Here is a 47800-nt window from a genome sequence, read left to right on the forward strand (position 1 = left end):
GCAAAACTAAAACTTCTTTTTGTTTCTCGCAAGAAAAACTTGAAATTTTTTGAAACTTTTTTTTCGCCTCATTTTCCAAACTTTCCTTCCAATCTCTCAATGAACTTTTCCGTGTTTTGCGGGGTGCAAATGTAAAAGCTTCTTTCGAATCTCGCAAGCTTTTTTCAAACTTTTTTTTCGAGAATTTCTTCCCTTTCAGTCCTTGTTGCCTGCCAGTATTTCAGTGAACGCCTTCGCTGTTGCGGGTGCAAAAGTACACAACAATTCCAGTTGCGCAAGCTTTTTTATGGAGTTTTTTTTAATCTTTTTCCAATCTTTTTCTTAACTCGCTGACAACGCAATATTTGCATTTTTATTTTTCTTTGACACATATAAGATTTTTCCTCTTTCCATCGTTTTTTTTTCAGTTTTACCGACTTGAGCCTTGATGCTTTTGCGGAGTTTTCAGCTTTTACAGACATTCTTCCTTCATTTTTTAAGGCTTTGGGTCAGTCTCTGCCCAGAGGCTAGTCCTCAAAAACGCTCCCTTAGCCCCGACAGCAACCGAAATTCTTTTGCTGTTTTCTTAAAAAGCAAAAGATTGCTTCCTCAGTTCGCTATCTGCCTGAAGCGAATTGAGCGAAATTGCTCTTTACTATAATCCCAATTTCCGAAAGTCCGAATCCCAGATTCCAAAATCCAGATTGCTTTGTCCTCTCTTAAAGCTTAATGTTTACTCTTTAATATATAATATGTATATATAAAATTTCAGCAGAATGGCACTTCCACTCTGCTAAACTTAAAATCAGTCTATACTTTTATACATAATATGACACTCCTTTATAAGTAAACAAAAAACAAACTGTATATTATAGTAAAGAATAATCTATTACTGTTTACTCATTATGATATTTCAATAATTAGAACATCTTTTTAACGATATATAATGAATCAAAAGTTACTTAATACACAAAACTAACTCATAATCAATATTTTACATAAAAGGCATTTCTTTTGTTTTAAAATATCTAAAGATTAAACAAAATAAAAGTGCTTTTCTGGATAATCTTAAACCAATGTATTTATGTATTTATCTCACAAAAAAACCATTGTATTTATTACAGGAGCATTTGTAAGCCATTCCTCTTGGGAAGAATGGATTATTTATTTTGAAAACAAAGGATACAAAGTAGTAGCGCCACCGTGGGTTAACAAAAACGAAACGTCCGAAAATTTAAGAAGCGAGCATCCCAACTCAAAAATTGCGTTGGTGTCATTAAATAGTTTAATGGATTATTATACCGAAATCATTGGAAAACTTCCAGAAAAACCAATTTTGATAGGCCACTCCTACGGGGGACTGTTGGTACAATTATTAATTCAGAAAGAAATAGGCTCTGCAGGCATTTGCATAAATTCACTTCCACCGAAGAATATAAGCATTTTTAGTTTTTCATTCTATAAAACAATTTGGAAACCGCTAAGTTTTTTTTCGCCAATAGAAAAGACTTATTTAATGCCTTTCAAAAAGTGGCAGCACTTATTTACTAACAAAATGTCATTTGAAGAACAAAAAAACAGCTACGAAAAATTTATAATTCCCGAGTCTAAAAAGGTATTGCGCGATATTTTTTTTAATGGCGCAAAAATTGATTTCAAAAAAAGCCACAATCCCCTTTTATTTTTATCTGGTTCTGCAGATAATTTTTCTACAGTTTCAATGCAGTATTCAAATTTTAAAAACTATAAAAATCTTCATTCCGTAACTTCTTACAAAAGATTTGAAGACAAAAATCATTTTGCAATTGGCCAAGAAAACTGGAAGAATATAGCAGAATATATTGCGAACTGGCTGGAAAAGGAATCTCTTAACTAATTTCTCTTTTTATTTCAAGTTTTTTTATTTTAGAATTCAAAGTTGAAGGATGAATATCCAGAATTTCAGCGGCTCCTCCTGCGCCAGATATCTTTCCATTACATTTTTTTAGGATATAAAGAATATAATCTCTTTCGTTTTCTAAAATTGTTTTGATCGAAAAAGTTTCAGCCGGTTGCTCTGGATGCATTTTAGACGATGTTGAAAGCTCAATTTCTTTTATTGAATTTCCGTCTGTCAACAAAATGGCACGTTGTATTACATGCTCAAGTTCTCTGATATTTCCCGGCCAATTATAATTCATGATTTGCTGCAAAGCAAAATCAGCAAGAATTGGCGCTTTTCTCCCCATCTTTTCGCTATATATTTTTATAAAGTGATTTGCTAAATCTGGAATATCCTCTTTTCGTTTTTTTAATGACGGAACAATAATCGGAAAAACGTGCAAACGATAATATAAGTCCATTCTAAATCTTCCTGCAGCAACTTCTTCTTCTAAATTTTTATTAGTCGCAGCAATAATTCTAACATCTATTTTTAGAGGAGATGCACCTCCAACTCGCTCGATCTCTCTTTCTTGAAGAACACGCAATAGTTTCACTTGAAGTTCTAAAGACATCTCTCCTATTTCATCTAAAAAAACGGTACCTCCATCTGCCAATTCAAATTTGCCGATTCTTTTGTCCATAGCGCCGGTAAAAGCTCCTTTTTCATGACCAAAAAGCAAAGATTCTGCAAGATTTTCAGGAATAGCACCACAATTAATGATAACTAAAGGTTTTTCTTTTCTTGGTGATAAAGCATGTATACTTTGCGCGATTTTTTCTTTTCCTGTCCCACTTTCACCTAAAACCAAAACGGAAGTATCTGACGGCGCTACTTTCCGTATATAATTAAAAACTGAAATCATTTGGGAACTATTCCCAATGATTCCTTCAAATCCTCCTGCAACATTTTCAGATTTTATGTTTTTGATTTCTGCTTTTTCAGTGGACAAGCTAAAATCATTTTTTGAATAAATTTTGTTGATAAACTGAGAAAAAGTATGTTCAAGCGAATTAAGCAGTTTTAAGTTTTCTTGCGAATAAATATTCAGATTTCGGCTGTAGAAAGTAAAATGATAATTTTGAATCGTTGCAATCGAAATAGGAAAAACCAAATACGATTTAATTCCGAAATTATGTGAAATAAGCGCCTTTATTGGCGCATCTTGAAAATTATTGATTAATGCTTCTTCACTATAAATAATTGGTTTCTTGTCAATTTTTGATTTTCTATAAGTATCATTTATTTCTTTTTCAGAGACTGTCGCAATCTGCGAGAGCTTTTCGGGTTTAATAATTTGATACAGATCGATGTTTTTCCGAATAATTCCTAGATTATCGTAGTGTGTTGAAGTGACAAAACCTGCCTCTAAGTAATCAAATGCAATATAAGTTTGGATTATTTTACCAAAAGCTAGCAACGCGTCTTCTCTTTTAAGGTTTGAATTTATGATTTCTGTAATTCCTTTTTGAAGTTGAAATTGCTGCATCAACTGGGATTCTAAGCTGTATTGCTGACGATAAAATGCAATTTCCAAAGTTGTTAAAACATCCTGATCTCGAAACGGTTTTACGATAAATCCGTAAGGATGAGTCGTTTTTGCCTGATCTAAAATACTTTTACTCGAATTCGCCGAAATAAATATAAAGCCGATATGTTTTTCTTTCAGATAATGAGCTAGTTCTATTCCGTTTCGATTACCTTTCAACATAATATCTAAAAAAACCAAATCGGGTTTGTTAATCTGAATTTGTTCTAAAGCCTGTTCGACAGATCGTACAATTCCGGTAACTTCATAATTTGCTTTTTCAAGGATTAATTGCAAATCGTGTGCTTCAATAAATTGATCTTCTACAATTAAAATTCGTTTTTTTAAAACTGAAGAAACAGCTTCATATCCGTTATCGGCAGACTTTTTCATAAGTGAGTAAATTTTACACTTAATTAATTGATACAAAAATAGTTAATAATTATAGTTAAAATAACCATTTGCCAAAAATAGATAAATAAAAATCATATTTAATACTAATTTTCATATAATTTTTCAACAATAGAAAGTTCATGCTAATTATATTTGTTAATCCAAAACTTACTAAAATTTTAATTTTGATAAACCATGAAGCGACTATATCCATTTTGTTTGCTATTCTTTATTACAATTAATTCATTAGCACAAAATCATCCGGCTACAGTTCATTATGATTTGAAAAAGAAACGTTTATTAATTTATACTTGTTCCAGTTATTTATACAACTCTAATCAAGGTCAAATCGATGCCGACAGCGCTGTAGTCTTAGCCTGCAAAGCTTACAAACTTCCTGTTTCACTAGCTTACGACGAAGGTTTCAATGATGGTACTTTTTTAATTGGAAATGAAGCAATTACAAGAGGAGACATTACTGCTGCCAAACAACTTTTTGCAAAATCTAAAGAGGTCAACAAAATAAAACTAGCGTTGCAGTTAGGAAGCTTTTATTTATTTAAACCTTTTTCAAAACCTGATGATATTTCAAATGCAAATCTTTACATAAATGAAGCTATAAAAATCAGTAATCAATTAAAAATACAAAAGTGGCAGCACCAGAGTTTATTACTTCTTGGAAAATTCTATTTCCAAATTAACAATTATCCAGAAAGCAAAAAATGCTTTTTGAAAGTTGTGAATGAACTCAGAAAACAAAACAATAAAGCCCTGTTAGCAGATGCTTTAAACGAGCAAGCTACCTATCAATATGACCTGGATCCAGAAAAAGAAAAAATTCTAAAAGAAGCTGAAGCCTTATACCTAGCCCTAGGCAATAATGCGAAAAGAATTGAAGTGAAAATGAGAATTTGCACTATTTATTTTTGGCACGGAAAAATTAATGATGCAAAAAAAATACTTTATCAAAACATTGCGACCATGCGCAAAATTGGTTTTAAGCAACAGCAATATTCCGAAACCACAATTGCATATATAGAAGCTGTTCAATATAATTTAAAAAGTGCCTTATATTATGCTCTTAAAAGTGTCGAAAGCATGGAAACGACAAATGATTATACGTTTGCCGATATTTTTTATATGCGATTGGGCTTAGTGTATTTGCAAATGGGCCATTATGATGATGCCCTAAGAACGGCTGAAAAAAGTATTAAATATGGACAAAAGAGTTTTAATAGTGGAAGCTGGTACAAAAGCTTTATAACTGCAACGGCATCTTTGTCGATGAAAGGAAAAAATAAGGAGGCGATTGAATACATGAATTCTATAACGAGTAATTATCCGCCACCAAATAGTTTTGATAATATGCTAATGAATTTTGCGTATGCAAATTGCTACGCTCGAATTAAAAATTATGCTACAGCCGAAAAATATTTCATAAAAACAGGCGAAGCTGCTGACGCTTTAGATTCGCCTCTAACTTATCGCGATGTTTGCAACAGTTATTCGTCTATAGCTCTGTTTTATGCGAATCGAAACAATCTGAAGAAAACAAAACTTTATATTGACAAAATTGTAGTGGCTTCAAAGAAATACAACAAAACCTATAATTCAGAAGCATTACAGATGTCTTTATACAAAATAGATTCGCTAAATGGTGATTTTAAATCAGCCTTGGCGCATCATAAATTGTACAAAAAATTAAGCGATTCTCTTTTGGATTATGCTAAAAACAAACAAATAGAAGAACTTAGAATTCAGTATGAAACTGTAAACAAGGAACAAAAAATTAAACTATTAAATAAAGAAACTGATCTGCAGGAAAACGCATTGAAAAAATCAAAACTGTTAAACACTTTATCTATTTGGAGCTTGATTTTATTGGTTTTAATAATCGCATTATTATACAACCGCTACCGATTGAAGCAACGAAATAATGCAGAATTAGAGGCAAAAGAAAAGGAAATCAATCAAAAAAACATCAATTTAAAACATTTGCTTGATGAAAAAGAATGGCTTTTAAAAGAGATCCATCATCGCGTTAAAAACAATCTTCAAACTGTAATAAGTCTTTTAAATTCACAATCGGCGTATTTGGAGAATGATATGGCATTATCTGCGATTAAAAACAGTCAGCATCGCATCCATTCAATGTCATTAATTCATCAGAAGCTCTATAATTCTGAAAATATTTCGACAATTAACATGCCCAATTACATCAAGGAATTGATTGAATATTTAAGAGAATCTTTCTCACTTGGGCAAAGAATTCGTTTTGAATTAAAAATTGATCCGCTCGAATTAGATGTTGCGCAGGCGGTACCGCTTGGACTAATTCTGAATGAATCCATCACCAATTCAATCAAATATGCTTTTCCAGAAGATCGAACGGGAATGATTTATGTCACGCTTGAAGCTACTTCTCAAAATAAATATTTATTGACTATTTCTGATAATGGAGTTGGTTTTGACACCACTATCAGCGCCAAGAAAATAAATTCATTTGGATTAAGTTTAATAAAAGGCTTAAGTGATGACTTGGATGCCGATTATTCTATCGAAAATAAAAATGGAACCATTATTAAAATTGAGTTTTCAAAAGAATTTTCAATAAATGAAAAAAGACGATAATTGATTTGACGAAATCTCACTAATCAAAATCTGTTTAGCGAAATATAGCGCTTTTAAACCCGAAAAAAACGCTAAACCTTTATCAACAGACACTTTATTGACATGGCATGTAAATTGGTTTATGAAGAGAGTTAACTCTTAAAACCATTTATAATGAAAAAATCAATATTACTATTAATCGTTCTGTTTTTAAATTATAGTGCTGTAAAAGCCTGTGACAAATGCAGCACATACAATAATGCCGATTTCAAAATAAAATCGGCTACCATAGCTCATAAAGCAGATTTAGGGATTACGGTTTGGGATATTAAAGTCGAAGGAACTGCAGGAAATACGACACCTAAAGCAGTTGGACAATTAAATGGTGCTCCAGTTTTGGCATATGTTTTCCCAACTACTTTAAAATCTTCTGATATTGGTTTTGGTCAAGTCGAAGGAATTGTGGCGCTTGCGCTAACTTCTCACCCAGATTTTGAAGATACGCCACTATGGGATGAAAATTTTGATGGAAATTATCTTAATGACGGTATCGTTTGGCATGCGCATTGGGTTTTATTAGTTGAAGACAAACGCGTTGCCGGCGGGCTTTCGGTTAAAGAATTTACAAAAGGAGATCCAAATGTGGTTTTGCCTCCAACAAATCCAGGAATGGCAATGTATATGGATAGTCCAGGATTTAATATTGTTTCGAAAGGAAATTCTATAAAAGTAATTGTACCCGATTTTAGAATCAACAACAAAACCGATTTCAAATTTGATGCTGTAAGTTGTTACATGGAAGTGAGTACAGGAGCAGGTGGCTCTCACGATTCTGAAGGAACAAAACCTATGCTTGGGGTTTATAAAGTTTATACCGTTGCTAGCGGCAATCTTTCATTACCTTATTCTGTAAAATAAAAATTCATTTACTAAAGATCAAAAACATAAAAAGCTGTTATAAAAGATCTTGCATGCAAAATTTGTAAATTTAACATTCATTAAATCAAATAATTATGCTTGTTCAAGAAACCACTGGGTTAATAGTAATTGATGTTCAAGGCAAACTTGCTCGAATTGTTCATGAAAGTGAAAAACTAACATTAAATCTGGAAAAACTTATTCGAGGTTGCCAAATATTGTCAATTCCGATTATCTGGGCAGAACAAAATCCGAAAGGACTTGGTTCTACAATAGCTAAAATAGAAAAATTATTGATTGGTCAAAAACCAATAGAAAAATACTCTTTCAATGCTTTTGATAATGAAACTTTTAAAAATGCAATTATTGATTCGGGCAAAAAACAATGGTTAATCTGTGGTATTGAAGCTCATATATGCGTTTATCAAACTGCCATGGGACTATTATTAAACAATTTTGAAATTGAAATCGTAACTGATTGTGTCTCTTCTCGCTCAAAAGAAAGTATTGATGTTGCATTAAATAAATTACAAAATAAAGGCGCCAGATTAACAAATATTGAAATGTGTCTTTATGAACTTATTAAAGATTCCAGAAAAGAAGTATTCAAAGAAATTCTAACATTAATCAAATAAATAATCATGTCAAAATCAAAAACAATTGTACTTATTCACGGAAATTTTGTAAACGACAACACATGGACGGAATGGAAAAAGTACTACGAACAAAAAGGATATAAGGTTTATACGCCTGCAAATCCTGGACACGACGGAGCTCCATCTGACCTGAGAGCTAAAGTTCATCCCTCCCTAATAGAAACAGGCTTTATAGATATTGTAAATAATATCAGCACACTAATCAATACATTACCCGAAAAACCTTTAGTTATAGGTCATTCGATGGCAGGTATGGCGGTACTAAAATTAATAGAATTAGGAAAAGCTATAGCTGGTGTGACCATTGACGGCGCACCGCCAAAAAATGTTTTTCCGCCTTTTCAAACTTTAAAAACGGTATTGCCTGCTTTCGGATTTTTTTCTTCAAAAAAATATTTCATGGGAAGCCGTGAATGGTACGATTACGCTTTTTTTAATACGATTACCGATTCTGAAAAACGAAATGCTTTTGAAAAATTTGCCGTACCAGAAAGTTACAAGGTAAGTCGTGAATTAGTATTGAATTCTTTTTCGAATATTGATTTCAAAAAAGCGCATGAACCCATTCTTTTTATTGGTGGCGGAAGCGATAATATTTTCCCTCCTAATCTTACCGAAACTATCGCACGCAAGTATAGAAACAGCACTGGCCGTGTTGATCTTAAAATATTTGAGGGCAAAAGTCATTTTATTTGTGGAGAACCCGGCTGGGAAACTGTAGCTGATTATATTTTAAATTGGTATGAAGCGTTATAAAATAGTTTTTTTTGAATTCAATAAACAACTATTAATATCGTGATATCTTTTATATTTGCCCGAAACACTACAATGCATTCTGCCGGAATTCGCGTTAAAAAAAGTGTTAACAAATGCAAGACTATTATAAATGACAGTACAAGATTTAATAGGCAAATATGCTGTTTCGGGCAGTAATCAAGAAGCAAATAATGAAATTAGTTATAAAGGTATTTTGACTTTATCATTAGATACCAATAACCGAATTATAGCCAATTGGCTTATCAACAATCACAAACAAAAAGGAACAGGCTTCTTTAAGGATAATATTTTGGTTATCAATTTTAATTACAAAGACGATGACCGCAAAACCTATAAAGGTGTCGCTGTTTACCGATGTATTACAAAAGATGTTTTGGAAGGTTTTTGGTCCGAAAAACATGGAGATCCGCTTTATCTTGGAACAGAACATTGCTTAAGAATGGAAAGTACAGAACCGCTCAACTAAATCATTTTTTCTTTGGCATAAAACCCTTGAAGTCTAAAATAATTCCAATTGATTATTCGCTCAGAAAACCACAATCGAACTTGTCCATAATGCAATGGAAGATCGGCCGTAGCTGAGCGTTTCATTTGTTAGAATTAGATTTAGAAAATTAGCGATTAATTTTTGTTGTAATCTATAATCGTCTTTTTTCCGTTTTTAAAATCTACTATAATTGTTCCATTTCCCTGTTCCAAAACTTTTATTGGAACAAGTTCTTTATTATTCCACTTTTCACCTGATTTTTTCCAGAGCATCAAAGTTGCATATACAGTCGATTTATTGGAGTCAGAATTTGCTGTGACATTGATTACCGTACTTTCATTGCTTTCTGGATGCAATCCTTTTGCATTCACGATTTCAGAGGCACTCCATCCTAAAAGTGGCACCATTGCCAATTGATATTTTCCGTTATCAATAATTGTAACTTCTTTACCTTCAACCGTCTTTTTAGTTGTAATAATTTCTTTGTCTAATTTTGGAAGCGCATAATGTCCTAAACGCATTGAAATTCGCTTGTCGCTGTTGTTTTTGTCGACTCTCAAAATTCCGTTTGGCAAGGGAATATCTGCTAAATTAAAAGCAATATTTTCATCAGTTTCTAAAACTACATTTCGATAATAAACACCATTTTCAAACTTTTTAAAAGTAAATAATCTAAAAGCTTCCCACTGATTTTTTTTATTTTTTATAAGATAGTTCATTGCTACTTCTCCATTATCACCATCGGCTTGCCAAGGAAAAGCACTACTGTAAGATAATCTGTTGTAGTTTTCTGTTGATCTGAATTTTTGCCAATCGCTGCTCACTTTTTCATGACACCAAGCTCGTACTTCAGAAGCGCCAATATTAGGATAATCTGTAATCAAGATTTGCGAATCGCCTTGATATTTATTGTAAACTTCGTCTTTTTTGAATTTGGTTTCCCAATCTCCATTATTCTCTTTGCTTGTCCAAAAAGGATTATTGTCTGGAACCAATAAACCTAAAAAGACTTTTCCCATCCAATAAACACTTCCTCTACAGCTGTAATTTTGAACAGCCGGCTCAAATTCGCCATAAAAACCAAGTGTCGGCACATTATCTTTCATAAAATCAGGATGCGTCAAAAACTGCTTAATAACACCTGATGAAATTCGGCGCATCCATCCATAATTTGTATTTTGATCGTTATAGAAGCCCATTAGAGGAAAAGGAACAACAGCACCAGTACGATAACTGATACTTCTTCCCCACATAATCATCTCTCCATTTTTACTAAACAAATCTGGATAATTATCTTTTAAATCATTAAAATTGGATGCAAACTTGGCAGCATATTCGGGATAATATTTTTTTCCAAAAAACTCGGACCAAATCGTACCGTACATCTGGAAAGCCCACATACTGTAATAGTCATAAGCAGGACTGTCATTGTACCAGCCATTTCCGCGATAATGTTTCAGAGATTTTTCGATATATTCTACAAGTAATTTTTCATTTACACTATAACCTTGGTCTTTAAAGAAACTCAATACAAAAATATTGAAGAATTTCCAGTTGGAGTCTACTGTTGGGCCGTCACCATAACTTAACATTATTTTTGCCAAATCATCCTTTTGAGTTTGAGGGAGCGGTTTCCATAAAACATCTGGATTGGTCATAAGTGAAAGTGCCAAAGCGCCAAATTCAACTAATTTTTGACTTGGCCCGCCATTTTTAGCTCGAGGTTCAATATATGAAGAGCTTTGGGGATCAGTTAGTTTTCCTATTTGATATCTATAATAATCTGCAACTTTAATGTTGTTTATTACTAAAGACGGATTTTCCTTTAATAAAGGTGAAGCAATAAACAAAGTTCTGCAAAGACCCTCCAATTTTTCAGTAGGAACTTGGCTTTCATTTGCCGGATAACTTTTTCCTTTTTGTTTTGGAAATTTCATATAATCATCCAAAGTATGAACGTAGCTAAAAGCACCCTCTAACAAATAAAGTGCAGCATCTTTCCAATGCTGTTTTGTCATTCCTGTATATGGACTGATTTTGTGATTTGGATTTTTTAGTTGCCATATATTAGTGTTGCTTTTATTTTCCTGTGAAAATATAGAGACACTATAGATACTCACTAAGAAGAAAAATGCTCTGATTTTATTCATCTTTTTTATTTTTTTGCGATCGCTTGAATCTGAATTGTATTTTTATTTAAACTCAACAAATTATTTTATGGCAAATAAGGTTTTACGACCACTAATTTATCACCAGACAAATCAACTTCAAAAAATTTCGGAATTCGAATCGTTTTTCCTTCTACTTTTTTGTGGCTGTGTACCGACATCAACCATTTGCCATCAAATGTTTTAAACAACATCCCGTGACCAAAATTTGGTGGTGTAATAGGATTTTTTTCCTGAATCCATGGTCCGTCTAAAGTGCCACTTTTAGAATAGGCTACTCCTTGGGTATAAACATCATAAATCCAGCTCGTCCAAATCATTCCTAAACGTCCAGAGCCTGTCTTAAACAAATATGGACCATCTGTCACTTTGTTTGGTTTATCATTTCCATTTTTATCCTTTTCCCTGCTCCACGGTGAGTCGCTCGCTTTAAAAAGTAATTTCGCTTCTCCTATCGAGCCGCTTAAATCTGGTTTAAGCTCAATTTTTTCGATAGTACCGTTACCATTTTGCAACCATTCGTAACAATAAATCATATAAGGTTTTCCATCCTTGTCAACCCAAAATGTGCCATCTAGTGTTGGCTTGTTTTCTGGTAAATATACCTCGTCTTTCATTGGCACATATGGCCCTTGAGCATTATCGCTAACCAAAATATGACTTGCTCGGCGTTCAATATCAATACCATCAACTTTATCTATTATTTTGCCTCTATTTGTAAAAGTGGCGAAATAGTAATATTTATTTTTATAGAGATGAAATTCTGCTGCCCAAATCATTGGATTTGGTCCCATCCAAGAATTTGGGTTTGTTTCTGCAATATCATACGGGCCGTTCCATAATTTCAAATCTTTGCTCTTCCAGAGCAAACCACCTGTACCAGTCATATAATACATATTTGTTTTCTTGTCTGCTAAAATGGCTGGATCGCTTAATCTAATTGAGTCTAAAGGGATAGCTTCTTTTATAGCTCTCTTTTTTTGCGCATTTACTGCTGAAAAAAATATAAAAGATATAACTATGAAAAAAACAGAAAGTGACTTCTGTTTAAAATAATTTTGCTGTGTTTTCATTTTCATATTTTTGGGAATGAAGTATTTAGTTTGGAAATTCAATAATTTAAAGATACTGACAAGTATTTTATTTTTATAGTTTTTCTGCAAAAGCATTTAAATTCCATTTTTCTGCCCACTTTAAAATCGGTTTTTCATTTGCAAATTTTATTGGCAACCAAATATAACTTCCATCAATAGGATTTTCAGGTTTCCAGCGATCAGCCATAAAAATAAATTGCTCTTTTTTTCCTTGGATTGGAAAAATGTAAGTGCTTTGCGAATGGAATGTCAATGCTGCATCTTCACCCACACATGGGTTTCCAAGTGATTTCCATGGTCCTAAAACAGAGTTCGCTGAAAACGAACGCGCTTCATTTGGATCCCAACCTGTACATCCTGAAGTTATCATATAATAAATTCCATTTTTTTTGAAAACTGCTGGCGCTTCATTATGTCCGGCAGGCGCCATTCGTGTCCATTTTTCTGTAAAATCCAAATAATCGTCTGTTAATTCTGAAATATGAAGCGTCAAATTATCTTCTGAAGAATGAATCAAATAGGCTTTATTATTATCATCTACATAAACTGTCATGTCTCTTGACATTTGCCCTTTTTCAAAATCACGGCGAACGAGCATTCCATTATCTACAGCGGTCAGCCATTCTGGAGTCCAAGATTTCAATTTACTTTCATCTGCTGAAGCAATTTTATTTTCATTTTTAAATCCGATTGGCCATACTCCTTTATTAGGACGATAGGATTTGTAAAATTTGAAAGGGCCTTTTGGAGAATCACTAATTGCTACCGCTGCTTTTGCTGCATTATAACCTTGATCCTTTAATTCCAAATGAAACCAAAGGATATATTTGCTCATTTTTTTATTGAAAATTACTTTTGGACGTTCCATAATGCATCCTTTAGTTATTTCCGAATTTGGATTTTCCTCCGCTTTTAAAACAATTCCTTCGTTTTTCCAATTGTACAAATCTTTAGAAGAATAGCAACTAAAACCAACTAAAGATGTATTTCCTGACTTGCCTTCTGTCTTATGTTCTCCATACCAATAGTAGACTCCATCGACAAAAAGAATCCCACCACCGTGAGCATTAATATGAACGCCATCAGTATCTTTCCATTGCTTTCCGGGTTCAAAATTTTTGTTTTGACTGTATATTATGGTGCATATAAAGCATATAATTATCGAATATTTTAATCTCATTTTAATTGTTTTTTTGATAAACTCTGATGTAATCTATTATGTATTTTGACGGAAGATTTTTTTCTGTAAATTCGCCACCATTTATTCCTCCCACGGCAAGATTCACTAACAAATAATGTGGTTGCTGAAATGGAAGTATTTTTTGATTTGGATTTTGATTGGCATCTTTCACACTAATTTCATTCAGCAATATATTATCGACAAACAATTTAATTGAATCAGCATCCCAATCCATTCTCCAAATGTGAAATTTGTTCGCCCAATCTGCATCTTTAAAATCGTTCAACTTTTTTGTTGCACTATCCCAAGCGACTTCCTTTCCTGATCTCCAAGCCGCGTTTGCCAAAATTTTTCCCGTATAGTATTCCATAATATCAATCTCTCCATTTGCAGGCCAGTTTCCTTCTATGCCCAAGGTCCAAAAGGCCGGCCACATTCCGTTTCCAACAGGAATTTTAGCCCGCATTTCGAATCGGCCATATTGCCAAGAATGCTTTCCTTGTGTGATTAAACATGAAGAAGACACTTTTATAGAATCTCTTTGTTTTCTCCAGTCGTGATGATTTTTAGAAATAAAATTCGGATTGTTTTTATTTTCTTTTTTGGCTTCAATAATCAAGAAACCATCTTTGCAGAATGCATTTTCTTTTTGATACCATTGATTTTCTTGGTTTCGAACAAAACCAGTTTCATAACTCCAATTTTTCTCATCTGGAGTTCCATCTTTTGAAAATTCATCATTCCAGACTAATTTGTATCCTCTATCCTTCAAAACCTTTTCGGCATTAGAGACAAACCCATAAACCACTATTAATAAAGTTGTTACAATTAAAAACCTTAAAAGGTAAAATTTCATTTTTATATATTTTTAGTGCTAATTGCTATTTACAAAGCGAAAAAGCATAATTCTATTTTTACTTATTTGATTTCAATAAAATCCTAGGCGCTATTTCAAATCCTGAAATACTACCATGAAAATTGATATTAAATTTTGTAATAATGAAAATAATCAGCTGTAGAAAAAGCAAAAGCAAATTTGCTGATTATTGTTGTTTCAATAAATGTTATAAATAACATCCCTGCTGTTTTCACAGCAGAGATAGTATTTATTTCCAAAACATGATACCTAAACGTAGTAGGTTAAAAACTTTAGATTATAGTTGGCTTTCATCTGCGACAGCATCTTGCCATTTATCCCAGACCTTAATGTTAGGATCATAACCATCATAACCAAAGTTTTGACTTAATTTACCTTTAATGTTTGCCGTTATAGCGCTATTCGGAATTGGCCAATAATTATTACGTTTGTCCATCGTGTAAAACTTGGTACCATTTGGAACTACAATTCCACTTGGGTATTTGTTGTATAGCGTATAATGTACAATACGTTGGTACCAGTAGCTGCCTCCGGCGGCATCAGTTCCTGATTGCTTGTCCCAATTAGCTTTATTATAGGTCTGCCCCCACTCATCAGGTCTTCCACTTAGTGCGAGACAGTGCGAGATGCGTTTTAGCTCGACATTTCTCCATTCTTCTAAATAAAGTTCTCTTCCTCTTTCTGCACAAATATCTCCAATTGTTACTTGGCCATACATTTGTGATGCACCTGCTCTGGCTCTTACAACATTTACATCCTGAGCTGCTCCACCAACATTCCCTTGATAAAAACGTGCTTCGGCTCTTAATAAATAGGTTTCAGCTAAACGATATAAGTACCAGTGTGCCTTACTTCCTGTACTTGCACCTTGAAAATCAGTTGCATTTGGATTCGTTTCATTTACAACATCATGCAAATAGATTTTATACAACGGAAAATCAAACCATTCGCGAAGTGTATCTTTTGACAACAAAGTGGTTCCGTTTCTCAATCTAAAATTTTGTTGATAGAAAGCAGAAGTTTTATCACTGTATTTTAGATCTTCCATATTTACCCAGTTACCAACAGTACTGTTATGTCTAAGATCTTGCTTGTCTTCAACGCCATTAACAACCCACATAGGATGTTGTGAGTAATAAGAAGCACTAATTGTTGCAATTCCGCGTCCTAAAGCTCTTGCATAATCATATTTAGCTTGGTAATTTGCATTATTTGAGGCAAAACGACCTGCAGCTTGTTTACCATCAGGCGTAGTAACAGTACCTGAGTTCCAGTTTGGACCAAAAATACGCATTGAAGCAAATGGCAAAAATGATTGTACGCCTCCATTCGGCATCACCATAATGGCTTCTCTGTTTCCAGCGATTATTTTATTTTCAGGTCGGTGCAAATCCCAAATTACGTTTCTGCTGATTGTCCATGTTGTTGGATTTCCTCCTGGATCAAAAGTTCCAAAAGTATTCTGCATTAAAGAATAACCCGATTGATTAATCAATATATCTGCCTGATTCTCTGCATCTTTAAATCTTCCAGAAGCCAAATAACATTTAATCAATAATTGACGGCATGCCCCTTTGTTTACTACTCCTAGATAAGGCAATTTTGATTGTTCTGGCACCCATTCTACTGCTTTTTCCATGTCAGCTGTGATCATTTCGATAATCGCTTCTTTTTTAGTAGAATAGTAACTCTGTTTTGGAACTTCCAATATTTTTGTAATCAACGGAATATCACCAAACTGATATACCAGATTAAGGTAACGGTAAGCTCTGTGAAAATAAGCCTGACCCATATATTTACGTTTAACCTCTTCACTCAAACTTTCTACCTTGTCAATATAAGTCAATACCGTATTAGCATGTTTGATACCTGAATAAGCTTCACCCCAATAAAATCCGAAATAAAAATCATCATTTGTTGCTGTTTTATAACTCATTGTAGGCACCATAGTATTGGCAAAATCAGCAATAGTACTGCTATTATCTGTTTTTCCATATTTTGCCATATCAGAAAAAACATATTCTGTGCCGATAGGCACACTGTTACCAGCATTATTGTAATGAATATAATTGTTACGCAATTGTTTGTCGGCACTAGCCAAAACTGCCTGTAGTCCAGATTCAGTGCTGAATGTAGTTTCCGGCTCGTAAAACGAAAGCGGGTCTGGCTCCAGAAAATCTTCTGAACAAGAAACCAAAAGAGTGGAAGCCACTACTAAAGGCGCAAGTATTGAAATTTTATTTTTTATATATCGTATCATTGTTGAATATTTTTTTAAAGTGAAACGTTGAATCCTAAATTAAACATTCTTGTAGCAAGACCTCCTGTTTCCGGATCACCATAATATTTCCATTCACCAGAAGCAGCCCATGTTGCAGCATTCTGAACGGAAGCATAAATTTTGAAATTTCTCACATGCAAACGATCAATAAGATCTTTAGGAAGTGAGTAAGCCAATGAAATATTGTCTAAACGAATAAAACTGCGATCGTATAATCTAGCAACTCCTGCACCTGCAGGTCCTCTTGCATCTAGACGTGCCCAATCGTTAGTTGGATTATCCAATGTCCAATATGGATTTACAAACGGATTGTAATTGTTTGTATATAAACTTCCATCATTATAATTATTCATATAACGGCTATCAAGTGATTTATGCCCCATATAAGAGTACATGTTGATTGCCAAATTCCAATTTTTGTAAATTCTGAATTCGTTGCGAAGCGACCAGTTGATTGGTGGCGTTGTCTGACCTATAAACTGTTTGTCTTTTTCATTATAAGTTGGTTTTCCATTTACATCATCAGCAGTGTAGCTGTTTTCGATTTTTGGATCTCCTGGACGTTGTCCGTATTTTGCAGCTTCTACAGCCTCATCTTTTTGCCAAATTCCGATTACCTTATAATCCCAGATTTGAGAAATTGGTCGGCCAATAAACCAATTGTTTGATTTATCATCTGCTTCTTTTCTTCCAATCACATTTCCGTTGGCATCTTTAATATCTTCCATATTGCCGTACAATGCATTAATGGTATTCTTGTTGTATGAGAAAGCAAACATCGTAGTCCATTCAAAATTTGGATTTTTAATATTTGTCGTATTAAGAGCAATCTCAATACCTTTGTTTTCAACCTCTCCAAGATTCGTTGCAATTGTAGCAAACCCAGTAAAATCAGGTAAACGCTGGCTCATGATCATATCATTGGTAACTGATTTGTAAACATCAATCGAACCGGTGATTCTGTCATTTAAGAAACCAAAGTCAAGACCAATATTCGTAGCAGTTGTTTTTTCCCATTGCAAATTAGGATTTGCCATACGATCTAATCCTAAATATTTCATATCAACAATGTTTCCTGATCCGTCAATGTACCCCATTGTTGCACCTGTACCTGAACTTAAGTTCGCTAAAGCCAAGTAAGGATCTGCAAGCGATCTATTTCCATTTTTACCCCAAGACAAACGTAATTTTCCACTGCTTAATGGCTCCCAATTCATCCATTTTTCATTTTTGAAATTCCATCCCAGAGCTGCAGAAGGGAAAGTTGCATAAGGATACAAAGCTCCAAAAGCGGAATATCCATCACGACGAACCGTTGCGGTTAACATATAACGATTATCAAACGAATAGAAAACTCTCGCCATTAAACCATCAGCCGTTTGATGTGAGTCGTATGATGTAAACGTACTGTTTGCAAGCGTTGCATTGGCAATATTATGAAAACCTAATGCATCTGAAGGCTGAATATTATTGGCATCAACACGATCTGACCACGTTTTCAAATCCTCAGCTTCCTGAACAAAAGTGGCAATGATGTGGTGTTTTTCAGCAAATGTATAATCCCATGTGATAGTATTATTCAAGTTCCAAGTAAAGTTCTTCCCATTTTCTCTATCTACCCCAATAGTAGCTGGATTCCAGCCTTTATGACCTGCTGATTGAAAATAACGATTGTAGAAAAATTGATAACGAGGAGCAGCATTAAATGAATATGTAATGCCATAAGGCAAAGTTACCTTTGTATTGAAAATGGTATTTAATACTGTATATCCTTTTTCAAGATCCATATATTGGCGGTCATAATAATAGTTATAGCCTCCAATAGTTGGTCCCATTGGCTGTCTTGCATAATCACCATTTGCTTCCTTAAAGTTAGAATACGGGCTGTTTCTTAACATATTCGCATCCCAGTAATTGGTTCCTACACCAACAGCGATATCTCCATCTGTACGATCCTGAAAATTAACGTTTGCTCCAAATTCCAGCCAATCTGTAATTTTTGCATCTACTTTCATATTCGCACGAACTGCAGCATAATCATTCCCTTGGATAGCACCTTCTGAATCTAAATATCCCAAAGACATATAATAATTTACTTTATCACTTGCTCCAGAAACACTTAAATTATTGTCATAGTTGATTCCTGTTCTGAAAGTACTGTTGTTCCAATCATGCGTTTTTCCGTCTACAAAATTCTTCAAAATTGTAGCATCGGTAATTCCTAAACGCAATCCCCAAACTTCAGTCAGACTTTTTCCTTGTATTTGCGCAGCTGGCTGATAGGCTAGCCATTGCGCCTGAGTAATTCCATACTGGCTTAATTGCGTTGGATTGCTATAATATCCCGGTTTATTCGCAGCTGTTCCGGTCACCCATGCCTCATAGTTTCCAGTTGCTGCATTGGTACCATACGTTTTAGCTGTTTCCCAGTCTTCACGATATTTAATATATCCTTCTGGAGAATACACATTACGATAAGCACTTTTATTTACAATCGTAGTATTTGTTGTAAGATTAATGATAGGCTTGCCTGTTTTTCCTTTTTTAGTAGAAATCACAATAACTCCGGCTGCGGCTTTAGATCCATAAACTGCTGTCGCAGATGCATCTTTTAAAACATCGATCTGACCAACATCATCTGGATTTATTTCTGAAAGCTCACCATAGAATTGCATTCCGTCTAAAATAATCAATGGAGAATTATGATTAGCGCCATCAGGGTTGTAAACAGAAGTTTGCCCACGAATCTGTAATGATCCCCCACCTTTTGCATCTGCTGAGTATCCAACCTTAAGACCTGGAACTCCTCTTAATAAATCCTGAACTGTTTGTGGATTTTGATTGGCTAATGCATCCGGTTTAACCTGAACAATTGCTCCTGTCAAATCGCTTTTTTTCATTTTACCATATCCCACTACTACAACTTCATTTAATGAAGATGCATTTTCTTTTAACTGAACCGTAACTGAAGACTTTCCTTTAACTTGGATTTCTTGAGTTATAAATCCCATATATGAAACCACCAATATTGCATTCTGGTCTCCTTTTAAACTAAACTTTCCGTCAAAATCGGTAATAGTGCTAATTTGTGTTCCTTTAATCGAAACCGTAGCACCCGGCAACGGCACTCCGTTTTGGTCCTTAACCTGTCCGTTTATTCCATCTTGTTGTTGACTTTTTTCCAGCGCATTTGTGCCAGAAGGCTCGCCTGCATATACCGGAATTTGAGATAAAGAAGCCATTACACAAAACAGCGCAAGTTTCTTTTTAAAATCAAATCCAGATACATAATCAGGAGTCTTCATCTTCCTAATAAAGTTTTTCATTTTTCTTGGTTGTAATTTTGGTTAAATAATTAGTTTGGTTTAAATCTCAGCCGAGAGAGAAAAATCATCTATAATTCTTTTGGGGAAAGATTTTATAAAATCCTTTATTCGTATTTCGACATTCAATTTGAGCTACAAATCTAGTAGAACAGTGTTGTTGTGAGGGGGGGATTTCTAATAATAAAAAAGGGTCAAAATAGTACAAGACCGCAAAAACACTAGGTTTTTAATATATTTCTAAAAAAAAGTCCATCAGAAATCAAAAATCAATAAATATATATTCTGTTTTTAACAAAGAGAATATTTAAAAGATGTTTAGTATTTTATATAAAGTTTAAAAGATTTCATTTTTTGAAAATCAAATTGGAGAAAAGAAAATCGGCTCAATTTCAATTCAGAAATCAAGCCGATTTAATTTGATTTTTTTATAAATGTTATTTCACAAAACGATACATTTCAGACGCCGCTAATAAAAAAGCCCCTACTCCAAAATCAGCTGTAGAGTTCTTATCTACAACTTGCCCTGGAATTGCTTTTTCGCCAATAGGCTGTACATAACCCAGAATTCCATCGGGTTGAAGCGCAAATGTGGTCAAATAATTCCATGATTTTTCAACCACTGGCAAATACGTCTTTTTATCTAAAATTCCATTGTTGATTCCCCACAAAAAACCATAAGTAAAAAAAGCCGTTCCGCTCGTTTCTGGTCCTGGTGCATGTTCTGGGTCTAAAATACTTCTTGTCCAATAACCTTCTTTCTGTTGTTCCACAGATAGTGCTTGCGCCATATCTCTAAAACGTTGAATATATTCCGCTCTATGTTTAGCCGATTTTGGCAAATCCTGAATAATTTTAGCATAACCTGCAAAAATCCAACCGTCACCCCTAGCCCAAAAATCTTTTTTTCCGTTTGCACTTTTATGTTTTGGATAAACATATTTGGCATCGCGGAAATATAATTTAGCCTCAGAATCATACATAATGCTGTCAGCATATTGCAAATAAGAATGTAGTTTTTCTAAATACATTTCATTGCCCGTAACTTTGTACAACTTGGTCATAACAGGCATTACCATATATAGTCCGTCAACCCACCACCAATAATCATTTGCCGGAGTACTCATTTCATATTCCATTACTTCGCGGGCACGAGCAATTTTTTTAGGATCTTTTTTTCCTGTCAAATTGTATAAATCAATATACGTCTGAAAGCAAATCTGCCAATCGCCAAACAATACATGTTTGTCAGTTTCTCCATAGTTGTATTTCCATTCTGATTTATCGTTTGATTTTGCGCCCATCCATTGGTTTTTTTCTGCCCAAGCCATTGAATAGTCACGATATTTTTTATTTTTAGTTACTTTATACGCTTCCATATTTCCAGTATGATAAGCCGATACGTGCCAAAAAGAATTTCCAGGTTCCGGATGCGTATTTTGCCAGCGATTATTTACTTGATCAATAATAGCTATAACTTCCTTTTTCGATTGTTTAATAGCCGATTCTTGTTTTCCAGCTGTACTTTTACAACTTACTGCAACAAATGAAACTGCTGCCAAGGCAATAAAAATTGATTTTTTAAAATACATAATTACAATAATATTAAGCGTTTAATTATTTTGAGGCGTGATCAATTGGAATTTCCTGACCCGACCATATTTTCTTTTGTGTCCAAGGCTGATAAGCGTCTGCCCAAAAAGGATCTGTAGCTGGCAAACCTAAAACCAAAAAGGCTTCTGAACACAAATACAAACTTCCTGTTGAAATATAGCCTTCTCCAATATTAGTCTGATGACCATATAATCCAATTTGAAGCCAACCGTTTTTATCAAAAGTATCTTTGGCATTTATCTGATTATTAATCATAAAATAAAGTGCCGAGCGAACTTGGGCCGGAGCGACTTCTTTGGGCAGTTCTTTCCAAAGTGCAATTTGTGACAGTAATTGAAATGCTCCAAAACGATACGCTAATGATCGTCCAATTGGCGGGTAAGTTCCATCAGGAGAAATCATTCTTTCTTGAATTGCGGCATAACGTCTAGCTCTGTTTAATTCTGTTTCAAAATCTTTTTTGTAATCGTTGTTTTTTTCTTTCAGCAAATCCAAAATATCCAATTGCATCGGGTGAATCACAAAACTGTTGTAATAATCCCAATGAAAATCTGGTCCGTCGCCATAAGTCCCGTCTCCCAAATACCACTTTTTATGTTCCGATAAAGCATAATTTAATCGATTTGCATCTTCATCTTTATCAAATTTGATGATTGCCGCTTCGACCATTCCAGCAAAAAGAAGCCAATTGCTTTTATAAGGCTCAATTACCCTAGTTGATTTTAAAGCTTTGATTACATTTTCTTTGGTTGCAGCATCAAGCGGTTCCCAAAGCTGTTTTGGAGCACGAAGCAAAGCTTGAGCAAAAAATGCGGCATCAACCAAAGGCTGTTTGTCTTTCACAAAATTCATGAAATCGGCAGCATTTGGATCAGTTGCGTTGTGAATTGATTTCTGTGCCAAAGCAATATATTTTGCTCTAAGTTTTCCTTCGGGTGTATTATCCGGCCCCAATTCCAACCAAGGCGCCATACCTGAAAGTGTTCTGCCAAAAGCTTCTAAATAAGTTACATGTTTTCGGTCGTCCCAAGCGCCTGGCGATCTTTCAACTGGCATCAATACTTTTAGCTGATTATTGCTTAAAGCAGTTAGTACAGGATCTCCAATTTTGATCAAAGAATTCACAAAAAACTCACGCACTTTTTCTGGAGAATCTTTTTCTGGTTTCTTTGATTGCGCATTTACGTTTATCATTGTAAAACAAACAAGTACAGTAAAAACAGTATTCTTTAAACGATGATTCATATTTTTCTTTTATTTTTATTTTAACGCTATACTCTTTCTTCTTTCCTCTTTCTTCTTTCCTCTTTCCTCTTTCTTCTTTCTTCTTCAATTCTAAGTCGATTTCCAAAAACTCTCATTCAGAATGTATTTGTTATCCTTCACATTTTGATATTTCTTTTTAAACTCTGAAGGATTCAAATTATAAAATTGCTGAAAGTGTTTTCGGAAATATTTAATATCGCCAAAACCGGCAATCGAAGCGGCTTGGCTAATTTGCAAATCGGTAGTAATTAATAAAGTTGCTACTTTTCGCAAACGAACATTTCGCGTAAATTCTAAAACCGACTTTCCTGTAATTTTTTTGATTTTTTTATACACTAATGAATGACTCATTCCTAATTCACTTGCTAAATCTTTAATATTAAAGTCATCAACATCTAAATTAGAATCAATGATTTCGATGATTTTATCCAGAAGTTTTTTATCCTCGTCAGACAATTTTGGCCCAGCAACATTTTTTGTAACCGAATTAAGCAGATAATTCTGTTCACTGTCACGACGCGTCAGAATTCCGTTGATTCTCGCTAATAAATATTCGTTATCAAATGGTTTTGTAATGTAATCATCTGCACCAACTTCCGCACCTTTTAATTTTACATCTTCTGAAGTTCCTCCAGTCAGAAGAATTACAGGAATATGTTTTAAATCGGGATCAGATTTTATGTGTTTGCAAAATGCTACGCCATTCATTTCGCCCATTACAACATCAGAAATAATCAAATCTGGCTGTACATTTTTGACAATCTGCAATGCATTTTCAGCATTTTCAGCCGTTGTTATATGATATTTTGAGGCTAAAATTCGTTTTAAATAATTACGGATTTGGACATTGTCATCGACAACCAAAATACTTTTGGCATCCTTGATAACATCTTTAACATTTTCAGGCTCTTCTTCTATTTTCTGCAAAACATTCTCACGAATTGCAGTTTCTTCTAAAGCTTCATCTAGAAATAAAGTCCTGTCGCTTAAATCTTCGCGAATTTCAATATCGCCAAAATGTTCTTTCCCAAGAAGCAATCTTATTTCAAAAACAGAACCTCCATATTCATTGTTGCGACAGCTTACTTTTCCGTGATGTTGGGCTATAAATTGTTTCACCAAATACAATCCGATACCAAATCCTTTGCGGTTATTTTTGACATTTTTTCCTGATTGATAAAACAAATTAAAAATTTTGTCTTTGTCTGCATCGTCAACACCTTCACCGTTATCGGTAACATTTATGATGACTTCAGAATCTGTGCATCTTAAATTTACTGCAACCTTTCCGTTTTCTTTTTCAGTGAACTTTAAAGCATTGGAAATCAAATTAAACAAAGCCATTTCAATTTTTTCACGATCTACATAAACCAATTGTCTTTCTTCAGAAATACTAAAACTGTAATCAATCTTTTTCGATTTTGCGTGTTGCACAAAACAACTAAAGACCTCTTTGCACAATTCTACAATATCAATTTGCCCTACTTTAAGTTTTCCGGTTTCGGTTTCAGTTTTTCTAAAAAGCAGCAACTGGTCAACCAAACTCAACAATCTTCTGGAATTGCTGTAAACCATTTCAATTGCGGCGGGGTCAATTTGTTGTTCTGTGCCATAAATAATATCCTTCAGCGGATTGATAATCATCGTTAAAGGCGATCTGAATTCATGTGAAATATTGGTAAAAAAAGTTAGTTTTTTCTCGTTTAGTTCTTTTTCTTGTTTTGCTAAATCCTGAGAAAGTCTAACTTCGTATTTAAGTCTTGCCTGTTCACGTTGATAGTTATCTACCACAAAAACCACAAACCCAAATACGACAAAATAGAAAAAGTAAGCCCAATTACTTCTGTACCAAGGTGGCAAAATAGTTATTGGCAACGAAATTGATTTGCTGTTCCAAATTCCTTCAGCATTTGTCGATTTGATTTTCAGCACATAATCGCCTTCTGTAATTCTGGAATAATTGGCGCTTCGAATATTATCCACATAATGCCATTGCGAATCCCATCCTTCCAAAAAATAAGCGTATGAAATTTTTTCTGGCAAACTGTATTCTAAGGCAGCAAAATCAATGTTCAACATCGATTCATCATAAGGAAGTTTTAACTTTTCAACTCCAAAAGCGCCTAACCCATCTTGATCATAAATTTTATTATTTACTTTAATCGATGTGATAATTAATTTTGGAAAAGCGTGAACTTGACTGTTGACTTTCGTGTCGATGATATTGAAACCTTTAATTCCTCCAAATACAATCTCGCCCGCAGAAAGCCTCAGTGCTGCATTATAATTAAACTGATTGCTCTGAAGTCCGTCTGTATCGTGGTAACTTGTGATTTTTCCGGTTTCAACGTTATAAACAAATATTCCGTTATAGGTACTGCACCAATACGCGCCTTGTTTGTCTCGAACGATATTTAAAATCGAATTGTTTGGAAGTCCGTTTCGTTGGGTTAAAAATTTCTTCTCAAAAGTTTTTGGATTAAAAATCATCAAACCTCCCCCTTCTGTTCCCACCAACATTTTCGTATCCGAATGTGAAACGATAGAACGAACCGGGTATTTTACGTCGATTTCTTTTCGTTGCATTGTATTAGGATCGAAACGGTACATCTTTGAGAAATTTCCAATCCAAAGATGATTTTTATCCTGAGCGATTGAAATGATACCACGTATTTGCGCATCAACAAAATCGAAGTGATCTGATCTTTCATTGTATCGATACAGGCCTTCTTCATCAGGCGAAGCAGCCCACAAAATGTTCTTTTTACATTTGAACATTACCCAAATATTCTTTTGAATTGCTGCATTTTTTGGATTCAAAAGATTGTATTTCTTAAAATTATGCGTTTGGGAATTAAAGAGACACACACCGCCACCGTACGTACCAAACCAAGTTCCTTTATCGTCTTTGAGAATTACAGAAACGAAGTTGTTGCTGAGCGAATTTGGATTATTTGCGTTATACGAATAATTAGTGAACGTATTTGTTTTTCGGTTCCACAAACTTGCTCCTGCGCCATCTGTCCCAATCCAAAGATTTTCTGAATCTTGTTCGCATAACGAAAGAATAAAATCGCTTGGCAAAGTATTTTTTGTCAGCTCATTTTTAGAAATTGTCACAAAAGGACTTTTGGTCTCTTCAATAGTATTAACACCACCTCTAAGCGTTCCAATCCAAACTCTGTTTTCATTATCTAAGTATAGGGATGAGACAGCATTACTGTTGAGTTTTTCTCCATCAAGAGAAGCACTTAATAGCGTAAAAGAATCTTTGTTGTAGTTGTATTTTACGATTCCATTTCCATTGGTGGCAATCCAAAGTTCATTGGAGAAACCTTTAAACATTAAATCTGAAATGGGATATTGAATTTCCTGATTGGTATAAAGATGATGCGTTTTATTTTTTGTATTGTATTTCAAAAGTCCTTCTTCTGTAGCCATCCAAATATTTGAATATTTGTCGAATAAAATACAGCCACTTCCAACAGAACTCTCAAAAACAGCAGAAAGTCTATTAGTCCCAGACTCCATCGCTACTAAACCCACACCCGCAACTGAGCACCACAATTTGCCCGAAGCATCAAAATCTAATTCTTGTACGTGAAAATCCCATTTTAATTTTCCTTTTACCAAAAGCGGAATCTGAACAATATTTTCATTTTCTCCTGCGGCATAGAGCAATCCTTTTCCCGCAGTTGCGATGTACATTTTTGATTTATAATCCCGAATTTGATTGACAACAAAATCTATCTTTTCACTTTTAGATGTTTTTTCATTGATATAATTCTTTGTACTAAATTGATTGCTCAAATAATTATAAACAGAAATTCCTCCTTTTGTTCCAATCCAAATTTCATTCTGCGTACCACAAATACTTACAATTCTGTTATTTGCCAAAGAATTAGAATCATTTGGTTCGTTTCTAAAACTTAAAAAATTATAACCATCATATCTGCTTACGCCATCATATGTTCCAAACCACATCAAACCTCTTTTGTCTTTGTATACCGAGGTTACTGCGTTATTGGCAAGACCATTTTTGATGCCGATATAACCAATATCATATTTTTTCTGTCCAAATTTAGGAATAGAAGTTCCCTCTGTCTGTGATTTAGCAGCAAAATGGACTAATAGTGCGAAAAATAATAGAATTTTGGTTTTCAAAATTTCGGATTTTAGATTAAGTATATTTTAAAATCTAATATTTATTTTCTTAAAAAAATCAAGATGATAAATTATTCGTGTGAAAAATACAATTATTAAATTAATCTTAAAAAAAACCTATGAAAATAAATCATAGGTTTTCGTGCAAAAAAAAAAATACACATAAAATTCTTATCAATTGACTAATGAAATTATGTAAGAATATATATATTTTTTATCAGTTAAACGATATTGATCGTGTGGCAAACGTCCCCAGCTGTCATCTCCACCTACACCTCTTTGTTTATAATCTAAATGAAGATAAACGGCTTCTTTAGAATCTAAATCCAAATCAGACGGATGACGTTGTGCTTTTGTTTTGCCTGGATCTAAAGCCTCTGTTGAGATGTTCAAGGCACTAAAACCTAATGCCTGTAATCCCTCAAACTTTACGCCTTGACCTTTGCTATTTTTCAAAGTCAACCAGCGAACATCAGTTTTATAACCGCCTTCTTGCGGACGAATATAACTTTTTGTGTATTGATTAATTACCTTATCTGAATATTCTCCAACTAACGCTGCCGAATTTCTGTCTGAATAATTTTCCCATGGCCCTCTACCATAATAACTTAAATTATCAAATGATCCATTTAGTTTCGCACGCATTCCAAAACGAGGCATTTCTGGCAATTCTTTTCCTTCTAAATTAATTGCTGCCGTAACTTTTATTGCACCATTATTTTGAATCAAATAATCAACAGTGTAAGGAACATTAACTCCAGCTAATTTATAAGTAGTTTTTATCACTAAACCTTCAGGCGATTTTTTATCCAAAACCACACTTGCAATTGATGCATTTTGCGAAGCTTCTTTCCAGATTACTAATTTGTTTTCCATATTGCTTCCAAAATCATTATCAGTTGGAGCACGCCAGAAATAAGGTGTTGGGAAATTGTTGAAAATTACATTTACATCATTTTTAAAATTGTATTTTAAAATTTCTCCTTTTTTAATGTCAAATTCACCTGAAACGTTTTCAGCTTCAAAAGAAAGGATATCACCCTTCACTGTGTATTTCAATTTTGAAGCACTTTTTTCAGTTATATTTTTGAAATAGGAACCTTTTCCAATTGCAAACTGCTCTCTTGCAAATTCATGTCCTTTTGCAACTAAAGGCGCATCTGCTTTTGAATACGCAAAAACATTTACAAAATATTCAGAATTTCCATCGATGGAGCCTAAATCTAAAGCTACTTTCTTGCTTTCTGTTGGAGCTGCATCTATATTAAATTCTCCTGATTTTATTTTTGCACCGTTTTTTATCAATTCCCATTTGAAATTAAAATCTGAAAGATTCGTAAAATTGTAAAGGTTTGTTATTACTAAATCAGATTCCTTAAGCTGAAAATGAATATTTTGATATACTTTTTTGATTTCGCTTAAGGCTGGTTTTGGTGTTCTGTTTGAAAAGATAACACCATCAGCACAACCATTCTCATCATTTTGCAGTTTTGAAGCACCTAAATCGCCTCCATAAGCCCAAAATGTTTTTCCGTTTGCATCTTTGGTTTTGATTCCTTGATCAACCCAATCCCAGATAAATCCGCCTTGCATGTGTTTACTGCTGTTGATGATGTCCCAATATTCTTGGAAATTTCCACCGCTATTTCCCATAGCATGTGCATATTCACACATAATATACGGGCGGTTTTTATCTGCCGCTGCATACGATTTCATGCTTTTGATTCCTGGATACATCGGACAAACAATATCTGTATTTCTATTTTCTCCAGCTTGTTCAAATTGCACTGGACGAGTTGAATCGACTTTTTTCAACCAATCATAAGCATCATAAAAAACGGGCCCGTTTCCGCACTCATTTCCTAATGACCAAATAATAATTGATGGATGATTTTTATCAAAAGCAAACATTCTTTTAATACGATCTAAATGCGCTGGCGCCCACTCTGGCAAATACGCAGGATGCTTTTTCTGGTCAAACCAATTTTGCCATTCTGCGCCCATTGCATGCGACTCGATATTCGCCTCATCTACAACATAAAAACCATATTCATCACATAAATCGTAAAGTTTAGTATCGTGCGGGTAATGGCTCATACGAATGGCATTGATATTGAATTCCTTCATCAACTGAAGATCTTTCAGCATTAACTCATCATTTGGAACATGTCCATTTACATCATCATGTTCGTGAATATTGACACCTTTTACCATTACTGCTTTTCCATTAACCAAAAGCTGTGCATTTTTGATTTCAACTTTTCTGAAACCTGTTTTTTTAGAAACCGCTTCCAGAATATTTCCTTTGCTGTCAAATAACGTAATCGTGTATTTATACAAATTTGGCGTTTCCGCATTCCATTGTTTTACGTTTTCAATAGTTTTTGAAAAGTTTACATTTGATTCTTTTGCATTTACTTTTTTGCTTTCAGAGTAAACCATTTTTCCTTCTTTATCAAACAGTTCCACCTTTACAGATGGATTTTTGATCTTGTTGTTTTCGAAGTATTTTAAAGTAACATCAATATTGAAAAGTCCATTTTTATATTGACTGTCTAAATCACTTTTTACAAAATAATCCCAAACGGTCGTTTTTGGCATTGCTTGCAAATAAACGTCGCGTTCAATTCCGCTTAATCTCCAAAAATCCTGATCTTCAAGATAACTTCCGTCATGCCATCTAAATACTTGAACAGCAATTAAATTTTCTCCTTTCTTTAAAAATGACGTAATATTGAATTCAGCCGGTGTTTTTGAAGCTTTTGTCATTCCTACTTCTTTTCCGTTCAAAAACACTCTTGCATAACCTGAAATAGAACCAAAATGAAGAATAATTTCTTTATCATTCCAAGAATCTGAAATCGTAAAATTGCGTCTGTAACTCGCAACCGGATTATAATCTCCCGCTATAAAAGGAGGATTTTTAGGAAACGGATAAACAATATTAGTATAAATCGGAATATCATATCCTTGCAATTCCCAGTTTGAAGGAACCTTAATTTCCGACCATTTGCTAACATCGAGATTCGGTTCGAAAAAATTTGTTGGTCGTTGTGCAGGAGTTTTAACAATATCAAATTTCCAAAGTCCGTTCAAACTTTGATACAATGCCGACTTTTTAGGATTATTTTCCTTTAATTCGTCTGCATTACTATATAAAAGAAACGAACTTCTCCCCGATTCTTTTCCTCGGTCTACTACTTGCGGGTTTTCCCATTCATTAGTTTGTGCAAAATTTATTTGTGCACATAAAAACAGCGACGCTGCTAAAAAAATTTTCTTCATCTAACTATTTTTGATTGTATAAGGTTTGTTTTTAAAGAAAAATGTCATTCCAAATTGATTTAAAGCACTTCTTTATAAAAAACTTATAAAAAAAGGAACGGCCCTAACACTAACCAAATCTTAAAAACGTACGCTTTAAATCAATTTGGAATGACAAATTCTTGAATCACAAATTTAGATATTCACTTAAAAGACATGAGGGGCAATCCGATATAGTAAAAGGGGTAATTTAGTATTCATACGCGTTCTGTACAATTTTACCCCTTCTTTTAATGCGTTTTTAGCATCACATGATAAAAAAATAGCATTTTATATCATTATTCTTGATTTTATCTTTGACAAAAAATAAAATAGTTTTATTCAATAATAATCTAATTTGATCTGTTGAAATCTGTGTAAATCTGCGTGAAAAAATCGATGCACAAAAGTATTGTACGCAGATTTACACAGACTAAAGCAGATTTACACAGATTTGAATTTAAACTGGCGATTAAAATTGAAAAAATAAATAATATCACCCAACCGGTTAAAATAGTTTTTAATGAATTATAGCTACACAATTAAAGCATTTGGAGAATTTACCAATTTGGAACTTTATGAAATGCTGCGTTTAAGAAGTGAAGTTTTTGTGGTAGAACAAAATTGCGTCTATCAGGATTTGGATAATAAAGACCCAAAAAGTTTTCATCTTTTATATTATGCCAATGATGAATTGGCTGGATGCACTCGATTGCTTCCAACGGGTTTATCGTATGATGATATTTCCATTGGAAGAGTGGTAATTGCACCAACGTTCCGCGGATTGGGTTTAGGGAAAAAAATTATGGAAGCTTCGATTGCAGGTTGTCAGGAAAAATTTGGCAAAAGCCCGATTCGAATTAGTGCACAATATCATTTATCCAATTTTTATCAATCACTTGGATTTATGGAACAAGGCGAACCGTATGACGAAGACGGAATTCCGCATATCGAAATGCTTAGAAATTAAGAATTACGGGATAATCAATTTTAAAACATTGGCCAATACCGGATTATGATCTTCTGTTCGCCAATTAATAAATAAATCCGTTTCAAGTGGCATTTTTATAAATCGGATTCCGGGAATTTCATGAAAAAGATAAGAATCTGGCAAAATTGCGATTCCCATTCCTTTTCGAACCAAAGCAATAATGGCAGATCCGAATTCAGAATGAAGATATACCTCGGGAGCATTTTCTAAAGAATTGAATAATCGCTGAATCAAATCGCTGTAACTGCTTCCTTCGTCATTTGTTGGAAGGATGAATTTTTGAGACGCGAGTGTTTCTTTTGTCAAATCTTCGGGTGTTTTGTACGGATGATTTTCGGGAACAACGATGGCTAAATTATCCGTATAAAATTTTTCCGAAGCAATATCTTTGGCATTATTGATATCGCGGGTAATCGCCAAATCGATTTTATAATTTCGAAGAAAATCTTGCTGATCCTCGTACAGAACCTGAACCAATTTTATTTTGAGTTTTGGATAAGCCGCTGAAATTCGGGACAAAATATCCGGCATGATGGAGGCAGAAATTGAATCAGGATGCGCAATAGTAATGGTGCCGCTTTCGCCCAATTGAATCTGGCGGGCTGACTGGTGAATGAATTCAAGTTTATTGAGCTCGACTTCCCATTTTTCGTTTAGAAATTGGCCGGCAGCAGTAAGTTTGACATTACGTTTGTTTCGCTCAAAAAGCTGAACACCCAACTGATTTTCCAGCGACTGAATTTGTCTGCTCAATGCCGATTGTGTAATATTCATTTTTCCGGCAGTGTTCCAGAAATGAAGTTCTTTGGCAAGAGCCAAAAAATATTTGATTTGCTGTAAGTCCATTGATGCAATTTACGCATTTATTGAGAATAAAAAACAGCTTTTAATGCATTAAAAAGAAATAAAAATGAATACGCTAAAAATTACAAAAGCCACGCTTAACGATATTGAAAAGCTTCAGAATATTGGAAGACAAACTTTTTACGAAACTTTTGCAGAAGTAAATTTAGAAGAAAATATGGCAAAATATCTCGAAAAAAGTTTTGCTACTGAAAAATTGGCTTCAGAACTTAAAAATGAATCTTCGTATTTCTATTTGGCAGAAATCGATGAAAAAGTAATCGGTTATCTAAAATTAAATACCGGGAATGCTCAAACTGAAAACCAAGATAAAAACGCTCTCGAGATTGAACGTATTTATGTTGCAAAAGAATTTCATGGCAAAAATGTTGGGCAAGAATTGTATGTGCAAGCTTTAAAAATGGCAAAAGAATTAAACGTTTCCTATATGTGGCTTGGCGTTTGGGAAAAGAATTTTAGAGCGGTTAGTTTTTATACCAAAAATGGTTTTACGCAATTTGACACACATATTTTCAAATTAGGCGATGACGAACAAACGGATTTGATGATGAAAAAAGTCTTAGCCTAAAACCTAAAGATCAAAATGGAAAAGAAACGACTTTTATTGATTTTGCTAATTATAGGAACAGCTTTCTGGGGAATTTCCTATTCGATTACAAAAATGGCAATTGGGGATTATTCTCCTGCAATCTTTTTATTTTACAGGTTTTTATTGGCAGTTATAGTCTTGACTATTATTTTTTGGAAATATGTGAGAGAAACCAATCTTGAGGCCATTAAAACTGGCGTCATTCTGGCAATTCCGATGTTTTTGGGAATTCATTTACAGACTATCGGACTCAAACATACCAATGCTTCACAATGTTCTTTCATCGCCGGATTAACCGTAATTATTATTCCGTTATTAAAATTAGCGATTTATAAAACCAATACTTCATTAAAAATTTGGGTGGCGGCGTTGACTGCTTTAACCGGATTGTTTATTATTGCGATCAAAGAAAAATTCGAAATAAACATTGGCGATTTGTACACGATTGCAGGCGCTTTTGCTTTTGCAGTTTATTTGATTACGGTTGAAAAACATTCTGCTTTAAAAAACCTTTTGTATTCAATTGTACCGATGTTTGCTTTTTGCGCGCTTTTCACTTTTTGCATTGCGCTAACTGAAAATCATTCTGATTGGTTCCCTAAAAATGACACCTTTTGGCTTGGCGTAATTTACTGCGCTTTGTTTTCAACCGCTTATATGTATACCGTTTCTAATATTTCGCAACGTTATTTATCTGCCGAAAGAGTGGCCGTAATTTATTTGTTTGAGCCTGTTTTTGGCGCTATTGGAGCATTTTTTATTTTGGGCGAAAATCTTGGTTGGCGTCTTCTTTTAGGCGGAACCCTTATTTTTTCTGCGACTATTATTTCTGAAGTGAATTTTAAAAAAGATAAACTTTTGATCAAAAAAATCTGAAATTAAATTTATTATAAAACAAAACCGCAAATTCGAATTTCAACATTCAAACTTGCGGTTTTTTTATTTTGTATTTTTAATTATTGAAAATCTGAAGACTTATAATAATTCTGAAGATTTACGATAAATAGTCCTCCAGCAAAAAACTCCTTATTGATTCTGGACATCACAGGACTAATTCCGACGCTCACATTATTTATCATTTTTGGGTACGTCATATTAGAGTCATGATTAAAACCAATGCAATGCCCAATTTCATGCGCCGTAATATCGCCCGCATCTTTGCTTATATAATCATGCAAAATATGTTCTGCATAGCCCAAAGTTGCGCCACCGCCTAAGCCCGAAACTTTATCGACTTTGCCACAATTAAAACGGGCATGGTTCAAAATATTGTTATAAGCTTTCTCTTTTTCAGCCAATGTTAAAACGGTTGTGCCATCATTACCTATAATTTGTTCATTCAAAAATGCTTGTTTGAAATTATCCGAAACAAAAACGATTCCCATGTTCAACATTAAACCCGAAAATCGACGAATATCTTTGGCAGTTGTGGGCATCCAATTATTGTTTGGATCATTATTTGGGTCGTAATTATGATATTTTATAGTCCATTTTAATGCTTTTAATTTTTTTAGTTTTAAGATGGTTTCATTTTCTCCCGTAAAATCAAAAGAAATTTTGGTTGTTGCAACTCCGGTGGTTTTGTATTGAGAAAGATCTACTTTTTTATTTTCAACATCTAAAAAAACTGAAGTTCCTTCGACAAAAGGATATTTCATCGTCTGCGTGGCATGCGCTCTTATTTTTTTTATTTTGAAAAGCTGTACTTGCGCATTGCCTTCAATCGTGGCTAAAATTGTAGCATCTTCAATATCGAATGGCGCGAAATTAGAAACTTCGATTGTTTTCTCATCAATCGGTTTTACTCTTATAACTTGCGAAATACTGTAAATTCTAGCTTCTGAAGTCATTACATCCAATGCTTCATCATCTTGAAACATTAAAGTTGAATTTTGGTTTGTGTCAAATGAGACTTCTTTTGGAGCGATTTTTTCTTCTACTTTATCGTCATCATCAGATTTACTACAGGCAATAAATAATCCTAAAATAATGACTGCGCTAAAAATTCTTTTAATCATAAGAATAACAAGGTTTAAGGTTGATAGCAGATTTGAGTGCGATGTTAAATTACTATTTTTTCTAGCTTTAATCTACTTTAAGTAAGATTATTTTTAAAGAAAAAATGTTCTCTGCTCTATATTCTCTCCTTTTCAGCTTGCATTTCGCCATAGATTATACAAAACTAGATCATCATCTAATTTGACTTATAATTTCTTCTATATGTTCTTCGTCAGTGCCACAACAGCCTCCAAATACATTTACGTGCGCAAACGAATCTTTTAACTCTTTATATGCTGCACCTAATTGTTTTGGAATTCCTCTGTCTAATTCAGTTGCTTCGTCTAATTCAGCGTGGCTTTTGCAGGATGCATTTGCTCTAAAACCTTTTATGCGTTTTGTCCAATTTTCATTTTTTCCAGCATTCAGTTCAGCTAAAAAATGTGTTGGATGCGCACAATTTATCATATAATATAAAGGCGGAATAGTGGTATTTTCGTCGATTTTTTTGATGGCTTCTTTCAAGCTCATTCCTGTCGGCAATTTGCCGTCTGTTTCTACAGTAAAGGAAATTACTGCTGGCAAACCAAAAACTGTGGCCGCACGAACAATGCCTATAACCTCGTCAACGTAATTCATTGTTAGAGCCGAAACAAAATCAACAGGGGTTTCACTCAAAACTTTTATTTGTGCCGAATGATACAACTCAGATTCTTCAGGCGTCATGCAATTCTCAAGAACATAACCATCACCACGCGGACCAATACAACCACTGATAAGTACAGAATTAAAATCATTTGAAAATAAAGATTTTAAATCGGTCATTAAGGCAACAGCATCTTCGTTTATTGTTGCTAGAGCATTTTTTGGGTAACCAATTTTTTCAATCCAATCAGGATTTGCGCGCCATGTTGGAGTTTCTAGAATGAAATTGGTCTTATACTTTTTTGCTAAATTCAAATATCGCAAATAATAATTTTTGACAGCCTCATACCCTTCTTGGCTCTTCAATAAATCAAACGCGGCGAAATACGGAAGATCAAATCCTTCTAAAAAGACTAAAGTTGTTTCAAGTCCACCATCGGTTAAAAACATTTCTTCAGAGGCTGTCGGCAAAGTATTTCCACTAGTTCTCATTTGTTTAAATAAATATAAATTATTAAAAATCAGTACAATAACTAAACAAATATACAAAATTTTGAGATTGAATTATTTTAGAACATCTTTAGAACATCAAGCCATAATTTGAACCTTTGAAAACAAAATTCAGTTAGGAAGACTTTTTCTTTTTGGTTTCCAAACTTGCTTTCAGCATAGTCATTAAATCATCGTTTTGCTTGTGTACGACTTTTAATTTTGGTGCTGTTTTTTGAACTTTCCCTTTGGCTTTCTTTTTAATAATATCCAAAAGTTTTGCCGTGTATTCATCCTTAAAACCTGTAATATCAAACTTTTCAGTAAGCTGATCAATCAGCTTTTCGGCCATATCCATTTCTTTTGTCGATTTTTTAGACATTGGTGGCAACTTTAATTCATCTGTATTTCTAATTTCCTGCTCAAATCGAATTCGGTTTAAAACGATGACATTTTTATACGGTTTAAGGATAGCGAGACTTTCTTTATTTCGCAAAACAAATCGTGTTACACCAACTTTACCCGATGCTTGCAACGCATCACGAAGCAAACCATATGCATTCATTGCACCTTTATCTGGCTCTAAATAATACGGCTGTTCATAATAAATGCTTTGAATTTCTTTTTCAAAAGCAAAACTTTCAATGTCGATTGTTTTAGTTTTAGTGGCATCTGCTGCCTCAAAATCCGAATCTTCGAGAATTACATATTTATCTTCTAATTTATAACCTTTTACAATATTCGCAAAATCCACCTCTTTGCCTGTATTTTCATTTACACGCTTAAATTTAATGTTTGCATGATCTTTTTTATCCAGCATATCCATGTCTAGAGTACTTTCTTGAACTGCCGAAAACATTTTTATGGGAATATTAATTAAGCCAAAACTCACTGAACCTGTCCATATTGATCTCATGATAATTCCTTTTAAAGTTGATATTCTAAATTAAATGAAATGGGGAAATTTTGTCTTATAAAATCTAATCTGGGTTTTATAAAATAAAGATTTCAAAAAACACTTTCAAATAATTAATTTCAAATCAATTATGTCTTTTTGACCGTTGTAATTTCTCGTTAAAAATAATATCTTTACTCTACTATTATTGTTTGCATATTGCCTTATATCATTTTAAAAGAAATTTAATTTTAAACTAATTTCTATCGCAATTTCTATGAAAAACAATTTTATCGGGATTCTTATTTTATTGCTTCCCGTAGCGATATTTGGGCAAGCTCAGGAAAAAGAAATCAATCAACAACTTCAAACCTGGGTTTCTATCAATACCGTTACTAAATTTTCAGATCATTGGGCTGTTATTGGCGATTTTCATATTAGAAGAAATGACTTCTTGCAGGATCCTAGTTTTTATTTTATAAGAGGTGGTTTCAGTTATATTCCAAATTCAAATGTTTCGCTAACTGCAGGTTATGCGCATATGTGGCTGGCGCCTTCAAATCCAGATTGGAGCACTTTTGCAGATGAAAATAGAATTTATCAGCAAGCACAATTAAATGCCAAAGTTGCCAATGTGAGTATCTTGCAACGTTTAAGAAATGAGCAACGATGGCAAGAAAAAATAGTTGCTGACAAACCCAGTGGCGATTGGCGTTTTACCAATAGAATTCGTTATTTGATGAGTTTTACTTTCCGAATTTCTGATAATGAATCTTGGCCGTCAATGGTGCTTTCAGATGAAATCTTGCTACAATTTGGAGAAGAAGCTGTTTACAATACGTTTGATCAGAATCGTTTTTTCATTGGAATCAAAAAAACAATCAACCCAAAATGGAGTTACGATTTCGGGTATATGAACCTTTATCAGCAAAAGTATTCGGGTTACCAATATGATATGAATCATACCATTAGATTGTTTTTTTACCTGAATACCAGCATCCGAAAAAAGGCGCCTTCAACAATTGAAAATTCAGGCGACGAGTAAACTAATCTCTTTAAAAAAATCAATTTTCTTAAAATAAAAACGCTGTTGGAAAATTTTTCAACAGCGTTTTTATCTTTTTATTTTTTATCAATTTTATACAGTCGACCTTGATCTGTAACGGCATAAAGCGCGCCGTCACTGCCTTGCGTAATATCTCTGAATCGCTGATTTTCGGAAGCCAAAAGTCGTTCTTCACCAACAACTTTATTGTTCTCAATTGCCAACCTTACAATATGCATACCGCTTAAAGCACCAATAAACAAATTGTTTTCCCATTCCGGAACTCTTGTGCCGGTATAAAAAGTCATACCACTTGGCGAAACAACAGGATCCCAATAATAAACAGGCTGTTCCATACCGCTTTGTTGCTGAATCCCTGCTCCTACTTTTTCACCGCTATATTCAATTCCGTACGTAATAGTTGGCCAGCCAAAATTTGCTCCTGCTTTTAATCTATTGATTTCATCACCACCACGCGGACCGTGTTCGCTTTCCCAAATTTCTCCCGTAACAGGATGAATGGCTAATCCTTGCGGATTCCTATGTCCTATACTATATAATTCTGGCAATGCTCCAGTTCCTGTAAAAACAGGATTTCCAGACGCTGGTTGTCCTTCTTTTGTTAATCGTATTATTTTTCCAAGGCCAGATGCAACAGATTGTGCTAATGGTCTAGTTTCTAAGACAGAACGTTCACCGGTACTTACAACAAGATTACCTGTCTTGTCAAAAAGGATTCTTCCACCGTAATGCAGATTGCTTGGATTAGCGGGTTTTGCTCGATAAATTACCGTTGCACCTTCAATTGTTTTTTCATCAGCCGAAAGTTTTCCTTTGGCTACTGCTGTGTTATTTCCACCTGTTGTAGATTCAGAAAAAACCCAATAAATCATTTTATTTGACGCAAAATCTGGATCAAGGCACAAACCTAGCAAGCCACCCTGACCAGAAGCATTCACTGCTGGAAGTCCTGTAATTGGATTACTGACTACTCCTTCGGTTGTCACAATACGCATTTGTCCGGCTTTCTCAGTAATTAAAAGTCGGCCATCTGGAAGCATTTTTACGCCCCACGGATTAGCTAATGCACTAGTTATCACAACTCCCTGAAAACTTGTATTGGTTTTAACGCCACTAATTCTAGTTTGTCCGGCAAATGCAGGCGTGTAAGAACTATTCGGATCGTTTGTTTCAACCGGATCAGTAACTGTTCCTGGATCTGCCGGATTATCTTTGTCATTTGAACAGCTGGAACAACTTAAAGAAATTGAGAATATCGTAAGAAGCGCTAACGAGCAGGTTATCTTTTTCATCTTATTTGATTATTTAAAATTAAAAAAACAGTTTTGGGTAATGTCATTCAAATTTCTTAAATAAAAATGAGAATAATTTTACACAATTCTCAAAAGAGTTTACAGAATTATAGCTTATAACGCTAAAAACCAACAAAGTATTTCATTTAAAATCAATTTAAAAGTAATCATTTTATTTCCTAAATTAGTTTTAAAATTAAAAGCTATGGACAAAATAACCAAGGAAGACATAAGTCAGGAAGTGTTTGATTTATATGATGACTATGCGCACAACAAAATTGACCGTCGTATATTTATTGAAAAACTATCCATTTTTGCGGTTGGAACACTTACTCTTCCATCGCTTTTAAGCTTTATGACACCAAATTATGTCGACAGCATTTTAATTCAACCCACAGATCCAAGATTAAAAACAGGCTATATTAATTATGATTCTCCAAAAGGTGGAGGAAGCATCAAAGGCCTTTTGTCACAACCAGCAGAGACTAAAAAGAAACTTCCGGGAATAATCGTTGTTCACGAAAATCGAGGACTTAATCCTTATATCGAAGATGTGGGAAGAAGAGCCGCAATTGAAGGTTTCATTACACTGGCGCCAGATGCATTATCTCCATTAGGAGGTTATCCCGGCAATGACGATGCGGGAAGAGAATTACAAAAGAAGCGCACACGCGAGGAAATGCTTGAAGATTTTATCGCCGCATTTGAATATCTAAAATCCCATAAGGACTGCAATGGTTATGTGGGCGTTGTTGGTTTTTGCTTTGGCGGATGGATTTCAAATATGATGGCGGTTAAACTACCAGATCTAAAAGCTGCGGTTCCTTATTATGGCGGACAACCAACCGCCGAAGAAGCAGACAAAGTTAAAACGCCTTTAATGTTGCACTACGCAGGTCTAGATACACGTGTAAATGACGGCTGGCCAGCTTTTGAAGCAATCCTCAACAAAAACAAAGTAGAACATACTGCCTACTTTTATCCTAATGTAAATCATGGCTTTCATAATAATACAACACCAAGATATGATGAACCTGCCGCGACTTTATCATGGACTAGAACGATTGATTTTTTTAAACTGAAATTGAAAAAGAAATAAAACATAGGTATCTAAAAATCAATTTTATCTATAAAGTTTGGTGTGAAACTCTGCTGAATTAAGCTTAATTTTGCACCAAATTATATTAAGATGAATCTGTACGAGCTTACCGTAAACGATACCGAAAAAATTGCCATTCAAGATCTATTTTTTAGCGCAGAAAACAAGGCTATTTTAGAACAAACAATAAAAGAGCACCGCTATATTGACGATCTAAAAAAATACAATCTTCATGTTGACAATAAAATACTGCTTTACGGGCAATCTGGCTGTGGGAAAACGACAACCGCAAAAGCTATTGCCACGGCATTGAACAAAGAAATTATCATTGTGAATTTGAGCACGATTATCAATGCGAAAATCGGCGAAACTTCAAAAAATGTCAAAGCGCTGTTTGATAAAGCGGCTCGCGAAAATGCAGTTTTGTTTTTGGATGAATTTGACCAAATTGCCAAAAGCCGTGAAAACGATGACAAGGATGTTGCTGAAATGAAACGTTTGGTCAATACAATCATTCAGTTAATTGATTATTTTCCTACAAATTCACTACTTATTGCTGCCACAAATTTTTATAACAGCATCGATACTGCCTTGTTAAGAAGGTTTCAAATCAAGCTAAATTTTGAAATGCCAAATGAAAGGCAATTAGATCTTTACTATGACAAGATTCTTAACGCATTTCCTATTCATCTGCAGGATATTCCCCGCAAATATTGTATTTCATATGCCGAGGTTAAAGATTATGTAAACACCACTATGAAAGGTTTAATTATTGCCGAATTGGAAGTTTTGCAAAAACAATTCTAAATCTCTGGCAGATAATTATATCACAATTTACCCCAAAAAGTTGAATTAAAATCAATCCTTTTTAATCCATTTGTAGTACTTTTAAGCGCAAATTAAAATTCATAATTTATTATAAAACCCAAATTTACAAGACTTTAACAAAGCTCTTGCTATTTAGAGTGCAGATTAAAATTATGGTGGCTTATTTCAAAAGACTTCATTTCTGGATGTTCTTGTTCTTTTCTTTTTCGGCTCTGGCGCAGCTGGAAAACGGAAAGAAAACACTTGTGCATAAAAATACAATTCTAAGTCCTGAAGAAAAAAACATAAAGGAACTCTACGCCTTATACAATAAAGGCGCTGAAAAAAAGGCGTACAGCAAAGCACATTCGATGTTAAAATCATCTATCAGCAATCGATCTACGGCTTCTGCTGACTTGCTTTTGGCTTATTATTTTAACAAAAGAGCTCTTGTCGATTCTTCTCTTTACTATACCAGACAAGCTTTAAAATTTAATACAACTCCAAATGATTCGCTCAAAAACCGACTTTTTAGTTTGGGTTATAATTTGATGGCACTCAATTACAAAAAACGCGGTTTGCTTGAAGAGAGCAAAAAATGGCATATTAAAGGAATTGAAGTTTCTCAAAAATACAACGAGAAAAATCTCTATTACACACACACGCACGGTTTGGCGAAAACATACAGCGATTTGGGCAATTATAAAAAAGCTTTAGAACTTTTTAAAAAATGCCTCGAATACAAAGAAGATGACGAAATTGTTCTAGGAAGCTGCATCAATATTGGTGATATTTATTCGGAATTGAAGGAATATGAAAATGCCAACTTTTATTATAAAAAGGGAAAAACACTTTGCGAAAAAACGAATAACAATCAAGGTAGAGCCGTTATTTTGCTTGGGCTTGGAACAAATTATCAACTACAGCACAAACTTGATGAAGCTTTAAAAATGTATCAGGAAGCGGTTGTGATAGCCGACAAAAGTGAACTGAACCAAATTGCAGTAATCGCCCGCGGAAATGTTGCCGATGTTTATATTGATCAAAAAAAATACAGCGAAGCAAAACTCATTTTTTCTGAAGGAATTCAGAAGGCAGTTCAATTTGGTTTTCTTCAGGATCAAATTCATTTTTATGATGAACTTCGAAAGATTGCTGTTGCACAGGACGACTATAAAAATGCTTACAATTATTTAGGAAAATCAAATCAGATTAAGGATTCTATTAATAATCTTCAGAAAAGGAAAGAGATAAGTGAGCTCGAAATCAAATACAATACTTCTGAAAAAGAAAAAGCAATAAAACAGCTTGAATTTGAAAACGAAACTAAAAAACTGACTGTTGCGAATCAAGCTGAAGCTTTAAAAAATATGGAGCTTCGGGAAGAAATCACAAAGAAAATAAATGAAAACACCATATTGTTTTTACAAAATTCTGGCGACAAAAAACGACATGAAATTTCGCTTCTAAAAAAAGATCAGCAATTAAAAACACTTGAAATTTCGCAACAAAAGAAAAACAGATCTTTTACGATTTTAGCCTTCCTTATTATCTTAATTCCAATTGCCGGAGTTTCATTTCAATACCGAAATCGCTTGAAAAACCAGCGTTTGCTAAATGCAAAACAAATTGAAATCAGTACACAAAGAATCGATGGAATTTTAAAAGACCAGGAACTAAAATTAATAAAAGCTTCAATTAGCAGTCAAGACAAAGAACGTGAACGCATCTCGCAGGAACTACATGACAGCATTGGCGGTAATTTGGCAGCAATAAAACTGCAGTTAAACAATTTAAGCAAATCGAATTTGTCAAATGTAGAAAACCTCAGCACGCAACTTGATGAAACCTATCAGCAGGTTAGGAATTTAGCACATAATTTGATTCCGAAGAAATTCAGCAATCATAAATTTTGCGAAGTTTTAGAGTCCTATTTGAATAACATCAGCGAAGCCAGCAAAATTAAAATTTCATTTACGACATATCCTAAAACAGCAATAAATGCAATGGATGAAACCATTCAAATTGAAAGCTTTAAAATTGTTCAGGAACTTTTGACGAATACTATAAAGCATGCAAAGGCGTCCAATATAGAGTTGCAATTTAACCTCATCGATAATTCTTTGAATATTTTATTTGAAGATAACGGTATTGGTTTTAATACCGAAAATTACTCTCGAGGCATCGGTTTTATTAACTTAGAAGCGAGAATTGCGAAGCTGGACGGAACTTTTGCCTTGGATTCAAAACTAAAAAGAGGAACAATTGCTAACATTGAAATTCCGATTTTGGAACATTCTACTGTCAAGAAAAATCCAGTTCAGGGAATTCAGATAAAAAATAAGCTTATTAATTAATAATCCGATTTTAACCCAAACACTATTGAAAATGAAAAAAATCAACCTGCTTATTGCCGATGACCATACCATGTTTTTACAAGGAATTGTTTCGCTATTGGAACAAGAATCGGAAATAAACATTGTTGGAAAGGCTGTAAACGGAATTGAAGCTTTAGAAATCATTAAAACCAAAAAACCAGATTTGGTTATTCTCGATATCAGTATGCCTGAAATGGACGGAATTGAATTGAGCAAAATATTGAAGAAAGATTTTCCTGAAGTAAAAATTTTAGTGGTAAGCACGCACAGCAATGTCAAGATTATTTCGAGATTAATCCGAATTGGCGTGAATGGTTATTTGCTGAAAAATGCTGAAAAATCAGAATTGTTAACAGCAATACGCACTATTGCTTCGGGTGAAAATTATTATTCGGAAGAAACAGAAGAAAAATATTTAGCGAATCATTTAAAAATTGAAAAACAAGTTTCTGTTTTAACCGAATTGAGTTCGCGCGAAAAAGAAATTTTGGTTTTGATTGCTCACGAATACAATACTGCCGAAATTGCTGAGAAAACTTTTATCAGCCTCAATACTGTAAATACACACCGCCGAAACTTACTCTCAAAACTAAATGCAAAAAATACGGCAGGTCTTGTAAAATACGCTGTCGAAAATGGCTTGGTAGATTAATGTTTGTGCAAATGAATGCTGATTTTTTTTAAGTGACAACCAGCCAAAAGAATATTTGAACGATACCATTTTATTTTCGCCAATAATGACTGCCGCGGTTGTTCCCCCAAAAACAACATATGCGGCACCATTACTCAGCTCTTCCGCTTTTTTAGCGGCAATTATAATACCCATTTCCATGATTATTCCGTTGTAAAATTATAATACAAATGAATTTTACACATCACTATAAATAATGATTTTTAGTATCGATGAAATTTTGCTTTGAAATTGACAGAAAGCATCATTCTAAAAAATTAAAATGTTCCAAATTTTTCCTTGTAGCGTTCTAATTCAGCTTCAGTTTTAGCGAGAAGTTTTTCTAAAAGCATTATTTTATCTTCATAGAGCAATTTTAATGTTGCCGAATTTTCTTCGGTATTGATCAAAATGCTTCCATTATTGTTTCCTATAACCTTATTAAAACTGCTGAAGTATCTTTCACTATCAAAGCTTAAAATATCTTCTACACTAACTTCTAAAATACGGGCAATCTCAACTAATTTAACATACGATAAAATGGTTTTACCTTTCTCAATTTTACTATAACCAGCCTGTGTCACGCCAAGTTGTTCTGCCATATATTCCTGTGTGTAATTTTTTAATTCTCGTATACTCTTGATTTTATTTTTAATTGAAGTGGCCATATTTGTGATTTGAGATCTGGCTTAGCAAATACAGCCCAATACTAAATTTAGTATTGTAGCTAAACCGAATTTTAAATGGGTTTTAAAGCTACTTTATTTGTAGGCTAATAAAGCAACTTTGTCGTTATTTTTTCTTAGTAGTTATAATAAACCCATATACGACAGCAATAACGATAAAAGCTAGATCGTACTGGGGAATTCCTGAGATGGTCATTTTAATATTATAAAAATTATGCAGTTTTTTTTGTTATCCGTTCAAATTGAAGATTTGAAAATTCAGTAATTTGTTTGTCAACACAATTTTTGTCTTCAATTTTAATTTTTATGACAATTTCTTTTTGGTAACAATCCCGCACTATCACATAATAATCGAATTCAGATGAATTATGAAATCGTATGATGATGAGAATACTAAAGGCTATGAGAGCAGGAATAATATAATTTAGATCTTTTATTTTTGTAAAAAACATACAATAATATGCCGCAATAGTCACTAGGAAAAATAAAAAATTGACAAAAAAATAGTTTTTCTTTTTCCGAATTAAACCAAGTTCAATTATTTCATCAAAACTATAGCGCCATTTCTTTTTTCTATAAGTAAAATGAACATGAGTAGAGGTAAGTTTAAGGAACATAAAAAAATAGGTGGTAAACGATTTAGGAAATTTATTCAAAAGCTTAATGTCATAAAAGCTTAAACGCAATATTACGCAATACCTTCTTTTTTTTCTTACAATTTGCCTAATACAATATAACTAAGTGTTATAATTCAGTACAAAATTGTAAAATATTACTTATAACTATTTTTAAATCAGTACACTAACTCATACTTTTTTTACAATCAATCTTTATTTCTTTCAAAATTAATTCTGAAACTGAATCAATTGCCTGATTAATAATATCTTCTGGCGAACCATCAAAATAAAATTGTTTTGCTATTTCACTATTCTGAAAAACAATATGTACAAAAATAGTTCCTACTGGTTTTTCTTCGCTTTCACTGCCTCCGGGAGTTGTAAGTCCAGTCAAGGCTACACAGATATCTGAATTCATGTAATGAGAAAAACGCTCCGCCATAAGTTTTGTCACCTCTGCAGATTCGGCACTGTATTTCTCAATCGTTCCCCATGGTATATGCAATAGATCTTCCTTCATTGAACTATGATAACAAACCATTCCACCAATTAAAATTCGGCCCGAATTAAAAACAGTCGAAAATTCATAACACATTTTTCCAGCCGATGCGCTTTCTACAAAGCTTATAGTAAGATTTTTTTCAATTAGAACATTACAGCATTCAGTAACTTTTTGAGAAGCCATAGCAATCGAATTAAAGATTATTACCTCAAAGTAAAATCATTTACGGCGTAAAAATTTACAGAATTTTTCAAAATACTTATATTATAAGTAACTGTTAATTATGCAACTATAATTAATATTCTTGTAAGGGCTTCGGCTCGTTAGCTTGGTAAATTTGTAAAATACAAACTTTTGCAATTGATAAAGTAGAGGCAAAAAAGTTAAAGAGTAAATAACAACAATATAAAAAAACTGTTATGGAAAAGTATCACAACCCCGACTATAATCAGCACGATCCTGATTATATTGATCAAAATATTCTTGTAGATGGCTCTTCAAATGAGGATCACTACAAACAAGATTTAAAAAAATATGACCAACACGAATTTGGTGAAAGCGATCCTGATTACATCGATCAAAATACGCTTGTTGATAATGATAATTATGCGCGAGACGAAGATCCGTATCAATATCAAGAAGAATTTATTGAAGACCAAAAACCTCCTGCAACCGATTATGAAGGCAACAGCAATGTAAGGTCTGAAAATATTCCGAATCAGGAACGTATTATAAACGAAGATGATGCCATTACAAATGATGATCGAAAAAATGACTTCGACGAAGATTATGATCCTGATTTAGATGCAGAAAAAGATAGCGATTTTGATGACGATGACACAAAAGATCTAGATGATTTTGATGCAGAGCATTATCCAGAAAATCATCCTAGAGAATAATCATCATCAAATATGGATTTGACATCTCAAATTATATGGCTTTTTGTGTTGGCTGTTCCAATTTCCTGTATCAGCTGGACCGTCACGCATGAAGAAATCTTTAGGGAGCCTAGAGAATGGTGTGTCAAACATTCAAAATTTGATAGAACAATTTGGTCACGTAAGGCATTTTATCTGTTCACTTGCGAATATTGTTTCAGTCATTATGTCACAATTGCATTTTTAGCGCTTTGCGATTATAAACTTTTGTTAAATGACTGGCGTGGCTACATTTTGGCAGGATTCTCGCTGGTTTTTATGGCAAATATCTACATGAGTCTTTTTGCTTTGCTAAGACAAGCGATCAAGAAAGAAAAGGTAGAAATTGAAAAAATTGAGAATGAAACTGAGAGCGAAAAGCTTTCAAATTAATACAATTACAGTTTAATGAAATAAATTATAAATAATTATGGAAAATTTGAATTTTATAGATCCTTTATTACATGGAGTTACGCCAGCTTCGGCTTCAAAATTATCAGTAAAAAATCTAGTTTGCGCGGGAATCGGAGCGCTTGTAGCTGGTGCTGTACTTAAAAAAACTGGGCATAATAAAACAGCAGCGGTGGTAGGAAGTTTGGCATTGCCTCTATTGACTACAGCCTGCTATAAACAAATCTCAAAATCTTACAAAGCAAAAAAAGAACATACTCATAGCAGCGGAATTGAATATAATCACTAAGATTTTAGATTTTAGATTTTAGATTTTAGATTTTAGATTTTAGATTTTAGATTTTA

Annotated in this window: 37 protein-coding genes; 17 read left to right on the top strand and 20 right to left on the bottom strand. The window is 33.8% G+C overall.

Translation table 11 applies throughout. From position 1 onward, the window contains the following. Window positions 1-284 precede the first annotated feature (284 nt). Window positions 285-461 carry a hypothetical protein gene (locus H600_RS22965; RefSeq protein WP_157509945.1) on the bottom strand — a complete coding sequence of 59 codons (177 nt, stop codon included), beginning with the start codon at window positions 459-461 and terminating at the stop codon, window positions 285-287. Between the two features lie 602 nt (window positions 462-1063). Here H600_RS22965 and H600_RS0116725 point away from each other — a divergent pair. Then, window positions 1064-1855: an alpha/beta hydrolase gene (locus H600_RS0116725; RefSeq protein WP_026729863.1), complete on the top strand. Its 792-nt coding sequence runs from the start codon at window positions 1064-1066 to the stop codon at window positions 1853-1855. Here H600_RS0116725 and H600_RS0116730 read toward each other — a convergent pair. Continuing rightward, window positions 1848-3821 carry a sigma 54-interacting response regulator gene (locus H600_RS0116730; protein ID WP_051234455.1) on the bottom strand — a complete coding sequence of 658 codons (1974 nt, stop codon included), beginning with the start codon at window positions 3819-3821 and terminating at the stop codon, window positions 1848-1850. The genes H600_RS0116725 and H600_RS0116730 overlap by 8 nt on opposite strands. A gap of 195 nt (window positions 3822-4016) precedes the next feature. Between H600_RS0116730 and H600_RS0116735 the strand changes: the two genes are divergently transcribed. The 5 genes from H600_RS0116735 to H600_RS0116755 all read left to right on the top strand — a co-directional run bounded on the left by H600_RS0116735 (window position 4017) and on the right by H600_RS0116755 (window position 9248). Then, a complete protein-coding gene (locus H600_RS0116735) occupies window positions 4017-6452 on the top strand; it encodes a sensor histidine kinase (RefSeq protein WP_026729865.1) in 2436 nt (811 codons plus the stop codon). A gap of 153 nt (window positions 6453-6605) precedes the next feature. Then, complete coding sequence (locus tag H600_RS0116740) at window positions 6606-7349, top strand: hypothetical protein (RefSeq protein WP_026729866.1); 744 nt, start codon at window positions 6606-6608, stop codon at window positions 7347-7349. Between the two features lie 95 nt (window positions 7350-7444). Continuing rightward, the gene (locus H600_RS0116745) at window positions 7445-7984 is read left to right on the top strand and encodes a hydrolase (protein ID WP_026729867.1); all 540 of its coding nucleotides are present in this window, start codon (window positions 7445-7447) and stop codon (window positions 7982-7984) included. Window positions 7985-7990: 6 nt separating this feature from the next. Continuing rightward, window positions 7991-8761 carry an alpha/beta hydrolase gene (locus H600_RS0116750; RefSeq protein WP_026729868.1) on the top strand — a complete coding sequence of 257 codons (771 nt, stop codon included), beginning with the start codon at window positions 7991-7993 and terminating at the stop codon, window positions 8759-8761. A 130-nt stretch (window positions 8762-8891) separates the two neighbouring features. After that, entirely contained in the window at window positions 8892-9248 is a 357-nt protein-coding gene (locus H600_RS0116755; protein ID WP_026729869.1) for a hypothetical protein, read from the top strand. Here H600_RS0116755 and H600_RS23240 read toward each other — a convergent pair. The 11 genes from H600_RS23240 to lacZ form a co-directional block, all read right to left on the bottom strand. Continuing rightward, window positions 9245-9373, bottom strand: a complete 129-nt coding sequence (locus H600_RS23240; protein WP_280648329.1) for a hypothetical protein — start codon at window positions 9371-9373, stop codon at window positions 9245-9247. The two genes, H600_RS0116755 and H600_RS23240, sit on opposite strands and share 4 nt — an antisense overlap. 30 nt (window positions 9374-9403) lie before the next feature. Continuing rightward, window positions 9404-11419, bottom strand: a complete 2016-nt coding sequence (locus H600_RS0116765; protein ID WP_026729870.1) for a DUF2264 domain-containing protein — start codon at window positions 11417-11419, stop codon at window positions 9404-9406. Between the two features lie 65 nt (window positions 11420-11484). Then, window positions 11485-12510, bottom strand: a complete 1026-nt coding sequence (locus tag H600_RS0116770) for a glycoside hydrolase family 43 protein (protein ID WP_035108760.1) — start codon at window positions 12508-12510, stop codon at window positions 11485-11487. A 73-nt stretch (window positions 12511-12583) separates the two neighbouring features. Continuing rightward, the gene (locus H600_RS22230) at window positions 12584-13711 is read right to left on the bottom strand and encodes a glycoside hydrolase family 43 protein (protein WP_051234456.1); all 1128 of its coding nucleotides are present in this window, start codon (window positions 13709-13711) and stop codon (window positions 12584-12586) included. 1 nt (window position 13712) lies between these two features. Beyond that, complete coding sequence (locus tag H600_RS0116780; protein ID WP_035108727.1) at window positions 13713-14567, bottom strand: glycoside hydrolase family 16 protein; 855 nt, start codon at window positions 14565-14567, stop codon at window positions 13713-13715. A gap of 298 nt (window positions 14568-14865) precedes the next feature. After that, window positions 14866-16848: a RagB/SusD family nutrient uptake outer membrane protein gene (locus H600_RS0116790; RefSeq protein ID WP_026729873.1), complete on the bottom strand. Its 1983-nt coding sequence runs from the start codon at window positions 16846-16848 to the stop codon at window positions 14866-14868. A gap of 14 nt (window positions 16849-16862) precedes the next feature. Then, window positions 16863-20195 carry a SusC/RagA family TonB-linked outer membrane protein gene (locus H600_RS0116795; protein ID WP_026729874.1) on the bottom strand — a complete coding sequence of 1111 codons (3333 nt, stop codon included), beginning with the start codon at window positions 20193-20195 and terminating at the stop codon, window positions 16863-16865. 434 nt (window positions 20196-20629) lie between these two features. Beyond that, complete coding sequence (locus tag H600_RS0116800; protein ID WP_051234457.1) at window positions 20630-21784, bottom strand: glycoside hydrolase family 88/105 protein; 1155 nt, start codon at window positions 21782-21784, stop codon at window positions 20630-20632. Window positions 21785-21809: 25 nt separating this feature from the next. Further along, window positions 21810-23051 (bottom strand): DUF2264 domain-containing protein, encoded by a 1242-nt coding sequence (locus H600_RS0116805; RefSeq protein WP_026729876.1) that lies wholly within the window; start codon window positions 23049-23051, stop codon window positions 21810-21812. Window positions 23052-23141: 90 nt separating this feature from the next. Continuing rightward, window positions 23142-27236: a hybrid sensor histidine kinase/response regulator transcription factor gene (locus H600_RS0116810; RefSeq protein ID WP_026729877.1), complete on the bottom strand. Its 4095-nt coding sequence runs from the start codon at window positions 27234-27236 to the stop codon at window positions 23142-23144. Window positions 27237-27410: 174 nt separating this feature from the next. Further along, window positions 27411-30521, bottom strand: a complete 3111-nt coding sequence (lacZ, locus tag H600_RS0116815) for a beta-galactosidase, LacZ type (RefSeq protein WP_026729878.1) — start codon at window positions 30519-30521, stop codon at window positions 27411-27413. 541 nt (window positions 30522-31062) lie between these two features. Between lacZ and H600_RS0116825 the strand changes: the two genes are divergently transcribed. Next, on the top strand, window positions 31063-31509 hold the full coding sequence (locus H600_RS0116825) for a GNAT family N-acetyltransferase (RefSeq protein WP_026729879.1): 447 nt from the start codon (window positions 31063-31065) through the stop codon (window positions 31507-31509). A 3-nt stretch (window positions 31510-31512) separates the two neighbouring features. Here H600_RS0116825 and H600_RS0116830 read toward each other — a convergent pair whose 3' ends face one another. Further along, on the bottom strand, window positions 31513-32376 hold the full coding sequence (locus H600_RS0116830) for a LysR family transcriptional regulator (RefSeq protein WP_026729880.1): 864 nt from the start codon (window positions 32374-32376) through the stop codon (window positions 31513-31515). A gap of 64 nt (window positions 32377-32440) precedes the next feature. Here H600_RS0116830 and H600_RS0116835 point away from each other — a divergent pair, with 64 nt between their 5' ends. Continuing rightward, complete coding sequence (locus H600_RS0116835; protein ID WP_026729881.1) at window positions 32441-32962, top strand: GNAT family N-acetyltransferase; 522 nt, start codon at window positions 32441-32443, stop codon at window positions 32960-32962. A gap of 15 nt (window positions 32963-32977) precedes the next feature. Then, window positions 32978-33859, top strand: a complete 882-nt coding sequence (locus H600_RS0116840; protein WP_026729882.1) for a DMT family transporter — start codon at window positions 32978-32980, stop codon at window positions 33857-33859. Window positions 33860-33939: 80 nt separating this feature from the next. On the opposite strand, the gene H600_RS0116845 is transcribed toward H600_RS0116840, so the two are convergent. From H600_RS0116845 to ku, 3 genes are all read right to left on the bottom strand, one after another. Beyond that, entirely contained in the window at window positions 33940-35001 is a 1062-nt protein-coding gene (locus H600_RS0116845; protein WP_026729883.1) for a zinc metalloprotease, read from the bottom strand. Between the two features lie 172 nt (window positions 35002-35173). Further along, window positions 35174-36118, bottom strand: coding sequence for a homocysteine S-methyltransferase family protein (locus H600_RS0116850; RefSeq protein WP_026729884.1), 945 nt, complete (start codon window positions 36116-36118; stop codon window positions 35174-35176). A 133-nt stretch (window positions 36119-36251) separates the two neighbouring features. After that, a complete protein-coding gene (ku, locus tag H600_RS0116855) occupies window positions 36252-37031 on the bottom strand; it encodes a non-homologous end joining protein Ku (protein ID WP_026729885.1) in 780 nt (259 codons plus the stop codon). Between the two features lie 256 nt (window positions 37032-37287). On the opposite strand from ku, the gene H600_RS0116860 reads away from it, so the two are divergent. Continuing rightward, complete coding sequence (locus H600_RS0116860; RefSeq protein WP_026729886.1) at window positions 37288-38055, top strand: DUF2490 domain-containing protein; 768 nt, start codon at window positions 37288-37290, stop codon at window positions 38053-38055. Window positions 38056-38132: 77 nt separating this feature from the next. On the opposite strand, the gene H600_RS0116865 is transcribed toward H600_RS0116860, so the two are convergent. Then, window positions 38133-39368: a PQQ-dependent sugar dehydrogenase gene (locus H600_RS0116865; RefSeq protein ID WP_026729887.1), complete on the bottom strand. Its 1236-nt coding sequence runs from the start codon at window positions 39366-39368 to the stop codon at window positions 38133-38135. Window positions 39369-39573: 205 nt separating this feature from the next. Between H600_RS0116865 and H600_RS0116870 the strand changes: the two genes are divergently transcribed. From H600_RS0116870 to H600_RS0116885, 4 genes are all read left to right on the top strand, one after another. Continuing rightward, window positions 39574-40467, top strand: coding sequence for a dienelactone hydrolase family protein (locus tag H600_RS0116870; RefSeq protein WP_026729888.1), 894 nt, complete (start codon window positions 39574-39576; stop codon window positions 40465-40467). Between the two features lie 90 nt (window positions 40468-40557). Continuing rightward, on the top strand, window positions 40558-41274 hold the full coding sequence (locus H600_RS0116875) for an AAA family ATPase (RefSeq protein ID WP_026729889.1): 717 nt from the start codon (window positions 40558-40560) through the stop codon (window positions 41272-41274). Between the two features lie 158 nt (window positions 41275-41432). Then, window positions 41433-43631 carry a tetratricopeptide repeat-containing sensor histidine kinase gene (locus H600_RS0116880; protein ID WP_245176591.1) on the top strand — a complete coding sequence of 733 codons (2199 nt, stop codon included), beginning with the start codon at window positions 41433-41435 and terminating at the stop codon, window positions 43629-43631. Between the two features lie 31 nt (window positions 43632-43662). Next, window positions 43663-44304, top strand: coding sequence for a response regulator (locus H600_RS0116885; protein WP_026729891.1), 642 nt, complete (start codon window positions 43663-43665; stop codon window positions 44302-44304). A 296-nt stretch (window positions 44305-44600) separates the two neighbouring features. Here H600_RS0116885 and H600_RS0116890 read toward each other — a convergent pair whose 3' ends face one another. Continuing rightward, a complete protein-coding gene (locus H600_RS0116890) occupies window positions 44601-44990 on the bottom strand; it encodes a helix-turn-helix transcriptional regulator (protein ID WP_026729892.1) in 390 nt (129 codons plus the stop codon). A gap of 819 nt (window positions 44991-45809) precedes the next feature. After that, a complete protein-coding gene (locus H600_RS0116900) occupies window positions 45810-46310 on the bottom strand; it encodes a CinA family protein (protein WP_026729894.1) in 501 nt (166 codons plus the stop codon). A 236-nt stretch (window positions 46311-46546) separates the two neighbouring features. On the opposite strand from H600_RS0116900, the gene H600_RS0116905 reads away from it, so the two are divergent. From H600_RS0116905 to H600_RS0116915, 3 genes are read left to right on the top strand one after another with little or no spacing between them, the layout of a single operon-like run. Beyond that, the gene (locus H600_RS0116905) at window positions 46547-47026 is read left to right on the top strand and encodes a hypothetical protein (RefSeq protein WP_026729895.1); all 480 of its coding nucleotides are present in this window, start codon (window positions 46547-46549) and stop codon (window positions 47024-47026) included. Window positions 47027-47038: 12 nt separating this feature from the next. Continuing rightward, window positions 47039-47437 (top strand): hypothetical protein, encoded by a 399-nt coding sequence (locus H600_RS0116910; RefSeq protein ID WP_026729896.1) that lies wholly within the window; start codon window positions 47039-47041, stop codon window positions 47435-47437. A gap of 37 nt (window positions 47438-47474) precedes the next feature. Continuing rightward, a complete protein-coding gene (locus H600_RS0116915) occupies window positions 47475-47744 on the top strand; it encodes a hypothetical protein (RefSeq protein ID WP_026729897.1) in 270 nt (89 codons plus the stop codon). Window positions 47745-47800: the final 56 nt, after the last annotated feature.

Source organism: Flavobacterium denitrificans DSM 15936 (assembly GCF_000425445.1).
GTDB classification, from domain to species: Bacteria; Bacteroidota; Bacteroidia; order Flavobacteriales; family Flavobacteriaceae; genus Flavobacterium; species Flavobacterium denitrificans.

Excerpts from the sequence above, each read along its gene's own strand:
- H600_RS0116865 (WP_026729887.1), bottom strand. The coding sequence starts at position 39,368 with ATGAAAAAGATAACCTGCTCGTTAGCGCTTCTTACGATATTCTCAATT.
- H600_RS0116870 (WP_026729888.1), top strand. The coding sequence starts at position 39,574 with ATGGACAAAATAACCAAGGAAGACATAAGTCAGGAAGTGTTTGATTTA.
- H600_RS0116830 (WP_026729880.1), bottom strand. The coding sequence starts at position 32,376 with ATGGACTTACAGCAAATCAAATATTTTTTGGCTCTTGCCAAAGAACTT.
- H600_RS0116885 (WP_026729891.1), top strand. The coding sequence starts at position 43,663 with ATGAAAAAAATCAACCTGCTTATTGCCGATGACCATACCATGTTTTTA.
- H600_RS0116755 (WP_026729869.1), top strand. The coding sequence starts at position 8,892 with ATGACAGTACAAGATTTAATAGGCAAATATGCTGTTTCGGGCAGTAAT.
- H600_RS0116750 (WP_026729868.1), top strand. The coding sequence starts at position 7,991 with ATGTCAAAATCAAAAACAATTGTACTTATTCACGGAAATTTTGTAAAC.
- H600_RS0116780 (WP_035108727.1), bottom strand. The coding sequence starts at position 14,567 with ATGAAATTTTACCTTTTAAGGTTTTTAATTGTAACAACTTTATTAATA.
- H600_RS0116730 (WP_051234455.1), bottom strand. The coding sequence starts at position 3,821 with ATGAAAAAGTCTGCCGATAACGGATATGAAGCTGTTTCTTCAGTTTTA.
- H600_RS0116915 (WP_026729897.1), top strand. The coding sequence starts at position 47,475 with ATGGAAAATTTGAATTTTATAGATCCTTTATTACATGGAGTTACGCCA.
- H600_RS0116875 (WP_026729889.1), top strand. The coding sequence starts at position 40,558 with ATGAATCTGTACGAGCTTACCGTAAACGATACCGAAAAAATTGCCATT.
- H600_RS0116765 (WP_026729870.1), bottom strand. The coding sequence starts at position 11,419 with ATGAATAAAATCAGAGCATTTTTCTTCTTAGTGAGTATCTATAGTGTC.
- H600_RS23240 (WP_280648329.1), bottom strand. The coding sequence starts at position 9,373 with ATGAAACGCTCAGCTACGGCCGATCTTCCATTGCATTATGGACAAGTT.
- H600_RS0116800 (WP_051234457.1), bottom strand. The coding sequence starts at position 21,784 with ATGTATTTTAAAAAATCAATTTTTATTGCCTTGGCAGCAGTTTCATTT.
- H600_RS0116845 (WP_026729883.1), bottom strand. The coding sequence starts at position 35,001 with ATGATTAAAAGAATTTTTAGCGCAGTCATTATTTTAGGATTATTTATT.
- H600_RS0116805 (WP_026729876.1), bottom strand. The coding sequence starts at position 23,051 with ATGAATCATCGTTTAAAGAATACTGTTTTTACTGTACTTGTTTGTTTT.
- H600_RS0116890 (WP_026729892.1), bottom strand. The coding sequence starts at position 44,990 with ATGGCCACTTCAATTAAAAATAAAATCAAGAGTATACGAGAATTAAAA.
- H600_RS0116745 (WP_026729867.1), top strand. The coding sequence starts at position 7,445 with ATGCTTGTTCAAGAAACCACTGGGTTAATAGTAATTGATGTTCAAGGC.
- lacZ (WP_026729878.1), bottom strand. The coding sequence starts at position 30,521 with ATGAAGAAAATTTTTTTAGCAGCGTCGCTGTTTTTATGTGCACAAATA.
- H600_RS22230 (WP_051234456.1), bottom strand. The coding sequence starts at position 13,711 with ATGAGATTAAAATATTCGATAATTATATGCTTTATATGCACCATAATA.
- H600_RS0116905 (WP_026729895.1), top strand. The coding sequence starts at position 46,547 with ATGGAAAAGTATCACAACCCCGACTATAATCAGCACGATCCTGATTAT.
- H600_RS0116850 (WP_026729884.1), bottom strand. The coding sequence starts at position 36,118 with ATGAGAACTAGTGGAAATACTTTGCCGACAGCCTCTGAAGAAATGTTT.
- H600_RS0116840 (WP_026729882.1), top strand. The coding sequence starts at position 32,978 with ATGGAAAAGAAACGACTTTTATTGATTTTGCTAATTATAGGAACAGCT.
- H600_RS0116795 (WP_026729874.1), bottom strand. The coding sequence starts at position 20,195 with ATGAAAAACTTTATTAGGAAGATGAAGACTCCTGATTATGTATCTGGA.
- H600_RS0116725 (WP_026729863.1), top strand. The coding sequence starts at position 1,064 with ATGTATTTATCTCACAAAAAAACCATTGTATTTATTACAGGAGCATTT.
- H600_RS0116835 (WP_026729881.1), top strand. The coding sequence starts at position 32,441 with ATGAATACGCTAAAAATTACAAAAGCCACGCTTAACGATATTGAAAAG.
- H600_RS22965 (WP_157509945.1), bottom strand. The coding sequence starts at position 461 with ATGTCTGTAAAAGCTGAAAACTCCGCAAAAGCATCAAGGCTCAAGTCG.
- H600_RS0116740 (WP_026729866.1), top strand. The coding sequence starts at position 6,606 with ATGAAAAAATCAATATTACTATTAATCGTTCTGTTTTTAAATTATAGT.
- H600_RS0116900 (WP_026729894.1), bottom strand. The coding sequence starts at position 46,310 with ATGGCTTCTCAAAAAGTTACTGAATGCTGTAATGTTCTAATTGAAAAA.
- H600_RS0116790 (WP_026729873.1), bottom strand. The coding sequence starts at position 16,848 with ATGATACGATATATAAAAAATAAAATTTCAATACTTGCGCCTTTAGTA.
- H600_RS0116770 (WP_035108760.1), bottom strand. The coding sequence starts at position 12,510 with ATGAAAACACAGCAAAATTATTTTAAACAGAAGTCACTTTCTGTTTTT.
- H600_RS0116910 (WP_026729896.1), top strand. The coding sequence starts at position 47,039 with ATGGATTTGACATCTCAAATTATATGGCTTTTTGTGTTGGCTGTTCCA.
- ku (WP_026729885.1), bottom strand. The coding sequence starts at position 37,031 with ATGAGATCAATATGGACAGGTTCAGTGAGTTTTGGCTTAATTAATATT.
- H600_RS0116735 (WP_026729865.1), top strand. The coding sequence starts at position 4,017 with ATGAAGCGACTATATCCATTTTGTTTGCTATTCTTTATTACAATTAAT.
- H600_RS0116860 (WP_026729886.1), top strand. The coding sequence starts at position 37,288 with ATGAAAAACAATTTTATCGGGATTCTTATTTTATTGCTTCCCGTAGCG.
- H600_RS0116825 (WP_026729879.1), top strand. The coding sequence starts at position 31,063 with ATGAATTATAGCTACACAATTAAAGCATTTGGAGAATTTACCAATTTG.